Consider the following 47314-nt stretch of genomic DNA (forward strand, 5'->3'; position numbering starts at 1 on the left):
GAATGGAAATTCTCGTGCCAGGTGTCGACTGCTCGAGATGACAGGCGACGGTTGTGCACTGTGTCCACCAGCCGACCCATCCCCTTCAGCTCCGCAGTAACCCACATGAGTTTGTCGGCCAGATCGAGTTCTGCGAGGTCGGTCCAACGTTGGAGCGATTCGGCGAGGACGACGTCCAACACGGCGACGAGTAGCTCGTCCTTGTCGGTGAAGTACCAGTAGATCGTCGTCGATGTCACTCCGGCTGCGCTGGCGATGCGTGCGAGCGAGACTTCCTCGTATCCACGTTCGAGGAACAGGATGCGAGCAGCCGAGACGATCTCCTCGCGCTTCTCTTCCCGTTGACGGGGTCGTCGATTCCGAGGCATTGTCGAAGCTTATCTTGATCACCGATCAAGACGGGTCTATGGTTCTTGTATGCCATTCAAGAGCAATGGCGGTTGCTTCGATGAGGGGAGTCCCGTGCGGGATACCGATCACGCATTCACACGTTCCGTCGAGAGGTTCGACTCCGCAGGAGTGAGTTGCGTTGCGGATGTCTACCGCCCACGTGAGGCGCGAGCGCAACACGTCCCCGTCATCGTCATGGCACAGGGTTTCGGTGGAGTGCGAAGGCTGTGTTTGCCTTCCTACGCAGAGCGATTCGCAGCGGCGGGCTATGTCGTCGCGTTGTTCGACTACAGGTTCTTCGGCGACAGCGAGGGCTCACCGCGTGAGTTGTTGGACATCGCAGCGCAGCTGGAGGATTGGCGGGCAGCTGTGTCGTGGGCGCGCACCCTCGACGGGGTCGATCCAGAACGAGTGGTGGGATGGGGCACTTCGTTTGCCGGGGGGCATGTTCTGACCCTGGCCGGCACCGGAACCGATTTCACTGCCGTCATCGCGCAGGTGCCGCATGTAAGCGGTTTCGCTGCAGCGCGCGCAACGGGCCTCCGGCAATCGCTGCGCCTGGCTCCAGCTGCGATCGAAGACCTGTGGAGGTCAATCCGTGGCCGAGAGCCCCGGTATGTCGCATCGATCGGTCCGGCGGGCAGTGCTGCGGTGATGGCGACCGCCGATGCCGATCCGGCCGTGGACCGGATGGTGGCGGCTTCGGGTATGTCGCGAGACGATTTTCCCGAACGGGTGGCGGCGCGGGTGCTGCTGTCGGTCACCATGTACTCGCCGCTCCGGTACGCGCGAAACACTCAGTGTCCAGCATTGATTCAAGTAGCTACCGAGGACGAGATAGCGCCGGCCGGGCCTGCTCGTACGGCGGCGGACCGAATTCCGCGAGGGACCATTATCGAGTACGACGCAGGCCATTTCGATTTGTACATCGAACCACTTTTCGAGCAGGTCGTGGCCGACCAGCTGGAGTTTCTGGCTTCGAACGCCCCGGTGCAACGCTAGTCGACGTCGGTGATCCGCCGAAATGGCTGTGCCGCTTCGAGTTCGAACGCCACTTCCAGCAGCGCCGTTTCGTTGCCATGATCGGCGGACAACTGGATGCCGATCGGTAACCCGTCCGCGGTGCAGCCCAGCGGCATCGAGATCGCGGGGCCACCCGACGCATTGTTCAGCGGCGTGAAAGCGACATAGGCGAGCAACCGGGGAAAGAGCACGTCGAACCCGTTCGCGGGGGAGAGGTGTCCGAGCCTCGGTGTCGTGTGCGCGAGAACCGGCGACACCATGATGTCCAGGTCGGCGAACGCGCGGTGGTAGTTGGCTTCCGATCGGCGCAACCGTCGGATCGTCTGCGGCGTTTTCCAGAAGTTCCGGATGAACCTCTTCGACAGACCACGAGTCAATGCGTCGGTCTGGGATCGGTCGAAGCTCGGGTCCAACGTCCACTTCCCGAAGTTCTGGACCGCGAAGCCCAGCAGACCCCAGTAGTGCTGAAAGTCGTCCTGAAACGCCAACAGTTCCTTCTCGGGCAACGGCAGTCCGATCTCCCGAACACTGTGTCCGAGGTCGGCAAGGACGCGTGCGGTGTTCTCGACTGCCTTCCGGGTGTCCTCGTCGACGGGTATGCCCGGTAGTGACCGCATCACGAGGCCGATGCGCAACCGTCGCTTCGCGGGGCCCTCGACGAGTCCGACCGGCCGAAGCTGCGGCGCTGGGCGGTACCGCTCGACCTGCGCGAGGAACGCAGCTGTATCGCGCACAGTTCGGGTGAGCACCCCGTTGGACACGATGTTCACCGGCATACTCGAGGCGTGGGCGTCGAATATCTCACGGCCACGTGTGGGCTTGAGTCCGACGAGTCCGCACGCGGCCGCGGGGATGCGTATCGAGCCGCCTCCGTCATTCGCGTGCGCGATGGGTACCACGCCCGCGGCGACGAGTGCCGCGGATCCGCCGGACGAGGCGCCGGAGGAGAATTCGGTGTTCCAGGGATTGCAGGTAGGCGGGAGCGTCTCGAACTCGGTGCTGGCGTTGAACCCGAACTCGGGCATCATCGACTTGCCGAGGCTGATCAGCCCTGTCGAGAGCAGCTGATCGGTGAAGTCGGCATTGCTGTGTGCGGGAGTGGAATTGATTGCAAGCGAACCGTGATCGGTCGGCAATCCCGCGACGTCGGTGTTGTCCTTGACGAAGGTCGGGACCCCGGCGAAGACGCCAACGCCCGGACTGTGGGCGCGAAGGCGTGCACGGTCGAAATCGGGTGTTTCGATGGCATTGAGGCGAGCATTGACCGCATCGGCACGTGCGATGGCGGCATCGACGGCCTCGACCGCACTGATGTCGCCGGATTCGATCGCGGATGCGACGCCTGTTGCGTCGAGGTCGCCCAGGGCATCGTCGCCGAACGCGTGGACCCGCTTTGAAATTGTCAATCGAACTCCCCATTGTGGACGTCGCTCGACTATAGCGATGCGTTGTGGGAGTGCGAGGCGTAACCGTAGGCATGCTAAGAAAACCGGTCGTTCGTCAAATGAAACAAGCTATTTGAAACTTAAAGTTTGTTAAACCCCGTACAAAAGGGGAGAAGTTTGTTAGCTTGGTCGCGGACACACGGGGTGGGATCGGCGTTTACAGCGGGTGGATGACTCGCCCAGGGGGAACAGTGACGGACTCGATACAGGTCCCTGGCGTACTGCCGACGGACGAGGACTACGAGCAACCTTTCGATCTCACGGCCGCGCAGTACGGGATGTGGTTGTCGCAGCAGCTGCATCCCCATTCGACGCACAGCGTGGCGCACTACATGGAGGTCCGTGGTGACCTGGACCTGGAGCTCCTTACGGAGTCGATGCGCATTGCTGCCGTGGAGACAGGCTCGCTCCTCACTCGGCTGATCGCCCCCGGTTGCACGGATGCGGGTGCGCAGACCGTTCGCCAGGTGCTCGACCTCTCGACCATGCCCGACGAGCTGGAGCACATCGATCTGACCGATGATCCGGATCCGATCGCCCGCGCACACGCGTGGATGAACGCGGAGTTCACCGCCGAGATCGACATGTATCGAGGCCCGCTGTGCAGAACAGCTGTTCTGACGGTCGGACCCCAGCATCACTTCTGGTACGCACGCGCGCACCACGTAGTGATCGACGGCTACGGCTCCGCGGTGATCGCTGTTCGAACGGCCGAGGTGTACACCTCCCTGCAGCGAGGCGAGACCGCCCCACCTGCGAAATCGCGGCATCCGCGGGCTTTCCTCGAAGCCGAGGCCAAGTACCGGTCATCGCATCGAATTGCCAAGGACCGCGAGTACTGGGCCGGTGTGGCGTCCGAACTTGCCGAGCCGGTGCTGCTTTCCGGGCGATCCGCGGAACCGTCGGCATTCAATCATCGGTGCGACAGAACGCTGGAACAGCAGACAGACAAGGCACTCGCCCTTGCTGCGGATACGCATGGAACCACCGTCGCCGCGCTGGTCGTCGCGGCATTCTCGGCTTACCTGGCCCGAGCAACCGACAGCGAGGACGTCGTACTCACGTTGCCGATGGCGGCTCGGGTGACCGCGTGGGCTCGCTCGTCCGCGACCATGACTGCCAATGCCGTTCCCATCGGGGTGCACGTCGGGCCATCTACGACCGTCGGTGAACTCGTTGCCGAAGTAGGCTCCAGAATCGGCAACGCCCTGCGGCACCAGCTACTTCCGGCATCGGAGATTGCCGGGGATCTGCGCGCGTCGGGCGCGACGCTTGGGCCGACGATCAACCTGATGCTGTTCGGCGACGAGATTCGACTGGGTGAACTCGACGCACGATTGGACCTGCTGACCTCGGGGCCGACCGCAGACATGGCCGTCACCGTGCACACGAATTCCGCGACCGGGCACATGCGTGTCGATTTCGAAGGCAACCCCGCCACCTACGAGCGCGCCGACGTGGAGATGCACAGCGAGCGGTTCACACAGTTCCTGCACCACTTCGCGACTCGACATGCGGACAGCGTCGTCGGCGCGGTCGAAGTACTGACCGAATGGGATCGACGTCTGCTTCTCGGCGAGTGGAACGGCGGGGCGGCAACCGTGCTGGCGACCTTGCCCGAGATCTTCGGGAGGGGCGTCCTCCGGGCTCCGGATCGTCCCGCGATCGTAGACGGTGAGACAGTGGTCGACTACCGCGAACTCGATCGGCAGTCCAACGCCATGGGCCGGCTTCTGATCGGCATGGGCGTCGGACCCGATGTCCCTGTGGCTGTAGTAGTTCCCAGATCGCACGCGTCCGTCACCGTCGTCTGGGCGATCACCAAGGCCGGTGGGGTGTACGTTCCGATCGACCCGGCGCACCCAATCGAGCGCATCGCGCGCACGCTGGAGGACTGCGGGGCGCGAGTCGGCGTGACGACGCATGATCGTCTGGACTCGCTCCCCAGCGAGATCGACTGGATCGTCATCGGCGAGGACCCAGCGCGAGAACACTCCACCGACCCGATCACCGACGCCGACCGGCTCCAGCCTCTGTCGCTGGACAACCTCGCATACCTGATCTACACCTCCGGAAGTACCGGAGTTCCCAAAGGAGTGGCGGTCACCCACCGAGGTATCGGACCTATCGCCCACGCTGCCATCGCTGCACACGGAATTACCGTGGGCACGCGCGTCATGCATTTCGTGTCAATGGGTTTCGATGCCTCCATACTGGAGATGCTTCTGGCCTTCGGTGCGGGCGGAACCCTCGTGGTGTTGCCCACCGGTGTCTACGGCGGCGACGAGTTGGGCGCCCTGCTGACCGAACACTGCATCGACGCCGGATTCATCACACCCTCGGCATTGGCGACCGTATCACCTGGTGCGGGCACGACTCTCGTCTCGATCGGCGTCGGGGGCGATGCCGTCCCCGCAGCGCTCGTGGACGATTGGGCTCCCGGACGTCGGATGATCGATGTCTACGGACCCACCGAGACCACGGTTGCGGTAACCCTCGGCCCGTTGCGAGCGGGCCGGAAAGTTGTCCTCGGTAGTCCCATCGACGGGATCCGTGCCTACGTCCTCGACAGTGCAATGGCTCTGACCCCGCCCGGCTGTGTGGGCGAGCTCTACATCGGTGGAACAGGTGTGGCGCGCGGATACCACGAACGACGCGGACTGACGGCAACTCGCTTCGTGGCAGATCCGTTCGGTGGCGGACGGCTGTACCGCACCGGCGATCTCGTGAAATGGACTGCGGCCGGCGATCTCTCCTATATCGGGCGGCGCGATCATCAGGTGAAGGTGCGGGGGTTCCGCATCGAGCTCGGTGAAATCGAAGAAGCGCTTCGCGCGCATCCGCAGGTGTCGGACGCCGTCGTCGTCGTGCACGGTGACGGCCTGGCACGCACGCTCGTCGGCTACGTCGTGGCCGACGGTGATCTCGCCCTGGATCCGGACGAGGTGACCACATCACTGGTCGGAACCCTCCCCGCGTACATGGTTCCGCATCGTCTGGTGGTGCTGGAGGCATTCGTGCTCAATGCCAACGGGAAGGTCGATCGCAAGCAGCTGCCCGATCCCGGGGAACGCAGCCTCGGTAGCGGACGAGAGCCACGGACTCCGCAAGAGAATGCCGTTGCTCGAATTTTCGCCGACGTGCTCGACGTTCCGTCGGTTGGAGCCACCGACGACTTCTTCTCCCTGGGCGGAAACTCGTTGCTCGCCACCGTCGTCGCAGCTCGATTGGCTTCGGACGGGAACTACCAAGTCGGTGTGCGCGAGGTCCTGCTGCATTCGACCGTCGAGCGTCTCGCCGCGGTTCTGCGTGATGGGTCTGCCGAGCCGAACGGGCCGGTGCGAGTCTCACGCACCGAACCGTTGCCCACGTCACCGTCCCAGCGAAGCATGTGGTGGATCGAGCGCTATCAGCCATCTGCGGCCTATCACATCCCGCTCGCCCTGCGTGTGCACGGTGAATTCGCTACTGCAGCAGCACATGCCGCGCTCGAAGATGTCGTGCGACGCCACGAGAGTCTGCGAACTGTCTTCTCCACTGATTCGGTCGACGGTTCCCCGCTGCAAGTGGTTCTCGACGCACCGACCCCCGAGCAGCCATTGCCGTTCGATACCGTGCAGATCACCGACACCGACACCGACACCGATACCGCGGTTCGCGGTGCGCTCGCGGAGATCACGTTGCGGCCGTTCGACCTCGAACGCGACCTTCCCTTGCGCGCACGCGTGATCTCGATACCTGCGCGCGATGAGCACATCGTGGCTCTTGTGCTGCACCACATCTGTGTCGACGGGTGGTCGCTCGGGGTGTTGGCAGCGGACATCGTGGATGCGTACCGGGTGCGGCGAAGTGGCAGCGAGCCGACCTCGGATGCGCCCCCGGTGCAGTACGCCGATGCTGTGATGTGGCAGCGGGCCGAGCTCGGCGCGGCCGAGGACCCCGGCTCGGCGCTGAGTTCGCTGACGTCGTGGTGGTCGGATGCTCTCGCCGATCTACCGGACACTCGCCCGCCGGGCACCACCCGAAATCGGCCGGCCGTTCCGTCGGGACGGGGCGGGGTGGTATCGGTCGTGGTGAATGCCGAGCTGAGAGCGGGAATGGACAGGTTGGCCACCGGGACCGGGGCAACTGAGTTCATGGTCGTGCACGCCGCGGTTGCCCTGGTGCTGCGACGGTTGGGCATCGGCGACGACGTGGTGATCGGTACCGCCGTGGCCGGGCGCGGGCATCGCGACCTGGACCGCGTCGTCGGAATGTTCGTCAACTCGGTCGTCCTGAGAACACGTCTCACACAGAGCCACTCGGTTCGTGAACATCTGCTCGCCGTGCGGAGCGCCGACATCGAGGCGTTGTCGCGGGCGACGATGCCCTTCGACACGCTCGTCGAGCATCTCGCGCCCGTCCGCGTACCGGGGCGGCACCCGCTGTTCCAGGTGATGCTGACCGATCGAGTCACCCCAAATGTGTCGGTGGAGATCGGCGGGGGGAGCGTCAGTGCGTACGGCATCGATCTGCCCGTCGCCAAGTACGACCTCGAACTCGTCCTCGATCATCCGTCCGAGCGGCCCGATGAGACTCGGATCGTGCTGACCTACGCGGAGGATCTGTATGACGGGCCCACCGCCGAGGCGATCCTGCGACGCCTGACCTCCGTGCTCGAACAGATGGTCGCGGCGCCGGAGTTGTCCATCGATCTCGTCGATGTTCTGGTGCCGGAGGAGCATTCGGTGCTCGTTCCCATGACGAGTGGGCTACCGGAACCGCGTGGGGTGGGGATCGACCGCGCGCTCGCGGACATCGCTCGCACGGTGCCGTCGACTGCGATCGCCATCGTCGAGGGTGAACAATCCATCACCTACCGAGAGCTGGACAGGCTCGTCGACCGCCTGGCCACGCGCCTCGAACAGCACGGAGTCGGACCCGAGACCCGCGTGGTCGGCATGCTGCCTCGTTCCTCGGACTCGCTCCTGTGTGTGCTCGCCGTGGCCCGCGCGGGCGGTGTCTATGTGCCGGTCGACCCTGCCTACCCGACGGACCGGCGAGAGTTCATGGTCCGGGACAGCAGCGCGGTGATGGGCCTGACGCACACGCACGTCGACGCCTCCGACAGCTTCTGGTGCTCGCTCGAATCGCTGCTCACCGGCGATGTCCTCGCCGATACCGAGGAGGTCGATTTCCCCGAGATCCCGTCCTCGTGTTCGGCGTACGTCATCTACACCTCGGGTACGACCGGTAGACCGAAGGGTGTCGAGGTCTCACGGCAGTCGTTCGCCGATGTCGGCGTCGAACTGGTGCGCGCTTTCGACGTGACGGGTGACGCGCGTGTGCTGGCGTTCGCCTCCCCGAGTTTCGACGCGTCCATGCTCGAGATCGCGCTCGCCATCCGTTCGGGTGCCACACTCGTTCTCGCCCCGGCCGAGGTCGTCGGCGGTGCAGAACTGCAGACGGTGATCGAGAACGGCGAGGTTTCACACTGCTTCCTCACGCCCTCGGTGCTCGCCACCCTCGATCTGTCCAGCCCGGCTCTGGCCACGATGACCACGATCGGAATCGGCGGTGAGAACTTCGGGTCGGAGCTGCTCTCCGCAGTGTCCGGTCGTCGAATCGTGAACGTATACGGGCCCACCGAGTCGACCATCAGCACTCACCTGCCGGTATTGGATCCGGCGGAGGACGTGAGCATCGGCGTTCCCGTGGCGGGGGTCCGCGCCGCGGTGCTCGATTCACGACTCCTGCCCACCCCGGCAGGCGTCGTCGGCGAACTGCACCTATCGGGCGGTCAACTCGCGCGTGGTTACGTCGAGCGACCCGGGTTGACGGCCTCGCGGTTCGTGGCAGATCCGTTCGGGCCACCGGGTTCTCGGATGTACCGCACGGGCGATCTGGCGTCGGTGGACCTTTCCTCCGACTCACCCGTGCCGGTCGTCAAGATTGTGGGACGCAGCGACTTCCAGGTGAAGGTCCGAGGTCTCCGTATCGAACTCGGTGAGATCGACGCGGTACTGGCGGGTGCGCCGGGAGTGGACCTCGCCGTGACCGTGACCGCCCCGAACCCGAGAAACGAGACCGTGCTGGTGTCGTACGTTCACGGAGATGGGGTGCTCGATCCCGTCGAGCTGACCCGGATCGCGGCCGAACGACTGCCGCGACACATGGTGCCGACGCGCATAATCGTGCTCGACTCGATTCCGCTGACACCGGTCGGCAAGCTCGATCGTGCCGCGCTGCCGCCCCCGTCCTTCGACGCGGTGGCCGAGACAGATGGGCCACGAACAGCGCTCGAGGATGCGTTGGCCTCGATTCTCTCCGAGATCGTGGGCGTCGATTCGGTCGGTGTCTCCTCCGACTTCTTCGCCCTCGGCGGCACCTCGCTGTCTGCGACGAGATACGCCTCGCGAATCGGTGAGCTACTCGGACGTCACGTCCCGGTCCGCGCAGTGTTCGACCACAACACGATTACGGAACTGGCAGTACATCTCGAAGACTCGTCCGCTCGGAACCACAGTGCCGTGGTCGGATCGCATTGGCTCACTCCACAACTACTCGAGCGTGTTCGATCCACCCGCGTCGACCCCGTTCCGCTGTCCCCGCAACAGCAGGGCATGTGGATCGCCAGCCGAATCGACTCGACGGCAACGGCATACAACATCGTGGCCGGGTTACGCATCACCGGTGTGTTCGACGGGCAGGTGCTGTGCGATGCCCTCCAGGACGTGGTCGAACGGCACGAGGCGCTCCGAACCACCTACCCGTCCACAGCGACGGGCCCGGTGCAGCGGATCTCCTCGCACCGCCGCGTCACCGTCGACATCGTCGATGCCCGCGGCTGCGGCCCCGTACCGACGACAGAGCTTTTCGACGCCGTGACGGCGCAACCGTTCGACCTGTCGGCCGACCTACCGGTGCGTGCTCGTGTTCTGCGCACTGCGGATGACGAGCACCTGCTGGCACTCGTCGTGCACCACATCGCAGCGGACGGTGAATCGGTACCCGCATTGTCGCGGGATCTGTTGTTCTCCTACGCCTCTCGTGAGCAAGGTCAGCGGCCGGTGTGGCCGAGCGAACCGCTGCAGTATGCCGAGTATCGATTGGCGCTCGACGCTGCGATGGCGGACGGAATCGGGGCGACCGGCCTCGAATACTGGACCCGTGTACTCGAGGCAGTACCACACGAGCACGGTCTTCCGCTCGATATGCCTCGGCCGACCACAGCGACGGGCCGAGCCGATACCGTGTCCGCCTCGATCTCGGCGGATCTGCGAGCCCGTGTCGCGGCGACAGCTCGTGCACACAGGGCTTCGGAGTTCATGGTGCTGCACGCGACTGTGGCGACCCTCGTGGCCGAAATCGGGGGAGTGGCAGACGTCGTGATCGGCACTCCTCACTCCGGCCGCGGTGGCACGGCCGTCGATTCCATGGTGGGTATGGCCGTCAACACCCTGGCGCTGCGCATGAACGTCTCCCGCTCCGCCACCTTCGCCGAGACGATTGCCGAGGCACGCGAGGTCGATCTCGAGGCCTTCGAACACGCGATGATTCCGTTCGATGCGGTGGTATCCGCAGTAGCGGCACCGCGCCATGCGGCTCGACATCCCATCGTGCAAATCATGCTGGCCGTGCAGGATTCCGCGCCCTTGTCGATGAGCACCGGGGAGCGGTCCATCTCGATGATCGACGCCCCGATCACCCAGTCGGCGTTCGATCTGGTGGTGACCGTGCGGCCGAGTCACGACGGCGGCGCCGATCTTCGGATCACGTTCTCACGAGATCTGTTCCTGCCCAGCACTGCACGGACGCTCGCCGAACGCCTGGTCGAGCTGTTGGACCGCGCGAGCGCGCAACCGTCTGCGACCGTCGCCGAACTCGTCGATGCGAGCGACGTCCGCACCGGCTCTCTGTTGCTCGGCGAGTTTGTCGATCGCGCTGTCCTGCTGGACGCGGACGCAGTCGCCGTATGCGCAGCGGACGGCCGGTTGACGTACCGCGAACTCGACGAGTCGACAGCACTTCTGGCCGACAAGTTGCGTGCTGCCGGTGCGCGGCCGGGAACCGTCGTGGCGCTCGCTGCCGAGCGCTCGCTCGCATCGGTGACGGCGTTCTGGGCGATCGCACGAACGGGAGCGGCGGTGCTTCTACTGGATCCCGGGTATCCCACCGAGCGGCTCGAGTACATCGTCGACGATTCGGCACCGGTGTTCGGGCTGACCGACGACAGTCGTCTGGATCTACCGCAGAAGTCGTTGACCTGGTGGACCATCGGCGACATCCAATCGGCCTCGCCGATCGACATGACTGTCGAGCGCCACCGTCCCCACCTCGATGATGTCGCGTACGTGGTGTACACGTCTGGAACCACCGGTCGTCCGAAACCGGTGGCGGTCACCCACCGTGGCCTCGAGCGGTTCGCGGTGTCGCTCGGTCTGCAGTTCGACATCACCCCCGGCTCTCGCGTGCTACACGTGGCCTCCCCTGGATTCGACGCCGCGATCCTGGAGATGTTGCTCTTCATCGGCCGCGGATCGACGTGTGTGGTCGCGCCGTCGTCGGTGTTCGCGGGCGCTCAACTCGGAGAGCTCGTGCAGCGAGAACGCGTCGACACGATGTTCCTCACCCCGGCGGTACTGGGCACGCTGTCGCTGGAACCGCTGGCATCGGTCACCGCGATCGGTACCGGTGGCGAGGCGATCTCGTCGGCGTTGCTGGACAAGTGGTCCCCGGGGCGACGGTTCGTCAACGCATACGGCCCGAGCGAATCGACCGTGGCGGCCACCATGGGCCTGCAGCGGGCGGGCGTGGCACCACACATAGGTTCCGCACTACCCGGCACGGTGACGCGAATTCTCGACGCGGAACTTCGGCCGGTTTCGGCCGGGGACGTCGGGGAGCTGTATCTCGCCGGCGAAGCGCTCGGGCGGGGGTATCCGGGCCGTCCGGCGTTGACCGCGTCCCGGTTTGTCGCCGATCCGAACGGTTGCCCTGGATCGCGGATGTACCGAACGGGAGATCTGGTGCGCAGCGTCGACACGGCCGAAGGCCGCCAGCTCGACATTCTCGGAAGGTCCGACTCGCAGAGGAAGATTCGAGGAGTACGAGTCGAACCGGCCGAGGTCGAGGCCGTGTTGACTGCGCAGCCGTCGATCGAGGCCGCCGCGGTGATCGTCGAGAACGGGGTGGACGGCGCGTCGTTGTCTGCGCACGTCTGCATAACCGGCTTCGTCGATGCCGACGACATCCGCAAGGCCGTCTCCGCGGTTCTTCCTCGCCACCTCGTGCCCGCACGGATCATCGTGCACGACCGACTCCCGCTCACCGCCCACGGCAAAGTCGATCGTGGGGCGCTCGGTGCCCAGCAGAGCAGCACCGTCGCTCCGATCGTTCCTGTCGGCGATTCGATGCTCGGCGCGGTTCGGTCCGCATTCGCGGCAGTACTCGATCTCGGAATCGACACGGTGTCCCCGGACTCCGACTTCTTCGCACTCGGCGGCAACTCGCTCGCTGCGGTGCGGGTGATGGACCTGCTGCGCGAGCAGGTGCCGGAGCCGGTCCGTCAACAGGTGGACGTGACGTGGTTCTTCGACGTCGCGACCCCTGCCGTGATCGCCGCCCGCCTGGACGGGCTGGGGCGGTCGGGGGTGGCCGCAGCAGCGAACGCACCGCTGTCGCTGCGCCCGCGGTCACCGTTCGACATTCTCGTACCGCTGCGTGGCGGGTCCGGTGATGCGTCATCGATCTCCGACATCTCAGGTGACCGTGTTCCGCTGATCTGTATCCACCCGGCGATCGGTCTGGTGTGGAGCTACACCGCCCTGCTTCCGTTCATCGACCCGAAGACGCCGGTCGTCGGTATTCAAGCCCGCGGAATCGCAACGACGGCACCTGAACCGGAGTCCGTGAAGGAGATCGCGAGGGACTACGTCAACGCGGTGCGCGCGGATTTCCCGAGCGGCCCCTACCGGTTGATGGGTTGGTCCTTGGGCGGACTGATCGCCCAGGCGATGGCCGTAGAATTCGAAAGAATCGACGAAAGCGTGGAATTGATCGTGCTGGATGCGTATCCACTGTGCGACGAGACGTCCCCGAGGCAGGAGATGTCCGTGGCGGACTTGGTCCGAGAGTTCGTACTCGACACCGAAGTCGACGACGACCTCACCGTGGACCACGCCATCGAGTTGGTGCGCGGGTACGGTGGGCCGGCCACACTGCTCGACGATGATCAGATTCGACGCCTGTACGACCGCTACCGCCTTTTCGTTCGATTGGGATACGAGCATCGGCCCGAGCACTTCGGCGGTGATCTGACGTTCTTCTCCGCCTCGCACGGCCAGGACGGGCCTCGATCACCCTGGGCGTGGCGAAAATATGTCGGCGGCAGTATCTCCGACCATCCGGTGCCGACCACGCACAACGAAATGGGGACACCGCGCGCGCTCGCCCAGGTGGCGCGCAAGATCGACACACGCCCACTCGTCGCAGTATCGGATCGGACGAGATGAGTGAGCCGGTCGTCGAGATTCGTGATCTCGTCAAGGAGTACGTCGGTCGCAAAGGAAACCATCGTGCGCTCAGCGGCGTCGACCTGACGGTGCCCGCAGGGACCATCACCGCAGTGCTGGGTCCGAACGGTGCCGGAAAGACCACCGCAGTTCGCATCATTGCCACCCTCGCCTTACCCACCAGCGGGTCGGTGAAGGTGGCCGGCATTGATGTCGCCCAGGATCCGCGAGCGGTGCGTGGGCTCATCGGGCTCTCGGGTCAGTACGCAGCTGTCGACGGTCGGCTCACCGGCTACGAGAATCTGCGCATGCTGGGCCGGTTGTACGGCCTCGGGGGTGCGGGGGCCCGAGCGCGCGCCAGGGAGCTGTTGAGAATGTTTCAGCTCGAGGATGCGGCCGGACGAGCGTCGTCGACGTACTCCGGTGGTATGCGTCGGCGCCTCGATCTGGCTGGAGCGTTGGTCGCGCGCCCACCCCTGGTGATTCTGGACGAACCGACGACCGGTCTGGATCCGCGTAGCCGTGGCGAACTGTGGGAGGTGGTGGAGGAGCTGACGACAGACGGCACCGCCGTTCTGCTGACGACCCAGTATCTCGACGAGGCCGAGCGGTTGGCGGACGACGTGGTCGTGTTCGACAAAGGCCGGGTGGTTGCCACCGGAACCCCGACCGAGCTCAAAGCGCGGTTGCGAGTGCCCACCGCACACGTCCAGCTTCTCGATCCTCGCGACCTCCGAGTTGCGCGAGAGGTGTTGTTTCGCTCGAACTTTCGAACACATCCCGATACCGCCGATCAGGGTTGGTTCACGGCGGATGCGCCGTACGGAACTCGTTCTTTGATGCTCGTTCTCTCCCGCCTGTACGGAACCGGAATCGACGTGCGCGACGCACACGTCAGCGCCCCGAACCTGGACGAGGTGTTCTTCGACTTGACTGGAAAAGACCAGCGCAACGGCAGCGACATCGCCGACGACATTGCCGACGACATCGCCGACGGCATTGCCGAGGACGTCACCGGCGGCAGCAGTGTGAACGGCTCTGCCCGCAGCTACGCGGACAGGGGCATCGGATGACCGCCGTGATGCCCACGCGTCCAGTCCGCCGCGAAGGATTCGGCAGCTTCCTCGTCGACTGCGCGACCATGACGCAGCGCAATCTGTTGATCATCGTCCGGGTGCCACAGTTGCTCGTCGGTGCGACGCTTCAGCCGCTGATGTTCGTGTTGCTGTTCTCCTATGTATTCGGTGGAGCACTCGGCGGCGACCCCTACCGTCAGTTCCTGATGGGTGGGATCTTCACTCAGACAGTGGTCTTCAGTGCGGGGTTCACTGCGATCGGTCTCGCCACCGACAGTCGTGAGGGCATCGTCGAACGGTTCCATTCGCTGCCCATGTCGCGGCTCGCCATCGTGCTGGGTAGAACGGTGACGGACGCGCTGGTCTCGGTGGTCAGCATCGGTGTGATGATCGCCGCGGGTCTGCTTGTCGGCTGGCGCATCAACGGTTCGGCCGGCGACGCTCTCGGCGCGATCGCACTGCTGGTGTTCTTCGGCTTCGCGATGTCGTGGATGGGTGCGGTCGTCGGGCTGATCTCGGCCACCGCGGAAAGCGCGCAGAGCGTGTTGATGATCATCGTGTTCCCGCTGACGTTCATCTCCTCGGCCTTCATTCCGTCCGCCACCCTGCCGGGACCGCTTCGGTTCTTCGCGCAGTGGAACCCGGTGACGTCCGTCGCGCGAGCCACTCGGGAAGCATTCGGAAACCCGACGGCTCCCTCGACGTTGATCAGTGAGCCCGTGACGTGGGCCTCGTCCAATCCGGCGCTCTACTCGGTCATCGCCTCGATCGTGCTGCTGGCGATCTTCGTCCCGTTGACGTTGAAGGTCTCCGACGCGCGTACCTGACGGGCATGCTCACGCGCGGTCGAGGCCCTTACGGTCGTAGACCCGGGTGAACACCAATCCCAAGGCGAGTCCGATCAACAGTCCCACTCCGGTCATGGTGACGGCCTGCAGGAGTCCGGCGCCCGGTCTTCCGTGGAAATAGAGGATGGCCCGGGTGCCGAGGAAGATCTGATGCATGGGCTCGAACTGAGCGAGCCAACTGTAGATTCCCGGCGACGCTTCCAAGGGCACCGTTCCGCCGGAGGAAGGCAGAGCCAGGACGATGAACACGATGAGGTTGATCAGCAACCCGGCGGTGCCGAACACGGACATCACCGACAGCGCCGTCACGCCCACTGCGGTGATCGCGAACGCGCTGTACAGATAGAGGCCCAGCGAATTCGGTGAGGGCATTCCCAAGGATGTACTGATCCACAGATAGAGAGCGGATACGATCGCGGCCACCACCAGCATGATCGCCCATTTCACGGCGAGCGTGCCCGTCCGACTGATACGCGTGGCCCCACGGTAGATCACGCGCGGACCGAACTCTGTGGGCGTGAAGCCCAGGAGTCCGTCGACCAGGGCGTTGACGATCGTCGCGCCCGTGAAGCCTGCGAGGACGAGCAGCAACGCGTAGTAGAAGGCGGACAACCCGCCCCCGGTTCCGTCGGGCAGTGGATCGTAGGCAGTGGTGATGATGTCTATCGGCTGGGCCAACGCGAGTCGGGAAGCCCCGCTGAGCACCGTGTCGGATCCTTCGAGTTGGCTTTCGACCTGGGCGGTCAGTTCGGAGCCGACAGTCGAATTGACCTCCGAGAGTGCGGTCTCGGCGATCTGCTGCGTCAAAGACACACTGAACGCGCCCGCCCGAGGGTTGGTGTTGACCGTGATGATGGGCTTGTCGACGTCGCCCGCGACGACACTGGCGCGCGCGAGTATCGCGGCACGTTTGGTGAAATCGCTAGGGATGACGATGGAGCCATAGGCCTCACCGGAGGCGAGCAGTTGCTGTGCCTCGGCAGGCCCTGCTTGCTTCAGGTCGATCTGATCGGCATCGATACCCGCGACCAGCCCCTCGGCGATGTCGTTGCCGAAGTTCTGCTCCTGGGTTCCGCCGTCGGACTCGACTACGTCGCCGAGGTCCTGGTTGACGAGCACGATCGGATAGCTGTTGAGACTTTCGCGCGGGTTGAGGATTCCGCCGAGATAGAGCGCTGCCAGCAGCGACATCAGAGCGGACACGACCACGATCGGTGCCAGCCAGAATCGGGGAGCTCGAAGGACGTCGGTGACTGACCTGGGCGATCGGGAGTCCGGCATCGGTGTCCTTACGTTGGGCCGCTGGTCGAAATGTAGTCGATGGCGTCAGGAATTCAATCCGAGTCTCGCTCGACCAGACGCACTGCGGCCTCGTACACGAGCTGGGCGTGCAGTTCGAACAGGGCCATCAGGTCCACCGAGTCACCGCCGATCTCGTGGGCGATGAAAAGGCCGTCCGCTGCCGCGATCGCGTACGTGGTCAGCAACTCGACCGAGCTCGGATGCATGCCGGGCGCGAACTGCTGCATGGCCTCGGACACTCGTTCGTGGGCCGCTCCGCGGACTTCGAGGAACTTCACTCGGGCCCGGGCCTCGACGGGGCGACGCTCGAGCGCCAGCATCAGGCCGAGCCGCAGAAAGTCGGGCGTCTCGAGCAGACTCTTGGCGACCGACATGAACATGGCCCTGAGTCGCTCACGCGGATTCGGCCCGTCGGGAATGTCCAGCGCACCCAACCACTTGGCGAAGCTGCGCTCGATCACCGCCGCGATGAGGTCGTCCTTGTCCTTGAAATGCCAGTAAATCGAGCTGGCCGGAAGTCCGCATGTCTTGCTGACCAGGGCGATGGACGTGCCTTCGTATCCGCGTTCGCTCGCGACCTCCACGGTTGCGTCGAGGATGCGCAGTCGCGATTCTTCACCGTTCGCTCGTTTGCGTCTGGGTTGGCTGAGCTGTGACAACGTGCCTCCATATTTAGGAATGTGACTTGACTCTCACCGTATCCAACCTTATTGTAGTGACCAATACGGAATGTAGTGATCACTACAGCAACGGATCGCAAGCCCGGCTTTCAGCGAAAGGCAAGAACGTGCTCGATACCACATACGACGTCGCCATCATCGGCTTCGGACCCACCGGCGTCACCGCAGCCAATCTGCTCGGTGCACGCGGTCTACGTGTCCTGGTCATCGAGCGCGATCCCGACATCTACGCTCGTGCTCGGGCGATCTCGACCGACGAGGAAGTTCTCCGAATCTGGCAACAGGCCGGGCTCGCCGACAAGCTCAACGCCGAGATGCTCCCGGGGCAGCCCGTGAAGTTCGTCGACGCCGAGGGCGAGCAGTTCGCGGAGCTCACTCCCCAGCCCCGCGGCGCCGGGCACCCTCCGCAACAGTTCATATACCAGCCCGCAGTCGAGAAGACCCTGCGCGCGGGTGTCGAGCGGTATGCCACCGTCGAGCTGGCCCTGGAGCACGAATGCCTCCGGGTGGCCTCCGACGCCACCGGCGTCGATCTGATGCTCGCCGACCTGAAGACCGACGCCTTCCGACGCGAACGCGCCTCCTACGTGATCGCGGCAGACGGAGGTTCCAGTCCCACCCGAGGGCTGCTCGGAATCGGTTTCGAGGGGCAAACCTACGAGGATCGCTGGGTCGTCATCGACGCCAAGGTTCTCCAGGAGTGGCCCGGCCACGACTCGCTACGTTTCCATTGCGATCCCGCCCAGCCCACCGTCGACTGCCCCACCCCGCTCGGACACCACCGCTGGGAGTACCCCGTACCGGTCGGAAGCGACGAGAAAGAGCTCGTCACCCACGAAGCAATCTGGAAAGTGTTGCGCAGTAAAGGAATCACCGAAAGGCAAGTGGAGATCCTGCGGGCCGTGGTCTACAGCCACCATGTCAGGTTCGCCGACCGCTGGCGTGTGGGCCGAGTGTTCCTGGCCGGGGACGCCGCGCACGTGATGCCTCCGTGGATCGGGCAGGGCATGTCGGCCGGTGTGCGAGACGTAGCCAACCTGTGTTGGAAGCTCGCTGGTGTGCTCGACGGTTCGCTGCCGGAGGTGGTGCTCGATTCCTACCAGAGCGAACGCATGCCGCACGTACGCGAAGTGACCAAGCGTGCGGTGAAGACCGGAAAGCTGATCACCGAGCGGCGTCGTCGGCTTGCGTTGGTGCGCAACCACGGTCTGCGCACACTCACCAAGATCCCCGCAGTGGCCGCGTGGCTGAACGACAGTCGGTGGATTCCACCGGCCCACTATCCGGACGGATTCCTCGCGCCTCGGCCCAAGGCCGGTTTCGGTGAGCGTCAGCGGACTTCCGCGGTGGGCTACCTGATTCCGCAACCCTGGGTGCTCGACCAGAAGGGCGAGAGCTCGCGGCTGGACGACGTGCTCGGTGGCCGCTGGGTCCTGCTGACCAGCGGCGTCGTCGACCCGACAGGCCCATGGCAGCACGCGGGTGTCACCGGATTCGAAGTCCGCGGCGCCGGATCCGAAGCCGCTGAGGACGTGATCGTCGACACCGAGAACGTACTGCTGTCCTGGATGCAGAAGAAGGGGGCCCGCACCATGGTGGTGCGTCCCGATGGATTCGTCTACGCCGCAGACGGTCCCAACTCCGTTCTTGCTCCGCCACCCGGCGGACTCGATGCCCTCCTCGCATCGTGACGAACGTACCGACCAACCGCTCCGGAGGAGAAATCATGACCAATGCACTGTTGACCGAGAACACCGTCTCTGTAGGTGGCAAGGACATTTTCTACGCCGAGACGGGTGAGGGCCCCGTTGTGGTTCTGCTCCACGGCGGCGGACCCGGCGCCTCGGGTCTGTCGAACTTCTCACGCAATATCGACACGCTGGCATCGAAGTTTCGTGTGATCGTCCCGGATCTGCCGGGTTACGGACGTTCGAGCAAGGGTGTCGATCACAGTGACCCCTTCGGCTACCTCGCCGATTCGATCCGAGGGTTGCTCGACGAGCTCGGGATCGAAAAGGCACATTTGGTCGGAAACTCGTACGGGGGTGCTTGCGCTCTGCGGTTGGCCCTCGATACGCCGAACCGGGTAGACCGGATGGTGCTCATGGGTCCCGGCGGGATAGGAACGACGCGGGGATTGCCGACGCCGGGACTGAACTCGTTGCTGTCCTACTACACCGGTGACGGTCCGACCCGGGACAAGCTCGAGGAGTTCATCCGCCGGTACCTGGTGTTCGACGGCGCAGCCGTGCCAAACGCCGTCATCGACCAGCGCTACGAGGCCAGTATCGATCCCGCGGTCGTCGCCGACCCGCCGCTGCGGCGTCCGTCCGGACCGGGAGCATTGAAGGCGTTGTGGCGCATGGACTTCACCCGCGACAAGCGCCTGGCAGCATTGACCACCCCGACACTTGTCGTGTGGGGCAAGGCCGACAAGGTCAACAAGCCCTCCGGTGGGCCGATGCTGGCCAAGACCATGCCCAACTGCGATCTGCTTCAGGTCGCGAACACCGGCCACTGGGTGCAGTGGGAGCGCGCAGATTTCTTCAATTCCATCACCGAGATCTTTCTGTCGAAATGAGGCACCGATGACCACCATGACTCGCGACGAGACCGCAGTGGACCCGTCGGTCTTCGGCAACGTCCAGTTCGGATATGCAGTAATCGAGACCCGTAAGCTCGGTGAATGGCGCCGATTCGGGGCCGAGGCCATTGGGATGCATGTCGACGAAATGGACACCGGAAGAATCAGATTCCGGCTCGACGACCACGAGTGCCGGTTTCTGCTCCAGTACGGACCCGCCGAGGACGTCACCGCGCTCGGGTGGCAGATCGAGGACCACGACACGTTCGACCGAATAGTCGCACGCGTGGTCGATCGAGGCGTACCAATCGAGGAGGGCACCGCCGAGGAAGCTGCGCTGCGTGGTGTCGAACGGTTGCTGAGGTTCCCTGGGCCGAAAGGGATTATCCAGGAAATCTTCACGCGCGCGGTTGTCACCACCGCCCCCCTGGTGATGAAGAACTCGGCATATGTGACCGGTCGGAGCGGGATGGGCCATGTGGCGATCACATCGGTGGAGCCCTACAAGCTCCGCGAGTACTTCAACACGGTCTTCGATGCGAGGCTCACCGACTACATCGACGAAACGATCAGCGGAATGAGGCTGAAGATCCGCTTTCTTCGGGTCAACGAGCGGCATCATTCCATCGCTATCGCGAACGTCCGTGGGCTGAAGGTGAATCCGATCCGCACACGCGTTCAGCATCTGAACATTCAAGTGGCCGAGTTGGACGATATGGTCCAATCCTTCGAGCGCGTCAAGGAACTCGGATTCGGCATGGCTCTGGCTGTCGGGCAACACACCAACGACCGCGAACTGTCCTATTACGCGCTGACCCCGTCGGGATTCGAATGGGAAGTGGGCTGGAACCCTTTCACAGTCGACGAGAACACCTGGGAACCGTCGACGCACCAGGGCATCAGCATTTGGGGCCATTCACGATCCGGGCAGACCGTGGTGGAGAAGCTCGAGCAGTTCAAGACCGTCGCACAGTCGCTCGGTCGAACCGAGATCGTCGTCCCCGAGCTCAGCGGGCACGGCATCGCCGATTACAGCGAAGCAGCGAGCCGCGAAGCTCGGTGAACGACAACCAGGCGGCGGCGAGCTAGCGACCCGTCGACTCCGACGCGGCCAGTGGGCCCTTCGCCGCGGTCGCAACCCGCTCGTTCACGGGCGTTGCGTCGAGGCTTTGATCCGATCGTTCCGGAAGTGTCAGCGCTGCCCAGGCGCTGACGGCAGCGATGAGCACGAGGAACAACGCGATCGGCCAGGTCGCACCGCCTGCTGCGGCGAGCAGCGATACCGCGATGAGTGGGGAGAATCCGGATCCGATCGTCTGTGCCAGCTGGTAGCTGGTCGAGACGCCGGTGTACCGCATGTCTGTGCTGAACAGTTCGGTGAGCATGACCGGTGCGACGCCGACGACCGCTGTCATGACGAATGCGATGTAGGCGGCGATGCAGGCCACGAGAAGTGTGGAGTTGCCGAGTCCGATGACATAGAAGATCGGATAGGCCAGTACCCCGGTGGAGACGATGCCGCCCAGGACGACAGGCCGTCGTCCGATTCGATCGGAGAGAGCGGCGTAGAGCGGCGTGGTGAAGATACTCGTCACGGTGCCGATGAGCACCGCTGTCAGAGCTGCTGCGCGCGAGTATCCGATCGTGGGTGCGTAGGAAATGACGAAGATGGCGAAAACGCCCATGCCGCAGTAGGGCCCGACCTGGAACAGCACCGACTTCAAGAGCACAGCGGGATTGGAGCGGAGGAGCGCCACGATCGGCGTGCCTTTGGGTGGAGACTGCACCGCGCGATTTGCCAAGAAGACTGGGCTTTCCTTGATGCGGGCCCGGAAGTACATGCCCAGCGCAAGCAGGGCGAAGCTGAACAGGAAGGGAACCCGCCAGCCCCAGCTGAGCATCTGATCCTCGGGGAGCGATGCCACCCACAGCATGGCCGCGGTCGCGAGGACCGAACCGGTGGGTGCGCCCATCGCTGCCGCACTGGTGGCAAGCCCTCGCTTGCCGGTCTTGGCGTGCTCGGAGACCATGAGGACGGCACCGCCGTATTCGCCACCGACTGCTAGGCCCTGGACCAGCCTCATGAGGACGAGTAGCAGCGGTGCCGCTGCGCCGATCTGGTCGTAGGTGGGTAGCACCCCGATGAATCCGCTGCTCAAGCCCATGGCGATCATCGTCACGAGCATGACGTTCTTGCGTCCGAGGCGATCGCCGAAGTGTCCGAAGACGATGGCGCCGACGAACCTGGCAGCGTAGCCGGCGGCCAGCGTGGACAACGAGACGATCGTGCCGACGACGGGGCTCAGATTCGAGAAGAACACGCTGTTGAACACCAGTGCGGCTGCTGTTCCGTAGAGGAGAAAGTCGTAGTACTCGATGGTGGTCCCGAGATAGCTGGACAATGCAACGCGGCGTACTTCTGCCGGCGATCGATGGGATGTGCCAGTGGTCATGGCCGTCCTTTCCGGAGGGCTGAATCGGCGGAGGGTCGTCTCTGCGGCTGGTGAGTGACGCGCCTCACAGTTGGGCGCTGCTCGCACGCTACATCACATTCAAAATTGAATGCAATAGCCGAGAGGGAATTGATTGGGATCTTGCATTCAATATTGAATGCAGAGTATCGTCTGGATCACACCAGCCCATGATCGCCATTTCCGAACAAGGACTTCCATGGTTGCCTCTTCAGAATTCCGGTCGACCTCGATCGACCAAAGCCCTTCCGCTGCAACAGTGCACGAGGCAGCCGGACGAATAGGCGCGTTGCCGGCGCGTCTGCGACCGGCATACCCCTCCGCCGCCGTATTCGGCCCGGCGTTCACCGTCCTGTGCCCCGTCGGCGACAACCTGTGGTTGCACCGCGCAGTCGCCGCAGCCGATCCCGGTGACGTGCTCGTCGTAGCGCCGACCTCTGACGAGGAGTACGGCTACTGGGGCGAGATCCTCAGTGAAGCCGCTGTGGCGCGCGGATTGGGCGGCCTCGTCCTCGACGGTGGTGTGCGCGACCTCGATGCACTCGAACGTGTGGGTCTCCCGGTGTTCTCCTCGTCCATCTGCATCAGAGGAACGGTCAAGGATCCCGACGGTACCGGCCGGCTCGGTGGGCCCGTCCGAATCGGCGACGTTCGCATCGAGCCAGGTGACCGAATCGTCGGTGACTCGGACGGCGTGGTGGCCATACCGCAGCAGCAATGGCGCGAGGTCGCCGAATCCGCACGCGAACGCGACGACAAAGAAGCCGGAATCATCTCCCGAATCCGTTCCGGTGCATCGACACTCGACCTGTACTCGCTTCCCAGCCGAAACGAAAGATGAATGACATGAGCACGATCGTTGCCGTGGCAGGCACCTCCCATAGTCCGATGCTCGGCATGGAGCCCGAACGAATGTGGCGCCTACGCGCCGAGAGCGACGCCGACAACAGCTACGAGCTCTTCGACAAGAAGGGTGAGCTCAAGGATTTCGACGAACTGGTCGCCGCTGCGGACGGACGATACGACGACGAGCTGACCCCTGAAATCTGGAACACCAAGTACACCAGCGCACTTGGTTGCGTGGATCGCCTCCGCGACGAACTGATCGAGCTGAACCCGGATCTGCTCATCGTGATCGGTGACGATCAGGAGGAACTGTTCACCCCACGCAATCAGCCCGCGATCGCGGTGTACTACGGCGAGAAAATCGAAACGCACAAGCCCATCGACATGGGTAGCGCCTTGCTCAGCGAGGTCCAACACAACCTGGGAATGGACGGCAAGATCTACCCCGCCCACCCGACCGCTGCCCTGCACATCATCTCCGAACTCGTCTCCCAGGAGTTCGACATCGCGACCAGTTCGGAGACCGAAACCGAGGGCGGGTTCGGCCACGCCTTCGCCTGGGTGGTCGGGCGGATGCTCGAGAGCGTCACCATCCCCATGGTGCCTGTCCTGATCAACACGTACTACCCGCCGAACCAACCGTCCCCAGGGCGTTGCTACGACCTCGGTCGCGCAATCGCCGCCGCAGTCGACTCGCTCCCCGGCGATCTTCGTGTCGCGGTCATCGCCTCGGGCGGCCTGAGTCATTTCGTCGTCAACGACGATCTCGATCAGCAGATTCTCGAGGCCATGCGTACCCACGACGAGACCACCCTGCGCACTCTGCCGGTGGAGCAACTCGATTCCGGTACCTCCGAGGTGCGCAACTGGATCGCCGCGGCGGGAGCAGGGGAGAAGCTCGAACATCGCTGGAGCGAGTACATTCCAGCCTGGCGGACACCCGCTGGAACCGGAGTCGGACTGGCCTTCGGGTTGTGGACATGAGCGCGTTCGAGCGTCTGGCGGCCCTCGATGCCTGCGCAGTCTCCGACGCGCTCGACTCGCTCGGACTGCCTGGTGCGGCACTGGGTCTGCACGGCATCTCGGGTGGTCGGCGCATCGCCGGCGAAACGGTCACCGTCGACCTCGTCGATGCGCACAGCGTCGAGGTACGCAGCGGTGCGGTCGCGCCGCGGCACCTGTGTACCGCGGCCGTCGATGCCTCCGGACCGGGTCGGGTCATCGTCGTCGCGCACCACGGCCGCACCCATGTGGCCGGGTGGGGTGGGGTTCTTTCTGCCGGCGCGGTGGCACGCGGCGCCGAAGGCGTGATCGTAGACGGAGCTGTACGCGATCTCGACGAGGCGCGTGAGTTCGATCTGGCCGTCTACGCGGCGACGTCGGTACCGGTCACCGCACGCACACGCATCAGTGAGCGGGACTGGAATGTCCCCGTCCAGATCGCCGGCGTCGCAGTCGATCCAGGCGATTACGTCATCGCCGATGGCAGTGGCGTCGTATTCGTTCCGAGGAATCGGATCGAGGAGGTACTCGGCATCGCCGAGAGGATTGCCGACAAAGAGGCACAGATGCTGGTGCGCGTGCGCGCCGGTGAATCCATGGCGTCAGTGATGAGCGCCGACTACGAAACCATGTTGAACCGGGAGTGACGGCACATGACAGATCAGGCACGAATATCGGAAGAACTGTCGACCCTCGACACCAGCCACCTCAGTGACGCACTGGACAAACTGGGGCTCAACGGGCAGTGCGCCGGACTGCTCCCGCTCGATCGATCCGTTCGACTAGTCGGGCGCGCCTTCACCGTTCGCTACGTTCCGGTCGGTGACGACGGCGGAACCGTCGGTGACTACATCGACGACCTCGACCCAGGAACCGTCGTCGTGCTCGACAATGCCGGTCGCCTCGACACCACGGTGTGGGGTGATCTGCTCACTGCTACCGCCGCCCACCGCGGCATCTCGGGCACGGTGATCGACGGGGTCTGCCGCGACTCCGACTGTGCAGTGGATCTGAACTACCCGTTGTTCAGTCGGTCCCGCTGGATGCGTACCGGCAAGGACCGAGTGCGTGTCGACGGGTACAACCTGCCTGTCTCGGTCGGTGGCGTGCGCGTGGAACAGGGCGACTGGCTTGTCGGCGACGCCGACGGTGTGGTGTCCATGCCGGTCGGGCGGATCGAGGAGGTCATCGACATCGCCTCCGGCATCCGAGACACCGAGGACAGGATCAGATCCGCCGTCCGCGCAGGCCAGAGCCTGGTCGAGGCAAGACGCGAACACGGGTACCACGCGTTGCAGACACGGCAGAGGAGCTGACGATGTCCGAGGACATTCTCGATGTGGCAGTGGTGGGTGCCGGCCCCGCGGGCCTGACCGCCGCGATACAGCTGGCGCAACTCGGCGTCGACGTCACAGTGTTCGAACGGCGCGCCACGACCACACACCTACCGCGAGCTCATCTGCTCAATCAGCGCACCATGGAGATCTTCGACGCCATGGGCTTCGCCGAGGCCGTGTACGAGCTCTCCCCGCCGGAGGACCGGTGGCATCGGGTCGGGTGGTACACCTCGTTCGCCGGAGATCGCGCGGGCCAGGGCCGCGAGATCGGCCACATTCATGCGTGGGGTGGTGGCCCGGACCGCGAGCGATACGACGCGGCGAGCCCCAATCGATACGCGAACGTTCCGCAGATGCGGCTCGATCCACTGCTGCGCGAACACGCCGACAAGTGGTGCCCCGGCCGAGTTCACTACGGCCACGAGGTCGTCGATCTGCGCCAACGCGAGCACCACGTGGAACTGGATGTGCGCAATCTCGACGAGGACGCCGTTCGGACAGTGCGGGCCCGGTACGTGATCGCCGCGGACGGAGGACGAGTGTGTTCGCGTCTGCTGGGCGTTGCGATGGAAGGTCCGACGAAGCTGCTGGACATGGTGAGCATGCATGTCTCCGTCGACCTCTCCTCGTACATCGCCGACGACGAGGTGCTGCTCTACTACTTCGTCGACCCCCACGGCAAGGGATCTTTCCGCGGAAGTATCTGCGCCATGGGTCCCGACAAGTGGGGCGGCGACTCTCCCGAGTGGGCATTCCATCAGGCTTTCGCGTGGGGTGACCCCGCAGCGAAGGACACCGACACGCTCGCCGCCCGCGTCCGGGACATGCTGGGCATCCCCGACCTCGAGTTCGAGGTGCACGCCATCAGCCACTGGGAGTTCGAGGGAGTCACCGCCGCCCGCTACCGGGAGGGCAACGTCTTCCTCACCGGGAACGCCGCGCACCGGCACCCGCCGACCGGCGGGCTCGGCCTCAACACCGCAGTCCAGGACGCCGACAACCTCGCGTGGAAACTGCATCAGGTGCTGATCGGTCAGGCCGGTGACGACCTGCTCGACACCTACGATTCCGAGCGTCGCCCGGTGGGGCTGTTCAATGTTCGGCATTCGCTCGAGAACGCCGGCGGACACCGACGCGTCGCAGCGGCAGTCGGATTGACGCCGGAAGCCACCGTCGACGAGGGCTGGCGGGCCATCGAGGCCTGGCTCGCCCCGGGGCCGGACGGCGACGAGCGTCGCGCGAAGGTCGCCGAGGCGGTGGCCTCCAACGCGGACGACTACGGCCAACTCAACGTCGAACTCGGGTTCGCCTACACGGACGGAGCCGTGGTTTCGGACGGAACTGCGCCGCCGAGCACCCACCACGAACTGCGGGAGTACACCCCGACGACCAGACCGGGCCACCACCTGCCGCATGCCTGGGTCGATCGTGACGGCGTGCGGACATCCACTCTTGCGCTGATCGACAGGTCGCAGATGACACTTCTCGTGGATCCGCGGCACGCCCAGGACTGGGACGATGCTGTTGCCGCAGAGAGGCTTCCGATTCGAATCGTTGCTGTAGACCCCGGCGGCGAAACCCCGGAACCTGGGTGGACGCTGTTGCGCGAGGTCGAGCCGAGTGGCGCGATTCTCGTGCGACCGGATCGCCACGTCGCCTGGCGGGCGATGTCACTACCCGACAATCCAGGAGCCGAGCTCGCCGCCGTGCTCCAGACGCTGTACCGGAAGGAAGGTGTGCTCACATGACCGCAACCGATGTGTACCCGGACATCGCCATGCAGACCGACGATATCGTCTCCGCTCGGCGACACTCGGTGGCCGATATCCTGCACCGAACCGCGCGGCGGTTCCCGGCCAAGATCGCGCTGGTCGGTATCGACCGAACCCTGAACTATCAGGAACTCGACGAGGCAGCGGATGCGGTCGCTGCCGCGCTGTACCGCCGCGGAATTCGGCGCGGCGACCGGTTGGCGCTACTGTCCCGCAACAGTTGGCAGTTCGTCGTCCTCACCTACGCGACCGCACGCGCGGGCATCATTGCCGTCCCGATCAATTTCATGCTCACCGCAGACGAGATCGCCTACATCCTGGGCAACAGCGAGGCCGCAGCGTTCGTCACCGAACCGGCATTCCTGCCCGTCGCCGAGCGGGCGCTGCAATCCTACGGCAGGCCGATGACCGCCAGGGCCGTCGTCGGCTCGGCCAACTCCGCTGATTGGGAGGACTTCTCGGACTGGCTCTTCGGCGAGGGGAGCGCACCGGAGGTCATCGTCGGGGACGACGATCCAGTCCGGATCATGTACACCTCCGGTACCGAATCGCGCCCTAAAGGTGCTCTGCTGTCCAACAAGGCGCTGATCGCGCAGTACACCAGCTGCATTGTCGACGGCGGTATGACCGGCGACGACGTCGATCTTCACACGCTGCCGCTCTACCACTGCGCACAGCTGGACTGCTTCCTCGGACCGGACGTGTATCTGGGCGCAACGAGCATCGTGCTGCCCGCCCCTGACCCGAGCGCGATTCTCGCTGCGATCGAATCACACGGAGTGAGGAAGTTCTTTGCACCACCCACGGTGTGGATCTCGCTGCTTCGCTCGACCAAATTCGACTCCACCGATCTGTCCTCGCTGCGGAAGGGGTACTACGGCGCGTCGGCGATGCCGATCGAAGTGCTGCGTGAGATCCGTGATCGCCTGCCCGCGGTGCGCCTGTGGAACTTCTATGGTCAGACCGAGTTAGCGCCTGTAGCAACAATTCTCGGACCCGAGGATCAGGAGGATCACCCGGGCTCGGCCGGTCGCCCGGTGCTCAACGTCGATACCGTCGTCCTCGGTGAGGACAATGCTCCGCTGCCGGTAGGTGAGGTGGGCGAGATCGCCCACCGCAGCCCTCAGGCCACACTCGGTTACTGGCGGGACCCGGTGCGCACCGCCGAGGCGTTCCGCGGCGGTTGGTTCCACTCGGGCGATCTCGGATACTTCGATACCGAGGGACGGTTGACCGTCGTGGACCGCAAGAAGGACATGATCAAGACCGGCGGTGAGAACGTCGCCAGCCGCGAGGTCGAAGAAGCGATCTACCTCCACCCGGCCGTCGCCGAGGTCGCGGTCTTCGCGATACCGCATCCCAAGTGGGTCGAATCGGTGTGTGCCGTCGTGGTTCCCAAGCCCGGCGCCGAACTCGACGAACAGAGTGTGCGGTCGCACTGCGCGAACCGGCTGGCCGGGTTCAAGATCCCCAAACACGTTGTCGTAGCCGAGTCTCTGCCCAAGAACCCGAGCGGCAAGATCCTCAAACGCGACCTGCGAAACTCGTTCGCCGCACTGGCAAGCAAGGAGAAATAGCCCATGCCTCGTCGTTCCATCGAAGTGCCGGGACTGCACCACGGCAAGGCCCCAATCCCGCAGGCATCTCTCGTCGGACCGCTGTTGACCTCGAGTGGGATCAACGGCCTGGACCCGGTCAGCGGTACCGTGCCGGACTCCGTCGAGGAGCAGGTTGCACTCATATTCGCCAACATCGTGCGCATCCTCGACGTTGCGGGCGGCGCCACCGAGGACATCGCGAAGTGCACCTTCTTCGTTCGCGAGCGCGCGGCGCGCGCAGCCATCGACCCCCATTGGGTCGAGATGTTTCCCGACGCAGCCAGCCGACCGGCCCGTCACACGCTCGAATACGCACTCGCGGACCCGCTACGCGTGCAATGCGAGCTGATCGCCTACCTGGCCGAGACCTGAGCCTCGGCCCATCCGACATCCGAACTCGAGACACCCGAGGTACCCATGATCATCGATGCCCACGCCCACGTCGTCGCACCCGACGGCCTCTACGCATTCCGCGCGAACCTGATGGCCGACGGGGGATATTTCATCGGCCAGCCCAAGATCACCGAGGAATCATTGGCTGCCTGCGCGCAGAGCAATGTCGAGACGATGGACGCGGTCGGAACCGACGTCCAGATACTCTCGCCGCGTCCGTATTACCAGGGCCACTCCATGAAGCCCACCCGATTGGTCGACGCCTGGATTCGCGCGAACAACGACGTCATCGCTCGTACGGTCGAGCTGCACCCCACACGGTTCGCGGGAGTCGCAGGACTTCCGATCACCCCCGGCGAGCCGGTCGATCGGGCATTCCCGGAACTCCGCCGCGCGGTGGAGGAGCTGGGATTCGTCGGCGTCATGGTCAACCCCGATCCGTACGAGGGAACGGGCACCGGTCCGGCGCTCGGCGATCCGTACTGGTACCCGCTGTTCGAGCAGTTGGTAGAACTCGACGTTCCCATGCAGGTGCATTCAGCGGGCTGCTACAGCGGCCGTGAAACCTACAGCGAACACTTCATCACCGAGGAGTCGATCGCGATTCTGTCGATGATCCGCGGGAAGGTCTTCGATCGCTTCCCGACGTTGAACGTGATGATCTCGCACGGTGGTGGCTCGGTGCCGTATCAGCTCGGCCGTTGGCAAGCCGAACACCTGCATCCGGCACTCGGCGGTGACCCGCAGGCCCCTCGTTTCGAGGACAAACTGAAGAACTTCTACTTCGACACCGTGCTGCACTATCCCCGTGCCCTGGCGCTGCTGTTGGAAACAGTCGGCTCCGATCGAGTCCTGTTCGGAACCGAGCGGCCAGGTAGTGGATCGACCGACAATCCCGAGAGCGGACGTCCTTTCGACGATCTCAAACCGGTTATCGAGGGATTCGACTTTCTGGACGAGTCCGACCGCAGGGCTGTTTTCGAGGAGAACGCCCGCCGGGTCTTCCCGCGCCTGAAGTTCTGACCCAGCACCGAGGTGGTCCAGGAAGCGGGACCGGACCACCTCGGTGTCGGGCGTCCATCGCGGCGGACACCGTGAGAAGATGGCCTTCACCTCGGACCAGAACGTGTAGGGAGGGACATGAGCACTCGGGTCGGTACCGAACGGATCATCGCCGAACTACGCAGACTCATTCTCCTCGGTGAACTTCTGCCCGGTGAGCAACTGCGGCAAGAACAGCTGTCCCAGCGGCTCGGTGTGAGCCGGGTGCCTTTGCGTGAGGCTTTTCTGGTGCTCGCCAATCAAGGACTGCTGGTGCATCGGCCGAACCAGGGGTTCGTGGTCGCGAAACGGACCGCTTTCGAGTTGGCCCAATTGCATACCCTGCACACCCTGCTCGAGACAGAACTGAACTCGACCATTCACTGGCCCGATGCGCAGGCACTCGCGCACCTACGCGAACTCAACGCCTCGATGGCCCAGAAGGCGGGCACCGATGAAGTGGTCGAGTTCATCGACCTCAATCACGAGTTCCACCGCTCGGTGTGGAAGCTCTCTCCGCAGAACATTCTGATCGCGGAGGTCGAGCGGGTGTGGGCGCTCTCCGATGCGTACTTCGCCAGCAACTATGCCTCCACGGAGCGGCGACGGTATGCCGTCGAGCATCACGCCGCCATCATCGAGGCTCTCGAGGCGAGGGACCTGCCTCTGTTTCAGAAAGTGTCGGCCCAGCACCGCGACGACACCCGCGGCGGAGCGGATGCCGCTCTCGCGCGCGGGCGTGGGTGACGCTGCCCCGGACTGCGCCTTTCGTCAGCGGCCGGGAATCCTATCCTGAGCTGCGGTTTCTTCGAGTTCGCGCATGATCTTCGCGACGGTGCGGTCACGGGTGAGCTTCCACGCGAGCACGGGATCGAGGATGCCGCGCAGCCAGAAGTACGGCAACCACACGGCCGGGGCAATGAGGCGTGCCCGTCGCGCGCACACGGAACGGACGAGCAATTCCGCAGCCCGGTCGCTGGAGAGGCGCCTGTTCAGCGGCCATGGCAGCAACTTGCCGATTCGCACACCGATTGGGTTCTCGTCGAGCGTTCCCCGTGCCAGTTCGGTGTCCACGACGCCGTAGTACGCGAGGCCGGCCGTGGCTCCGACTGCCGCCAACTCGATCCGGAGTGCACGTCCGAGCTGCTCGACGGCGGCTTTGCTCACCATGTACGGGGCGCCACCCATTCCCGGGGTGAACGCGGCGCAGGAGGACACGAGCATGATGTGACCGCCGCCTGCGACGATGTCGTCGGCGCAGGCGCGGACGGTGTTGAGCACTCCGCCGAAGTTCACTGCCATCACGGTGTCGAACACGTTGCGGTCGATGGTGCGGATGGTCGACGGCGGCGGGGTGATCCCAGCGTTGGCGATGACGATGTCGAGTGCGCCGAACTTCTCCACCGTTCTACGGACGCACTCCACCATCGCCTCGTAATCCGTGACGTCGGCCGAGAGGAGGAGAACACGCTCGGAGGTGAGGGTGTGCTCCGGGATGTCTCGATCGACGACCGCGACCGACGCGCCGGCGGCAAGTAACTTCTCCACCGTTGCGGCGCCGATTCCGCGGGCACCGCCCGTCACGAGCGCAATCTTGCCGGGCAACGAAATGTGTCCGCTCATGCGCGTGTCTCCGTCAGCGCCGGTTCCTCGTCCGAGGCGGGTGCGGTGACCTCATCGGATTCCACTGTGCTGCAGCGGTAGTGCCCGAGCTCGACCGTGGACATACGGTGCGTGAAATTGCGCACCGAGCCCGGCCAGTACGTGACGTTGCGCCCCGATGGACTGAGGTAGTAGCTGCTGCAACCGCCGGAGTTCCACACCGAACCCGCAAGCTTCTCGTCGGTGTATTCGTTGAACTCGGCCTGGGCCTCGCTGCTGACCTCTATTGTGGCAATGGACTTGGCGTCCATGACGCGCAGCGCCTCGAGTACGTAGTTCACCTGCGCCTCGATCGTGATGACCTGCGAGGTGTACACCACCGAGTTGGGGCCGAGAATCATGAAGAAGTTCGGAAAACCGTGCACGGTGGTGCCTCGGTATGACGACATTTCTCCCGACGGCCAGGCGTCTCGCAGTGACTTGCCGCCGCGTCCCTTGATGCGGGTGAAGCCCGAGTGCTTGGCGATGGTGAAGCCGGTTCCCAGCACGATCGTGTCGACCTCGTGCGTGCGTCCGTCGGTGGTGACGATCCCGTCGGGCACGATCCGGTCGATGCCGGTCGTCTCGACCGTGACGTTCTCCCGACACAGTGCGGGGTAGAACGCGTTGGAGAACGTGGGGCGCTTGCACCCGAAAGTGTATTGCGGGGTCAGCTTTTCGCGGAGAACCGGATCCTTGACCTGCCGCCGAAGGTGAACGCGTCCCAGTGCCGCAAGGGGAGCGAGCAGTGCACGGTGATTGATGAGCCCGGGCACCATGGCCTCTTGGAACAGGTCGAAAGTCCGGCGCATGGCCCGCTGCGCCAACGGGAATCGACGTAGAACCTGTTGACCAGATTCGGAGATCGGACGGTCGGGGTGGGGCAGGATCCAAGTCGGCGTGCGCTGAAACAGCGTCAGGTGCGCAGCTTCGGGGGCGAGCCGTGGCACGAACTGCACGGCGGAGGCCCCGGTGCCGATCACAGCCAGACGGCGGCCCTGCGCCGAATGCTCGTGGTCCCATTGGGCCGAATGGAAGACGCTCCCCGAGAAGCTGTCCAAACCGGCGATATCGGGTCGGGCCGGTTCGCTGAACGGCCCGAGAGCACCGATGAGCACGCGTGCCGACCATGTTCCCTTGGAGGTCGTCACCAGCCACCGCGACTGCGCGTCGTTCCAGCTCGCGTCCACTACCTCGTGGCCGAAGCGGATCCGGTCGCGGATACCGAACTTGTCGGCGCAGTCGTTGAGGTAGGCCTCGATCTCCGGCTGCAGTGGGTAGAGCCGGGTCCAGTCCGGATTCGGCGCGAAGGAAAACGAGTACAGCGCCGACGGAATATCGCACTGAGCACCGGGGTAGGTGTTCACGTGCCACGTTCCACCGACCGCGTCGTCACGTTCGAAGACGAGGAAGTCCTTGCGCCCCTCCTGCTGGAGTCGAATCGCGGCGCCGAGCCCGCCGAACCCGGCCCCGACGATCGCGACGTCGATCATCGGCACCACGGAATCGCCTTTGGCGGGGGAGGTACCCGGAATTGTTGCAGTCATGGAAATCGACTCCTTCTACAGATCGAGGACGACGACTTCGCCGTCGGCCGCCCCACGTGAGACGCACAGGGTGAGCGAGTTCTGTTTCTCGTCGACGCTGAGGACACGGTCGCGGTGGTCGACGCGACCCTCCACCAGTCCGACCACACATGCTCCACAGAAGCCCTGCCGACACGAATAGGGCTGATCCGGCTTCGTCCGACGGAGCGCGTCGAGGGCAGTTTCCTGTGCCCCGACAGTGATCGTTTCTCCCGAACTAGCCAACTGCAGTGTGAACGGTTTGCCGTCCACGACGGGTGCGGGAGCGAAGAGTTCGGCGTGGAACTCGGCGATGGTGCTGGTCCGTCGCGCCTGGACGCGGAGCGCTGACGTCAGGGCCACCGGACCGCAGACATACATCGCGCTCGAACCGCTCGCGTAGCCGACTATCTCGGACAAAGAAGGTAACCCTTCGACATCGTCCGATTTGATGACGAGACGTCCGCGCGAGGAAAATGTCAGTCGCTCGAGTTCGGCGACGAACGGCATACTCTCAACCGACCGCCCGTGGTAGTACAGGGTCCACCGGGCACCCTCGGCGGCGGCGCGTTCGATCATCGCTCGGATCGGGGTGATGCCGATTCCGGCCGCGACGAAGAGGTAGTGCTCGGCCTCGGCCATCGGAAAGGCGTTGCGTGGTCCGCGTACTCGAATGGAATCGCCGACCTCGAGGCTGTGGATCTCGTTCGAAGCCTTTCCACCGGGGATCTTGCGAACACTGATCTGGTAGTGATCTTCTCTGCCGGGTCGCCCGGTGAGTGAGTACTGTCGCTCGGTTCCCGCAGGCGTGGTGACGTCGATGTGGGCGCCGGGTAGCCAGGACGGGAGGGGCGCATTGTCGCGGCGACGCAACACGAGCGAGCGAACGTCCTCGGCCTCGTCGGTGATCTCTTCGATGACGGTGTCGAACTCGTACCCGATCCCCCGGCGCGGTCGCGCCGGCGACATTGCAGTCACGAGTGGCGTTTCGGCGACCAGCTTGGCGTAGACCCGAGATGCGGCCCCGATGGCGCGCAGGCCGATGCCGGGTGCCGTCACTGTGATATCGCCGAGGTGGGTGCGGGTCTCGACCGAGATGGGCTTGTGGGTGGTGCCGTCGATTGTCATTGCTGCGCAGCCAGTGCCGCTGGAGACTTCGCCAGGTATTGCACAGCTTTGTCGATATCGCCCATCGAGGATGGGTGGAATCCTGGACGGATGTAGAGCGCGAGCTGGACGAACAGGAACGACAGTCCCGGGATGAGGTGCTTGTGCGAGGCTCTCGCGAAGGCGAGGGGCCACGGCGTGCGCAGTTTTCGCTTCATCCACTTACCCGCGGGCCGAGGTGTGGCCACCGAGTTCTTGTACAGGTAGGCGGCGGTGGTGAACCACAGCACGGCCAATCCGCCGCTGGCAATTACCGCAGTTCGCGCACGTCGGAAGCTGCCGCCGTCCACGTACTGAAAGGCGTCGAAGGCGACGTTGCGGTGCTCGAGTTCCTCGGCGCCATGCCAGCGCAGTAGGTCGAGCATGGTCGGGTTGACGCCCATCCGATCGAACTCGTTGTTGTCGAGCAGCCACTCGCCGACCACGGCCGTGAAATGCTCTGCGGCTGCGTAGATTCCGAGTCGCTCGTTCAGCCAGGCGCGGCCTGCCCGCCCGGTCAGACCGTGATCTCCGAACACGACGCCAACGGCGAAGCGGATCCGTCGCAGGATGGGTTCGATGTCCACGCCGTGTGAGGCGAGGTATTCGCGGAAGCTCTCGTGTGAGGATGCGTGGGTCGCTTCCTGGCCGACGAAGCCGATGACCTCCTCGTGCAACCTGCGGTCGTCGATGAGGGGGAGTGCGCTGGCGAAGACGTCGGCCATCGCACGTTCTCCCTCGGGGAGAACCAGGTGCATCACGTTCCAGAAGTGCGTGGCGTACCACTCACCCGGAATGTACTGGAGGGGGACATCCGTCCAGTCGAACTTCACGGCCCGCGCCACGATGGCGTAGGACTCGTTTTCGTAGGGGGTACCCGAGGTCTGGCCTGTGGCGGGTGGTCGGTTCGGGTCGACCGGCGTGATTCGAGGCATCCGAACTCCGTTCTTTGCGAATGGTGAAGCTGAGGTTGGACCAATGTTACATAGCAACATATAATGTTGCAATGTTGCATTCGCCGCCCCGCTATCATCGTTCGATGCATCCCGACGACGATCCGATACTCGACGCCGCCTTCGAGCTCTTCGGTGAAGTCGGGATCGCGCGCACGACCATCGGCGACGTGGCGAAGCGAGCCAGAATCAATCGGGTGACCGTCTATCGGCGCATCGGGTCGAAGGACGAGCTGATCCGGGCTCTCATGACAAGGGAGTCATCGAGGTTGCTGGCCTCGGTGTCCACCGCGGCATCGCAGCAGAGCACACGTGCCGACCGCACGGCGCACGGATTCGCGACCACGATCGACTCCGTGCGGACCAATCCGGTGCTGCTGGAAATGTTCGCTTCCGAGAGTCCGGTCGTGCTCGAGCAGCTGACCATCAACGCCTCCGCACTGCTGGCGCCGGCGATCGCGGCGGCCACGGTCATCGCCGGCGGGGAGGCGGGCTTCGGGGGCTTCGCTATACCCGACGCGCCGGAGATCGTCGTACGTGTCGTTCATTCCATCCTGCTGACACCCTCGGCAGGAGCACCTCTCGACACGTACGACGATCTTCTTGCGTTCGCGCGCCGCAACATCGTTCCGCTGCTGGCCAGTGCGGCACCCTCGATCAGCGACGGTGGCGAAGGCTGAGCGCGCGATCGATCAGCGGCATGACCCATCGGCGGCGCTTCAGAGTGACCAGTTCGAACCCGGGAATGCCGAAGAGCTTTCTGACGCGACCGCGTGTTCGACAGAATTCAGCGAATCCCTCGTCACCGTGCACGCGCCCGAACCCGCTGGCACCGACACCGCCCATCGGAACGGCACCCATACCGGCGAAGGCGATCACGGAGTTCACGGTCACCTGACCGCACACCAGTCGTTCCGCGATTTCGGAACCGTGGTGGCGGGAGAAGACCGACGCCCCCAACGCGTAGCGGTGGTCGTTCGACAGCGCGATGGCCTCGTCGAGGTCGGCGACCTCGCGCACGGTGACCGTCGGGCCGAACGTTTCCTCCCGTACCGCAGAGCAATCCTCGGGGGTCTCCACCAGTACGGTCGGACCCACGAATCGCGAACCGATCGAATGCACTCCGCCGACCAGCGCGCGGCCACCGGAATCGGCGGCATCGGTGAGATGCCGTCGGACGATCTCGATCTGTGACGGCATCGTCATCGGTCCATATGTGGCCGAACCGTGGACACCGGGTTCGATGCCGCGTGCGTGCGCAACGAGCGCGGCGGTGAACTCGGCGGCAACGCTGTGCTCGACGTACACCCGTTCGACGCCGACGCAGGTCTGGCCACCGTTGGTGAAGGCGCCCCAGGCAACGGCCTCGGCCGCCGCCGCGATATCGGCATCCGCCGCCACGACGACCGGATCCTTGCCGCCGCACTCCATCACCACCGGTGTGAGAGTCTCGGCGCACGTCGCCATGATCTTCGATCCGGTTCGACTCGAACCGGTGAACGCGATCTTGTCGACCCCAGCCCTGCACAGCGCAGCACCGGTTTCACCGAAACCGGTCACCAGCGACAGCACGCCAGCGGGTAGTTCCGGATTGGCGTCGCTGAAGGCCTTGACGTACCTGGCCCCGACCGCCGGGGTGTACTCGCTGGGCTTGAAGACAACGCAGTTGCCGGCAGCAAGTGCTGCCGAGATCGCGCTGTTGGGCGCGTAGAGCGGGTAGTTCCACGGCCCGATGACTCCGACCACACCGAGGGCGACCTTGTCGACCAGCGCCGAGTAGTTCGCCAACAGGAAGCCGGGGTTGACCCGACGCGTGCGCAGCAACCGAGGTGCGTGCTTTTCGGCCCAGGCGATGTGCTCGAGGGTGAGCACGATCTCGAGCAGCGCATCGTCGGCGGGCTTGCCGTTCTCCCGGTGGATCAGATCCACGAATTCGGCACGTCGAGACCAAATCTCGTGCCGCCAGGCTTTCAGATGCTGCGCGCGGGTGCGGGGTGGCATCGACGACCACGTGTGCTGAGCGCTTCGTGCAGTGCTGAGCACACCCGCGACGGTTTCCGCCGAGTCGACGGTGAATGTGGCGATGAATTCGTCATCCGCCGGTGCGAGCGAATCGAACTTGGTTGCCGATGCCTCCGCAGTCACTGTGGGATACCGAGCCCGTCTTTCGAGTCCTGCGCTTCGTAGGCATCACGAAGGTCGCGCTTGAGGATCTTGCCGGCGCCACTCATCGGCAGTGCGGGCAGGAACTCGAAGGTGCGCGGCGCCTTGTATCCGGCGACGTAGGTCCGGGTGTGCTCGCGCAGCTCCTCGGCCGTGGGTGAGGCACCCTCAGCGAGGACCACGCACGCGTGCACTCGCTCGCCCCATTCGCCGTCGGGTACACCGATCACTGCGCAGGCCAGCACCGCGGGGTGCCGGCTCAGTGCACTTTCCACCTCGGCGCTGTAGACGTTCTCGCCACCGGTGATGATCATGTCCTTGAGCCGGTCCACCACGAACAGGAACCCCTCGGGGTCGAGGTAGCCCACGTCTCCGGTGTGCATCCAGCCGTCGCGGATGGCGGCTGCGGTCTCCTCGGGCTTGTTCCAGTAGCCGACCATGACATGGCCTCCGCGCACACAGATCTCACCGACGGCACCGGTGGTCAGCTCCTCGCCGTCCGCTCCGACGATGCGGATTTCCGAGTGCGGGGCAGCGCGACCGGCCGAGCCGATGCGTGCTCCGACGTGGTGCTCGGGCCAGAGCAGGGATGCGACCGGGGCGAGTTCGGTCATGCCGTACGCCTGGGTGAGGCGTACACCCGGAAGACGTGCGAGGGTCCGTTCGAGGACTCCGGCCGAGATCGGCGATCCTCCGTACAGCACACGACTCATCGACGAGGTGTCGTACTCGGCCAGCGCGGGGTGATCGACGAGCATCTGAATCATGGTGGGCACGAGCAATACATCGGTGATGGAGTGTTTCGCGATCGCGCCGAGGACTGCGGTGGGTTCGAAGAACGGAATCATCACGTGCGTGCCACCGAGCATGACCTGTCCCACCCAAGCGGCGAGATCGGCGAGGTGGAACATCGGTGCGGCGTGCAGCAGGATGGAGTCGTCGTCGAGCAGCTGACCGGTGGCCACGGTGCCGAGGCCCGAGGTGATGAGGTTGGCGTGCGAGAGCATCACGCCCTTCGGGAATCCGGTGGTGCCGCCGGTGTAGAAGAGTCCGGCCAGCTCGCTTCCGCTGCGGCGCACATCGGGAATCGGCTCGTGATCGGCGACGAGCTTCTCGTAGGAGACCATGCCGGCGGGGGTCTCACCGTCACCGCAGTAGACGATCGATTCCAGTCCGGGACATGCATCGCGCAGGGCGGGGACCATCGCGCCGAAGGTGTCGTCGACGAGTAGTACCTTCGTGTCCGAGTCGTTGAGGGCGTATGCGACCTCAACGGGGGACCAGCGAATGTTGACGGGGTTGAGTACTGCATCCGCCCACGGCACCGCGAGCAGGTACTCGGCGTAGCGGTCGCTGTTGAACGCCAGCATCGCGACCCGGTCATCCTTGGCCACTCCAATCGACTGCAGGCCGGCGGCCAGCCGCGCGACTCGGTCGATCTGTTCGGCGAAGGTGCGCACGCGATCACCGAAAATCGTCGCGGACCGGTCCGGGGTGGTTGCTACGGATCGGTGGAGGCCTTGAGTCAAGTACATGGCGGATTCCCTTTTCGAGAGGAGACAGGTGATGCGCAGGGTGAATAAGGTCACAGTTCCATCTTGTTGGCGCAGTGTCAATAGCGCGGACACGGGCGAACTCGTGGACCGTGTGGTCGGTTCCAGGGGTGCGGAAACGTGAAAGAACGAGAGCCGCTACGGCTCTCGTTCTTCACGCATCCGTCATCGATCGGACGGTTGCGAGCACGGAGACCAGGGCATCGGTCAACAGCGTTTCGACCTGCTCGCGGGTGAGCGTGCCGCGGACGAGCCATTCTCGACCTGCCGCCTTCACCATCCCGCCGAATGCACGCACCGCGGACGCGGCAAGCAGGCGATCTGCGCCCGTGCCCTCGAACGCCGTCGCCTGCAGTACACGCTCGGCTGCAAGATCGTCCGCGTCGTCGAGAATCTGGGCGACCTGCTCGTCGACGCCGGATCCGCTCGCCATCGAGACCCACGCCGTACCGTGGGTCTCGATCACGCCGACCAGCCAGTGCACGCTGCCACGGGCCCGCTCCTCGAGCGAACCCGTGGGCAGGTGCACCTCTTCGAGTGGCGGGACCGTGACCAGGAACCGAACGCTCTCCAGATACAGGTCCCGTTTGCTCCCGATGTAGTGGTGGATCAGCCCACGGGCAACACCCGCGGATGCCGCCACCTCCGACATCGATACCTCTGTGTATGCCTTGTCACCGAACAACCGGACGGCGCTCGCAAGGATCTGTGTGCGGCGCTCGTCCGGCTCCAGTCGGTTCCATTTGGGGGTACTCGCAGCCGGCATGGTCCCCATGATGGCACCGCGCCGCGTCAGCGGTACTGCTCGGTGCGTGTACGCAGCGACTGCGGAACGCGGAACCGATCACCGTAGCGGGCTCGCAGTTCATCGGCTCGCGCCACGAACCCCTGCGGACCTCCCTCGAACTGACCGACGAACTGGAGTACGCCACCAGTCCAGGCGGGATATCCGATACCGAGAATCGATCCGATGTTCGCGTCTGCCACCGTGCGCAGCACACGCTCGTCGAGGCATGCGACCGAGTCGAGGGACTGCGCGATCAGCATGCGATCCATCATGTCTTCGAACGGAATTCCGTGATCCGGCCGGTGGTAGTGCTCGACGAGTCCGGGCCACAGTCCTGCCTTGGACCCGTCCTCGGCGTACTCGTAGAAACCCCGCCCGGCCTTGCGTCCAGCGCGATCGAACTCGTCGACCATGCGGTCGACCAGTGCGTAGGACTTCGAGTCGGTCCAAGGCCGGCCGTCGACGCGGGCGGCCTCTGCCATCCCCTCGCGGATGTGGCGCGAGAGGGTCAACGAGATCTCGTCCATCAAAGCCAGGGCCCCGGAGGGGTAGCCGGCCTGCAGTGCAGCCTGCTCGACAGTTGCCGGGTGCACGCCCTCGGCGACGAGCGAGATCGCCTCGTCCATGAAACGGCCGATGACTCTGGTGGTGAAGAACCCGTGACTGTCACCGACGACGATGGGTGTCTTGCCGATCAAGCGAACGAAGTCGAAGGCACGAGCCAGTGCCGAGTCGCTGGTGTGTTCTCCCACCACGATTTCCACCAGCGGCATCTTGTCCACAGGCGAGAAGAAGTGCGTACCGATGAAGTCCGAGGTGCGCGAGACTCCCTTCGACAGTTCGGTGATGGGCAGCGTCGAGGTGTTCGAGCACAGCAGTGCGTCGGCGGTCAGGTACTTGTCGACGGCCTCGAAGGCGCCCTGTTTGACGGCGGGGTCCTCGAACACTGCCTCGACGACGAGATCGCATCCCTCGGCGTCGGCCGGATCCGAACTCGGGGTGATGAGCGCCAGCACCGCGTCGGCGTCGGCCTGGGTCTTGCGGCCCTTCGCGACAGCCTTGCCGAGAATGGAACGAGCGTAGTCTTTTCCGCGCTCTGCAGACTCGACGGAGACATCGCGGAGCACGACGGGCACCTTTGCCGAGGCGACGACGTAGGCGATGGCAGCGCCCATCATCCCGGCACCGATCACCAGCACCTTCTCCGGCACGCGATGTGGCTCTGCGCTCGGACGGGATCCACCCTTGTTGATGGACCCGAGATCGAAGAACATCGACTGGATCAGATTTCCCGATACCGCGCCGCATGCGAGGGAGGTGCAGTGCCGGGTCTCCACCTGTGAGGCCGAGTCGAAGTCCAGGACGGACCCCTCCACTGCCGCCGCGACCACCGCGATGGGAGCGGGCATGGGCGCACCCTTGACCTGCTTGCGCACCGTTGCAGCGAAGGCAGGCAACTGCGCGGCCAATGCGGGCGAGGCCGCGGTCCCGCCGGGAATCTTGAATCCCTTTTTGTCCCAGGGCTGCACGGCCTCAGGATTGGCGACGATCCAGGCACGTGCGCTCGCCATCATCTCCTCGTGCGTATCGACGACCTCGTCGACGAGTCCGAGTTCGAGAGCCTTTGCCGGCCGATACCGCTGGCCCTGTCCGACCACCTGAGTCAGGGCTTTGACGATGCCGAACATGCGGACCGTCCTGGTGACTCCACCGGCCCCGGGCAGGAGCCCGAGCGTGACCTCGGGGAGTCCGAATCGAGTATTGCTCTTGTTCAACGAGATTCGATGATGGCATGCCAGCGCGATCTCGAAGCCGCCGCCGAGGGCGGTGCCGCCGAGCGCAGCCACGACGGGCTTGCCCAGCTTCTCGAGGCGACGGAACTTGTCCTTGGTGAAATCGAGGGCGTCGGCGATGGCCGCGTGCTCGGTCGGGCCGGCGTCGCGCAGCAGCTCGAGATCTCCGCCGGAGAAGAAGGAATCCTTCGCCGAGGTGATGATGACGCCGTCGTACGCGTCGCGGTTGGCCTCGAGCCAGTCGACCGTCTGCTCGAGCGACTGACCGAACGCAGTGTTCATGGTGTTGGTGGACTGTGTCGGATCGTCGATCGTCAGTACGAGTACTCGGTCGCTGCCGACCTCGCCGGTGATCGTGGGTGTCCGCACAGCAGCAGATGTGCTCATGGGTGTCCTTCGGGCGTCGTCATGGTGGGTGATCGAAAGTGATTGGGTCTAGAGGCGTTCGATGATGGTGGCGACGCCCATACCTGCACCGATGCACAGGGTGATCAGCGCGTATCGCTCGCCGCGACGTTCGAGCTCGTCGAGGGCCATTCCGGTGAGCATGGCACCGGTCGCACCGAGTGGGTGGCCCATTGCGATCGCGCCACCGTTGACGTTGATTCGGTCGTGGTCGATGTCCAGCTTCTTCGCGTAGTTCAGTACCACCGAGGCGAATGCCTCGTTCACCTCGAAAATGGCGATGTCATCGAGGGTGAGGCCGGCTGCTGCCAGCACCTTGTGGGTGGCTGGCACCGGACCGGTGAGCATCAGCGTCGGATCGGATCCGGCAACGACGCCGGCGACGACGCGTCCGCGCGGGGTCAGTCCACCTGCGCGACCGGCATCCTCGGACCCGACCAGGACCATCGCGGTGCCGTCGACGATGCCGGAAGAGTTGCCGGCATGGTGGACGTGTTCGATGCGCTCGACCTCGGTGTACTTCTGCATGGCGACGGCGTCGAATCCGGCGAGTTCACCGATCTGAGCGAAGGACGGCTTCAACCCAGCGAGATCGGCTGTCGTGGTGTGGGGACGCATGATCTCGTCGTGGTCGAGCATGAGTCGACCGTTCGCGTCGAACACCGGGATGACCGACTTCTCGAAGTAACCCATGGACCAGGCGTGTGCCGCACGCTGCTGGCTACGCACTGCGAAAGCGTCGACCTCATCGCGATCGAACCCCTCGATCGTCGCGATGAGGTCGGCGCTGACACCCTGCGGCACGAAGTAGCTGCCGTAGTTGGTCATCGGGTCACACGGCCACGCGCCGCCGTCCGCGCCCAACGGCACGCGCGACATCGATTCGACGCCGCCAGCGACGATGAGCTGGTCCCAGCCGGACCGAACACGCTGTGCCGCAGTGTTGACGGCCTCGAGACCGGATCCGCAGAACCGGTTCAGTTGGACCCCAGCCACGCTGTCCGGTAGGCCGGCGACCATGGCAACGGTCCTGGCGATATCGCATCCTTGGTCACCGACCGGGGTGACGACACCGAGAACGATGTCGTCGATCAGGGCCGGATCGAGTTGCGAGTTTCGTGAGAGCAGGGTGGACAACGTGCTCGCGGCCAGATCGACCGGTTTGATGGTGTGCAGCGAGCCGGAGCTCTTGCCGCGGCCGCGTGGGCTTCGGACCGCGTCGTACAGAAACGCCTCCATTGGGCGGTGCCTTTCTCGAAGGAGATACAGGGTTCGAAAGAACTACAGGGAACGGGAGATGAGGTCTTTCATGACCTCGTTGGCGCCGGCGTAGATGCGCGCGATGCGGCCGTCGACGAACATGCGGGCGATGGGGTATTCCTCCATGTAGCCGTAGCCACCGAACAGTTGCAGGCATCGGTCGACCACCTCGAACTGCCGGTCGGTCGTCCAGTACTTGACCATCGCGGCGGTCGTGACATCGAGCTCGCTGCGCACGTGCTTGGCCACGGCGTCGTCGACGAACGTGCGCACGACTCGGCCGATGGTGGAGCACTCGGCCAGCTCGAATTTGGTGTTCTGAAGATCGAACAGGGTCTTGCCGAACGCTGTCCGCGACTTGGTGTATTCCACGGTCTGCTCGACAGCGGCATCGATCATGGCCGCGGCCGCGATACCGCAGATGAGCCGTTCCTGCGGGAGCTGCTGCATCAGCTGGGAGAATCCGCGGCCTTCGCCGCTGCCCAGGATGTTGGCGGCGGGGATGCGCAGGCCGTCGAATGTCAGCTCGGCGGTGTCCTGGCCTTTCTGGCCGATCTTGTGCAGAACCCGTCCTCGGTGGAATCCCGGAGTGTCGTCGGATACCTCGGCAACGAGCAGGGACAGCCCGCGGGCACCCGCAGCCGGGTCCGTCTTCGCTGCGATGATGATGAGATCGCAGTGCGCTCCGTTGGAGATGAACGTCTTACCTCCGGTGACCACGTAGTCGTCGCCGTCGCGGACTGCTCGCGTGGTGATGCCCTGCAAGTCCGAGCCGGTACCAGGTTCGGTCATCGCTATCGCACCGATCCATTCACCGGAGCACAGTTTCGGCAGCCAACGCGCCCGGTTCTCCTCGGATGCGTACGCGAGGATGTAGTGCGGCACGATGCCGCTGTGCACGCCCAGCTGCATGGCGGAGTCTCCGGCGCGCACCTGCTCTTCGAACAGCACGGCCTCGTGGCGGAAGTCTCCGCCGCCGCCGCCGTATTCCTCGGGAACGGACATGCCGAGGAGTCCGAGGTCTCCGGCGCGACGGTAGACCTCGCGGCTCGGGCGTCCGGCGGCCGCGAAGGCCTCGCGGTGCGGGACGACGTCTTTCTCGAAGAATCCCCGGGCAAGAGCCCGCACGTCGGCAAGCTCGGTTTCCAGTTCCGCACTGGGGCGGTCTGCGATTGCGGTCATGGTGCGTCCTTGACTGTTCATCGGAATCTGAGCCTATTGGCGTCGTGCCAACAAACTGTGCCCGGCATCACGCGGTATGTCAACCATGGGGGGATGTCGGTACCGAAACAAAGGACGAAATGCCCTGTTTTCGGACGCAGGGGCGCCGTGACAATGGACAGGCATCCACCACTCGGATGCACCCGGACCGGGCAATGCATCTCGCAGGCGCGTCGGCCGTGTCGAAGACAGGGGAAAACAATGGTTTTGGCGAATCGTCAGAGGATCGTGGCAGGAGTCGACGGGTCGGACGCGAGTGCCTCCGCGGCGCGGTGGGCGGCGGCGATGGCCGCGCGACTGGGGTCTCCGCTGCACCTGGCCAGCGCGATTCGAGAACCGGCTGCCTACGTCGGCGAGCCGCTTCTGGCGATTCCTGCCGAGGTGTGGGAGGAGGAGCAGCGAACCGTAGAAGGGCTTCTCGACGGGCTGGCTGCATCGATCGGCAAGGCTCATCCGTCGCTCACGGTGACCACCAGCGTCGACCCCGCAGCGATGCCCGGACCGATGCTGATAGAGCTCTCGCACACTGCGCGGATGCTCGTGGTCGGTAATTCCGGTGCGGGACTGGTCAGCACGATTCTGCTCGGTAGTACCGCGAAGGCCGTGGCCGACAAAGCGGCCTGTCCGGTGGTCATCTGGCGTGAAGGAACCCAGGGCGCCGACGCTCCCATCACGGTGGGAGTCGACGGTGGTGCCACCGGCGAGATCGCGTTGGAGCGCGCCTTCGAGGTAGCCTCCCACTTCTCGGCACCGCTCGTTGCCGTCCACACGTGGAATGCCAGTGCGGCCCACGGGATCGTCGCCTTCCCCGAGTTCACCGACTGGGCGGGCGTCGAGCGTGAGGAAGCGGCTGTATTGGCCGAAAGCCTGGCCGGCTGGACCGACAAGTATCCCGACGTGGCCGTCGAGCGAGTGGTGCACCAAGGCAATGCCACCAAGACGCTCGTCGACCGGTCCGCTCGGTCACAACTCGTCGTCGTGGGCAGTCGCGGACGCGGAGTGCTGGCACGCACCTTCCTCGGATCGACGAGCAGCAACCTCGCGCACCACGCGCAGTGCCCCGTGATGATCTGCCGCGACGGTCAGTGATCGAGCTCAGAGGCCGGTAGACAGGTTTCGTCAGGTATCCGGATTCTCGTCGTTTGCGCGTGCCTCGATCCAGTCGAATGCCTCGTCGGTCAATCCGTCGCTGGGTTTGCCGGACCACCAGCGCGGATCCGGGGAGCCGCCGGTGGCCGCGGCGATGTCCTCGCCGACGGCTGCATCCAACGGCTCCCCATTGTGCTCGACGAGCCAGTCACGCGTTTCGCTGCTGAGCTTCGGCCACCACTGTTCGATGTTCACGCCCTCGATCATCGACCTTGGCCGAGCCGAGCACATCGGGGAATACCCTGATGTCGACGCCGCAGTCGCGAAATCGCCGCAACGCGCCGGCCGTGTAGACATCTCTGGCTCACTCCGGTGCCAATGCACCGGCCAATCCCCAACCCGCCACAGCTGCCCCGGCACGCTCACATAGACCGCGCAGAAGACAGATGCCGAAATGAGTCGCTACATCACACCCCGGGGCCGGGCGCCGAAGACGCCGATGATGGGTTTCCCAGCTCGAGCGGTTGGCAGGGCCATTCCTCTCGGTGGGTGGTAGTCGCCCTGGACTAGGCGGAGTGTTTTCGTCTCCGGTGGTAGCTGGGGATGGGTCGACGTTCGGGGTCGGTTTCGGTGGGTGGGATGGAGTGTGGGTGGCCGTCCTCGCCCATGGCGAGTTGCCAGTCGGTGTTGTGGATGTCGCGGTGGCATTCGGTGCAGAGGAGGGCGAGGTTGTTGAGATCTGTTGCGCCGCCGTCGTTCCAGTAGGTGACGTGGTGGATTTGGCACCATTGGGCTGGTCGTCCGCACATCACGCAGCAGCGGTCACGGATGATGACCGCTTGGCGTAGTGAGTTGGATGCGAGCCGGAAGCTTCGGCCGAGTGCGAGAGGCACGCCGTGGTGGTCCACGATGATCGGGGTGAGGTGGGCGTCGCAGGAGAGGTATTGGGCGAGGTGGCCGCTGATGGGCCCGGTCCAGTCCAGCCAGAACGGCCAGTCGCTGTCGCTTGGACCCGGTGGGGTGTTGCGCTGGGTTGCTGTGTGTCGGTGTGGGTTTTCGGCGTGGGCAGGTTTTTTCAGCAGGTCGGTGAGTGGGATGGTCAAGTTGACGTTGACTGCGCCGGATCCGGTGCCGGTCTGGGCGTGTAGGTAGCGCTCGAGGAGTTCGCTGAGCCCGTCGGCGTTGCGTCTGTCGGGTGTGCGGGGGTCGCGGGTGCCGTCGGGTGAGGGTGTGGGTGCGGTCAGCGGTGACAGGGCGGCTTTGAGTTTCTCGACGGTCAGTTTGTCGAGGTCTCCGTCGATTTTACTGCGGCCGTTGGCCAGTGGGTAGATGCCGAGTCGGTTGAGGGCGGTGTTCTCGGCGACCGGCAGCGGTGGTGGGCCGGGCGGCGGCACGGGTGTTTCCTCGTCGGACTTGCTGTTGGGCTTGCTGTGGGGT

The 47314-nt window shown here is 64.6% G+C and carries 35 protein-coding genes (1 of these 35 running past the window's edge); 18 read left to right on the plus strand and 17 right to left on the minus strand.

All coding sequences use genetic code 11. From position 1 onward, the window contains the following. Nucleotides 1-368: the 5' portion of a TetR/AcrR family transcriptional regulator gene (locus J1M86_RS04450; RefSeq protein WP_075838911.1), read on the minus strand. It extends 178 nt beyond the left edge of the window; 368 of the gene's 546 nt are visible here — the first part of the coding sequence; it begins with the start codon at nt 366-368; its stop codon lies beyond the left edge, outside the window. A 49-nt stretch (nt 369-417) separates the two neighbouring features. Between J1M86_RS04450 and J1M86_RS04455 the strand changes: the two genes are divergently transcribed. Next, on the plus strand, nt 418-1392 hold the full coding sequence (locus J1M86_RS04455; RefSeq protein ID WP_206508955.1) for an alpha/beta hydrolase: 975 nt from the start codon (nt 418-420) through the stop codon (nt 1390-1392). On the opposite strand, the gene J1M86_RS04460 is transcribed toward J1M86_RS04455, so the two are convergent. Beyond that, nucleotides 1389-2819 carry an amidase gene (locus J1M86_RS04460; protein WP_206508956.1) on the minus strand — a complete coding sequence of 477 codons (1431 nt, stop codon included), beginning with the start codon at nt 2817-2819 and terminating at the stop codon, nt 1389-1391. The two genes, J1M86_RS04455 and J1M86_RS04460, sit on opposite strands and share 4 nt — an antisense overlap. Nucleotides 2820-3049: 230 nt before the next feature. Between J1M86_RS04460 and J1M86_RS04465 the strand changes: the two genes are divergently transcribed. The 3 genes from J1M86_RS04465 to J1M86_RS04475 are packed head-to-tail and all read left to right on the plus strand — an operon-like array spanning nt 3050 to nt 15254. Further along, nucleotides 3050-13351 (plus strand): non-ribosomal peptide synthetase, encoded by a 10302-nt coding sequence (locus tag J1M86_RS04465; protein ID WP_206508957.1) that lies wholly within the window; start codon nt 3050-3052, stop codon nt 13349-13351. Continuing rightward, nucleotides 13348-14424, plus strand: coding sequence for an ABC transporter ATP-binding protein (locus tag J1M86_RS04470; protein ID WP_206508958.1), 1077 nt, complete (start codon nt 13348-13350; stop codon nt 14422-14424). The genes J1M86_RS04465 and J1M86_RS04470 overlap by 4 nt, the downstream gene beginning before the upstream one ends. After that, the gene (locus J1M86_RS04475; RefSeq protein WP_075838918.1) at nt 14421-15254 is read left to right on the plus strand and encodes an ABC transporter permease; all 834 of its coding nucleotides are present in this window, start codon (nt 14421-14423) and stop codon (nt 15252-15254) included. The genes J1M86_RS04470 and J1M86_RS04475 overlap by 4 nt, the downstream gene beginning before the upstream one ends. 9 nt (nt 15255-15263) lie before the next feature. Here J1M86_RS04475 and J1M86_RS04480 read toward each other — a convergent pair whose 3' ends face one another. Together J1M86_RS04480 and J1M86_RS04485 are read right to left on the minus strand one after the other, a co-directional pair. Next, the gene (locus J1M86_RS04480; protein WP_206508959.1) at nt 15264-16556 is read right to left on the minus strand and encodes a DUF3533 domain-containing protein; all 1293 of its coding nucleotides are present in this window, start codon (nt 16554-16556) and stop codon (nt 15264-15266) included. A gap of 53 nt (nt 16557-16609) precedes the next feature. Next, on the minus strand, nt 16610-17236 hold the full coding sequence (locus J1M86_RS04485; protein WP_075838919.1) for a TetR/AcrR family transcriptional regulator: 627 nt from the start codon (nt 17234-17236) through the stop codon (nt 16610-16612). A gap of 128 nt (nt 17237-17364) precedes the next feature. On the opposite strand from J1M86_RS04485, the gene J1M86_RS04490 reads away from it, so the two are divergent. Genes J1M86_RS04490 through J1M86_RS04500 form a run of 3 tightly spaced genes read left to right on the plus strand, consistent with a single transcriptional unit; the run spans nt 17365 to nt 20904 of the window. Then, nucleotides 17365-18948 (plus strand): bifunctional 3-(3-hydroxy-phenyl)propionate/3-hydroxycinnamic acid hydroxylase, encoded by a 1584-nt coding sequence (locus tag J1M86_RS04490; protein ID WP_075838920.1) that lies wholly within the window; start codon nt 17365-17367, stop codon nt 18946-18948. Nucleotides 18949-18983: 35 nt separating this feature from the next. Beyond that, a complete protein-coding gene (locus J1M86_RS04495) occupies nt 18984-19838 on the plus strand; it encodes an alpha/beta fold hydrolase (RefSeq protein ID WP_075838994.1) in 855 nt (284 codons plus the stop codon). A gap of 7 nt (nt 19839-19845) precedes the next feature. Beyond that, nucleotides 19846-20904, plus strand: a complete 1059-nt coding sequence (locus J1M86_RS04500; RefSeq protein WP_241259543.1) for a VOC family protein — start codon at nt 19846-19848, stop codon at nt 20902-20904. A gap of 22 nt (nt 20905-20926) precedes the next feature. Here J1M86_RS04500 and J1M86_RS04505 read toward each other — a convergent pair whose 3' ends face one another. Beyond that, nucleotides 20927-22294: an MFS transporter gene (locus tag J1M86_RS04505; protein ID WP_206508960.1), complete on the minus strand. Its 1368-nt coding sequence runs from the start codon at nt 22292-22294 to the stop codon at nt 20927-20929. 217 nt (nt 22295-22511) lie between these two features. Between J1M86_RS04505 and J1M86_RS04510 the strand changes: the two genes are divergently transcribed. The 9 genes from J1M86_RS04510 (at nt 22512) to J1M86_RS04550 (ending at nt 31048) form a co-directional block, all read left to right on the plus strand. Then, complete coding sequence (locus tag J1M86_RS04510; RefSeq protein ID WP_075838922.1) at nt 22512-23153, plus strand: 4-carboxy-4-hydroxy-2-oxoadipate aldolase/oxaloacetate decarboxylase; 642 nt, start codon at nt 22512-22514, stop codon at nt 23151-23153. A gap of 5 nt (nt 23154-23158) precedes the next feature. After that, nucleotides 23159-24142: a hypothetical protein gene (locus tag J1M86_RS04515; protein ID WP_206508961.1), complete on the plus strand. Its 984-nt coding sequence runs from the start codon at nt 23159-23161 to the stop codon at nt 24140-24142. Continuing rightward, nucleotides 24139-24807, plus strand: coding sequence for an RraA family protein (locus tag J1M86_RS04520; RefSeq protein ID WP_206508962.1), 669 nt, complete (start codon nt 24139-24141; stop codon nt 24805-24807). The genes J1M86_RS04515 and J1M86_RS04520 overlap by 4 nt, the downstream gene beginning before the upstream one ends. A gap of 6 nt (nt 24808-24813) precedes the next feature. Continuing rightward, nucleotides 24814-25476, plus strand: coding sequence for an RraA family protein (locus tag J1M86_RS04525; RefSeq protein WP_206508963.1), 663 nt, complete (start codon nt 24814-24816; stop codon nt 25474-25476). Nucleotides 25477-25478: 2 nt separating this feature from the next. Next, the gene (locus tag J1M86_RS04530; protein ID WP_206508964.1) at nt 25479-27245 is read left to right on the plus strand and encodes an FAD-dependent oxidoreductase; all 1767 of its coding nucleotides are present in this window, start codon (nt 25479-25481) and stop codon (nt 27243-27245) included. Continuing rightward, nucleotides 27242-28846 carry a fatty acyl-CoA synthetase gene (locus J1M86_RS04535; RefSeq protein WP_241259544.1) on the plus strand — a complete coding sequence of 535 codons (1605 nt, stop codon included), beginning with the start codon at nt 27242-27244 and terminating at the stop codon, nt 28844-28846. The genes J1M86_RS04530 and J1M86_RS04535 overlap by 4 nt, the downstream gene beginning before the upstream one ends. 3 nt (nt 28847-28849) lie before the next feature. Then, a complete protein-coding gene (locus J1M86_RS04540; RefSeq protein WP_075838927.1) occupies nt 28850-29239 on the plus strand; it encodes a RidA family protein in 390 nt (129 codons plus the stop codon). A 45-nt stretch (nt 29240-29284) separates the two neighbouring features. Then, the gene (locus J1M86_RS04545) at nt 29285-30283 is read left to right on the plus strand and encodes an amidohydrolase family protein (RefSeq protein WP_206508965.1); all 999 of its coding nucleotides are present in this window, start codon (nt 29285-29287) and stop codon (nt 30281-30283) included. A gap of 117 nt (nt 30284-30400) precedes the next feature. Then, nucleotides 30401-31048: a GntR family transcriptional regulator gene (locus J1M86_RS04550; protein WP_075838928.1), complete on the plus strand. Its 648-nt coding sequence runs from the start codon at nt 30401-30403 to the stop codon at nt 31046-31048. Nucleotides 31049-31072: 24 nt separating this feature from the next. Here J1M86_RS04550 and J1M86_RS04555 read toward each other — a convergent pair whose 3' ends face one another. Genes J1M86_RS04555 through J1M86_RS04570 form a run of 4 tightly spaced genes read right to left on the minus strand, consistent with a single transcriptional unit; the run spans nt 31073 to nt 35588 of the window. After that, nucleotides 31073-31924, minus strand: a complete 852-nt coding sequence (locus J1M86_RS04555) for an SDR family NAD(P)-dependent oxidoreductase (RefSeq protein ID WP_075838929.1) — start codon at nt 31922-31924, stop codon at nt 31073-31075. Further along, nucleotides 31921-33489, minus strand: a complete 1569-nt coding sequence (locus J1M86_RS04560) for an NAD(P)/FAD-dependent oxidoreductase (protein ID WP_206508966.1) — start codon at nt 33487-33489, stop codon at nt 31921-31923. Before J1M86_RS04560 ends, J1M86_RS04555 begins: the two co-directional genes overlap by 4 nt. Before the next feature lie 15 nt (nt 33490-33504). Then, nucleotides 33505-34635 carry a PDR/VanB family oxidoreductase gene (locus tag J1M86_RS04565; protein ID WP_241259545.1) on the minus strand — a complete coding sequence of 377 codons (1131 nt, stop codon included), beginning with the start codon at nt 34633-34635 and terminating at the stop codon, nt 33505-33507. Beyond that, nucleotides 34632-35588, minus strand: a complete 957-nt coding sequence (locus J1M86_RS04570; protein WP_241259546.1) for a metal-dependent hydrolase — start codon at nt 35586-35588, stop codon at nt 34632-34634. Before J1M86_RS04570 ends, J1M86_RS04565 begins: the two co-directional genes overlap by 4 nt. 104 nt (nt 35589-35692) lie before the next feature. Here J1M86_RS04570 and J1M86_RS04575 point away from each other — a divergent pair, with 104 nt between their 5' ends. Next, the gene (locus J1M86_RS04575; protein WP_206508967.1) at nt 35693-36286 is read left to right on the plus strand and encodes a TetR/AcrR family transcriptional regulator; all 594 of its coding nucleotides are present in this window, start codon (nt 35693-35695) and stop codon (nt 36284-36286) included. Here J1M86_RS04575 and J1M86_RS04580 read toward each other — a convergent pair. The 6 genes from J1M86_RS04580 to J1M86_RS04605 form a co-directional block, all read right to left on the minus strand. Further along, a complete protein-coding gene (locus tag J1M86_RS04580; RefSeq protein ID WP_206508968.1) occupies nt 36264-37751 on the minus strand; it encodes an aldehyde dehydrogenase family protein in 1488 nt (495 codons plus the stop codon). The two genes, J1M86_RS04575 and J1M86_RS04580, sit on opposite strands and share 23 nt — an antisense overlap. Beyond that, a complete protein-coding gene (locus J1M86_RS04585; protein WP_206508969.1) occupies nt 37748-39304 on the minus strand; it encodes a long-chain-fatty-acid--CoA ligase in 1557 nt (518 codons plus the stop codon). Before J1M86_RS04585 ends, J1M86_RS04580 begins: the two co-directional genes overlap by 4 nt. Before the next feature lie 172 nt (nt 39305-39476). Continuing rightward, on the minus strand, nt 39477-40088 hold the full coding sequence (locus J1M86_RS04590) for a TetR/AcrR family transcriptional regulator (RefSeq protein WP_206508970.1): 612 nt from the start codon (nt 40086-40088) through the stop codon (nt 39477-39479). A gap of 26 nt (nt 40089-40114) precedes the next feature. After that, nucleotides 40115-42289: a 3-hydroxyacyl-CoA dehydrogenase NAD-binding domain-containing protein gene (locus J1M86_RS04595; protein ID WP_206508971.1), complete on the minus strand. Its 2175-nt coding sequence runs from the start codon at nt 42287-42289 to the stop codon at nt 40115-40117. Nucleotides 42290-42337: 48 nt separating this feature from the next. Continuing rightward, complete coding sequence (locus J1M86_RS04600) at nt 42338-43546, minus strand: acetyl-CoA C-acetyltransferase (protein ID WP_206508972.1); 1209 nt, start codon at nt 43544-43546, stop codon at nt 42338-42340. 42 nt (nt 43547-43588) lie between these two features. Next, nucleotides 43589-44749, minus strand: coding sequence for an acyl-CoA dehydrogenase family protein (locus J1M86_RS04605; RefSeq protein ID WP_206508973.1), 1161 nt, complete (start codon nt 44747-44749; stop codon nt 43589-43591). Nucleotides 44750-44989: 240 nt separating this feature from the next. Between J1M86_RS04605 and J1M86_RS04610 the strand changes: the two genes are divergently transcribed. Then, entirely contained in the window at nt 44990-45877 is an 888-nt protein-coding gene (locus J1M86_RS04610) for a universal stress protein (protein ID WP_206508974.1), read from the plus strand. Nucleotides 45878-45907: 30 nt separating this feature from the next. On the opposite strand, the gene J1M86_RS04615 is transcribed toward J1M86_RS04610, so the two are convergent. Together J1M86_RS04615 and J1M86_RS04620 are read right to left on the minus strand one after the other, a co-directional pair. Then, the gene (locus tag J1M86_RS04615) at nt 45908-46132 is read right to left on the minus strand and encodes a hypothetical protein (RefSeq protein WP_241259547.1); all 225 of its coding nucleotides are present in this window, start codon (nt 46130-46132) and stop codon (nt 45908-45910) included. A gap of 311 nt (nt 46133-46443) precedes the next feature. Next, a partial coding sequence (locus J1M86_RS04620) for an HNH endonuclease signature motif containing protein (protein WP_206508976.1) occupies nt 46444-47314 on the minus strand: 871 nt, incomplete at its 5' end.

Source organism: Rhodococcus sp. KRD197 (genome assembly GCF_017168235.1).
Taxonomy (GTDB): Bacteria; Actinomycetota; Actinomycetes; order Mycobacteriales; family Mycobacteriaceae; genus Rhodococcoides.

What these genes read in the sequence shown, in the direction of transcription:
- J1M86_RS04510 (WP_075838922.1), top strand. Translation starts at nt 22,512, where the DNA reads ATGGTTGCCTCTTCAGAATTCCGGTCGACCTCGATCGACCAAAGCCCT.
- J1M86_RS04595 (WP_206508971.1), bottom strand. Translation starts at nt 42,289, where the DNA reads ATGAGCACATCTGCTGCTGTGCGGACACCCACGATCACCGGCGAGGTC.
- J1M86_RS04590 (WP_206508970.1), bottom strand. Translation starts at nt 40,088, where the DNA reads ATGCCGGCTGCGAGTACCCCCAAATGGAACCGACTGGAGCCGGACGAG.
- J1M86_RS04585 (WP_206508969.1), bottom strand. Translation starts at nt 39,304, where the DNA reads ATGTACTTGACTCAAGGCCTCCACCGATCCGTAGCAACCACCCCGGAC.
- J1M86_RS04560 (WP_206508966.1), bottom strand. Translation starts at nt 33,489, where the DNA reads ATGACTGCAACAATTCCGGGTACCTCCCCCGCCAAAGGCGATTCCGTG.
- J1M86_RS04610 (WP_206508974.1), top strand. Translation starts at nt 44,990, where the DNA reads ATGGTTTTGGCGAATCGTCAGAGGATCGTGGCAGGAGTCGACGGGTCG.
- J1M86_RS04545 (WP_206508965.1), top strand. Translation starts at nt 29,285, where the DNA reads ATGATCATCGATGCCCACGCCCACGTCGTCGCACCCGACGGCCTCTAC.
- J1M86_RS04495 (WP_075838994.1), top strand. Translation starts at nt 18,984, where the DNA reads ATGACCAATGCACTGTTGACCGAGAACACCGTCTCTGTAGGTGGCAAG.
- J1M86_RS04520 (WP_206508962.1), top strand. Translation starts at nt 24,139, where the DNA reads ATGAGCGCGTTCGAGCGTCTGGCGGCCCTCGATGCCTGCGCAGTCTCC.
- J1M86_RS04480 (WP_206508959.1), bottom strand. Translation starts at nt 16,556, where the DNA reads ATGCCGGACTCCCGATCGCCCAGGTCAGTCACCGACGTCCTTCGAGCT.
- J1M86_RS04540 (WP_075838927.1), top strand. Translation starts at nt 28,850, where the DNA reads ATGCCTCGTCGTTCCATCGAAGTGCCGGGACTGCACCACGGCAAGGCC.
- J1M86_RS04555 (WP_075838929.1), bottom strand. Translation starts at nt 31,924, where the DNA reads ATGAGCGGACACATTTCGTTGCCCGGCAAGATTGCGCTCGTGACGGGC.
- J1M86_RS04515 (WP_206508961.1), top strand. Translation starts at nt 23,159, where the DNA reads ATGAGCACGATCGTTGCCGTGGCAGGCACCTCCCATAGTCCGATGCTC.
- J1M86_RS04605 (WP_206508973.1), bottom strand. Translation starts at nt 44,749, where the DNA reads ATGACCGCAATCGCAGACCGCCCCAGTGCGGAACTGGAAACCGAGCTT.
- J1M86_RS04505 (WP_206508960.1), bottom strand. Translation starts at nt 22,294, where the DNA reads ATGACCACTGGCACATCCCATCGATCGCCGGCAGAAGTACGCCGCGTT.
- J1M86_RS04470 (WP_206508958.1), top strand. Translation starts at nt 13,348, where the DNA reads ATGAGTGAGCCGGTCGTCGAGATTCGTGATCTCGTCAAGGAGTACGTC.
- J1M86_RS04530 (WP_206508964.1), top strand. Translation starts at nt 25,479, where the DNA reads ATGTCCGAGGACATTCTCGATGTGGCAGTGGTGGGTGCCGGCCCCGCG.
- J1M86_RS04550 (WP_075838928.1), top strand. Translation starts at nt 30,401, where the DNA reads ATGAGCACTCGGGTCGGTACCGAACGGATCATCGCCGAACTACGCAGA.
- J1M86_RS04525 (WP_206508963.1), top strand. Translation starts at nt 24,814, where the DNA reads ATGACAGATCAGGCACGAATATCGGAAGAACTGTCGACCCTCGACACC.
- J1M86_RS04565 (WP_241259545.1), bottom strand. Translation starts at nt 34,635, where the DNA reads ATGACAATCGACGGCACCACCCACAAGCCCATCTCGGTCGAGACCCGC.
- J1M86_RS04600 (WP_206508972.1), bottom strand. Translation starts at nt 43,546, where the DNA reads ATGGAGGCGTTTCTGTACGACGCGGTCCGAAGCCCACGCGGCCGCGGC.
- J1M86_RS04575 (WP_206508967.1), top strand. Translation starts at nt 35,693, where the DNA reads ATGCATCCCGACGACGATCCGATACTCGACGCCGCCTTCGAGCTCTTC.
- J1M86_RS04535 (WP_241259544.1), top strand. Translation starts at nt 27,242, where the DNA reads ATGACCGCAACCGATGTGTACCCGGACATCGCCATGCAGACCGACGAT.
- J1M86_RS04570 (WP_241259546.1), bottom strand. Translation starts at nt 35,588, where the DNA reads ATGCCTCGAATCACGCCGGTCGACCCGAACCGACCACCCGCCACAGGC.
- J1M86_RS04455 (WP_206508955.1), top strand. Translation starts at nt 418, where the DNA reads ATGCCATTCAAGAGCAATGGCGGTTGCTTCGATGAGGGGAGTCCCGTG.
- J1M86_RS04475 (WP_075838918.1), top strand. Translation starts at nt 14,421, where the DNA reads ATGACCGCCGTGATGCCCACGCGTCCAGTCCGCCGCGAAGGATTCGGC.
- J1M86_RS04500 (WP_241259543.1), top strand. Translation starts at nt 19,846, where the DNA reads ATGACCACCATGACTCGCGACGAGACCGCAGTGGACCCGTCGGTCTTC.